The sequence below is a fragment of the Aquaticitalea lipolytica genome (assembly GCF_014641635.1).
GTDB classification, from domain to species: Bacteria; Bacteroidota; Bacteroidia; order Flavobacteriales; family Flavobacteriaceae; genus Aquaticitalea; species Aquaticitalea lipolytica.
Window position 1 is genome coordinate 115,344 of the sequence record NZ_BMIC01000004.1, and the last position, 57,671, is coordinate 173,014.

Annotated in this window: 52 protein-coding genes and 1 tRNA gene (1 of these 53 only partly in view); 27 read left to right on the forward strand and 26 right to left on the reverse strand. The window is 31.8% G+C overall.

The window, feature by feature from the left end; translation table 11 throughout:
• The first annotated feature begins 44 nt into the window (after positions 1-44).
• Positions 45-1,814 carry a MutS-related protein gene (locus tag IEW41_RS10795; RefSeq protein ID WP_188606375.1) on the forward strand — a complete coding sequence of 590 codons (1,770 nt, stop codon included), beginning with the start codon at positions 45-47 and terminating at the stop codon, positions 1,812-1,814.
• Positions 1,815-1,872: 58 nt separating this feature from the next.
• Here IEW41_RS10795 and rpmA read toward each other — a convergent pair whose 3' ends face one another.
• The 3 genes from rpmA to IEW41_RS10810 form a co-directional block, all read right to left on the reverse strand.
• Positions 1,873-2,133, reverse strand: a complete 261-nt coding sequence (rpmA, locus tag IEW41_RS10800) for a 50S ribosomal protein L27 (RefSeq protein ID WP_188606376.1) — start codon at positions 2,131-2,133, stop codon at positions 1,873-1,875.
• A 41-nt stretch (positions 2,134-2,174) separates the two neighbouring features.
• Positions 2,175-2,873 (reverse strand): 50S ribosomal protein L21, encoded by a 699-nt coding sequence (rplU, locus tag IEW41_RS10805; RefSeq protein WP_188606377.1) that lies wholly within the window; start codon positions 2,871-2,873, stop codon positions 2,175-2,177.
• A 77-nt stretch (positions 2,874-2,950) separates the two neighbouring features.
• A complete protein-coding gene (locus IEW41_RS10810; protein WP_188606378.1) occupies positions 2,951-3,406 on the reverse strand; it encodes a DUF4199 domain-containing protein in 456 nt (151 codons plus the stop codon).
• 197 nt (positions 3,407-3,603) lie between these two features.
• Here IEW41_RS10810 and IEW41_RS10815 point away from each other — a divergent pair, with 197 nt between their 5' ends.
• Positions 3,604-4,923, forward strand: coding sequence for a M16 family metallopeptidase (locus IEW41_RS10815; protein WP_188606379.1), 1,320 nt, complete (start codon positions 3,604-3,606; stop codon positions 4,921-4,923).
• Between the two features lie 19 nt (positions 4,924-4,942).
• Entirely contained in the window at positions 4,943-7,018 is a 2,076-nt protein-coding gene (locus IEW41_RS10820; protein WP_188606380.1) for a M16 family metallopeptidase, read from the forward strand.
• 56 nt (positions 7,019-7,074) lie between these two features.
• Here the strand turns inward: IEW41_RS10820 and IEW41_RS10825 are convergent, their stop codons facing one another.
• Positions 7,075-7,953 carry a DMT family transporter gene (locus IEW41_RS10825; RefSeq protein ID WP_188606381.1) on the reverse strand — a complete coding sequence of 293 codons (879 nt, stop codon included), beginning with the start codon at positions 7,951-7,953 and terminating at the stop codon, positions 7,075-7,077.
• Positions 7,954-8,045: 92 nt separating this feature from the next.
• On the opposite strand from IEW41_RS10825, the gene IEW41_RS10830 reads away from it, so the two are divergent.
• Entirely contained in the window at positions 8,046-8,552 is a 507-nt protein-coding gene (locus tag IEW41_RS10830; protein WP_188606382.1) for a heavy-metal-associated domain-containing protein, read from the forward strand.
• Between the two features lie 50 nt (positions 8,553-8,602).
• Here IEW41_RS10830 and IEW41_RS10835 read toward each other — a convergent pair whose 3' ends face one another.
• On the reverse strand, positions 8,603-9,100 hold the full coding sequence (locus IEW41_RS10835; protein WP_188606383.1) for a YciI family protein: 498 nt from the start codon (positions 9,098-9,100) through the stop codon (positions 8,603-8,605).
• Between the two features lie 2 nt (positions 9,101-9,102).
• The gene (locus IEW41_RS10840; RefSeq protein ID WP_188606384.1) at positions 9,103-9,570 is read right to left on the reverse strand and encodes a CYTH domain-containing protein; all 468 of its coding nucleotides are present in this window, start codon (positions 9,568-9,570) and stop codon (positions 9,103-9,105) included.
• 78 nt (positions 9,571-9,648) lie between these two features.
• Between IEW41_RS10840 and dinB the strand changes: the two genes are divergently transcribed.
• Positions 9,649-10,758 (forward strand): DNA polymerase IV, encoded by a 1,110-nt coding sequence (dinB, locus tag IEW41_RS10845; protein ID WP_188606385.1) that lies wholly within the window; start codon positions 9,649-9,651, stop codon positions 10,756-10,758.
• 6 nt (positions 10,759-10,764) lie between these two features.
• On the opposite strand, the gene pyk is transcribed toward dinB, so the two are convergent.
• The 5 genes from pyk to IEW41_RS10870 form a co-directional block, all read right to left on the reverse strand.
• Positions 10,765-12,207 (reverse strand): pyruvate kinase, encoded by a 1,443-nt coding sequence (gene pyk, locus IEW41_RS10850; RefSeq protein ID WP_188606386.1) that lies wholly within the window; start codon positions 12,205-12,207, stop codon positions 10,765-10,767.
• A gap of 3 nt (positions 12,208-12,210) precedes the next feature.
• On the reverse strand, positions 12,211-12,690 hold the full coding sequence (locus IEW41_RS10855) for an IPExxxVDY family protein (protein WP_188606387.1): 480 nt from the start codon (positions 12,688-12,690) through the stop codon (positions 12,211-12,213).
• Between the two features lie 132 nt (positions 12,691-12,822).
• Positions 12,823-13,563 carry a ribonuclease III gene (gene rnc / locus IEW41_RS10860; RefSeq protein ID WP_188606388.1) on the reverse strand — a complete coding sequence of 247 codons (741 nt, stop codon included), beginning with the start codon at positions 13,561-13,563 and terminating at the stop codon, positions 12,823-12,825.
• A gap of 7 nt (positions 13,564-13,570) precedes the next feature.
• Positions 13,571-14,821, reverse strand: coding sequence for a beta-ketoacyl-ACP synthase II (fabF, locus tag IEW41_RS10865; RefSeq protein ID WP_188606389.1), 1,251 nt, complete (start codon positions 14,819-14,821; stop codon positions 13,571-13,573).
• Positions 14,822-14,834: 13 nt separating this feature from the next.
• Complete coding sequence (locus tag IEW41_RS10870; protein ID WP_010227409.1) at positions 14,835-15,068, reverse strand: acyl carrier protein; 234 nt, start codon at positions 15,066-15,068, stop codon at positions 14,835-14,837.
• A gap of 183 nt (positions 15,069-15,251) precedes the next feature.
• Between IEW41_RS10870 and purN the strand changes: the two genes are divergently transcribed.
• Genes purN through IEW41_RS10890 form a run of 4 tightly spaced genes read left to right on the forward strand, consistent with a single transcriptional unit; the run spans position 15,252 to position 19,397 of the window.
• On the forward strand, positions 15,252-15,818 hold the full coding sequence (purN, locus tag IEW41_RS10875) for a phosphoribosylglycinamide formyltransferase (protein ID WP_188606390.1): 567 nt from the start codon (positions 15,252-15,254) through the stop codon (positions 15,816-15,818).
• A gap of 1 nt (position 15,819) precedes the next feature.
• Complete coding sequence (locus IEW41_RS10880; RefSeq protein WP_188606391.1) at positions 15,820-16,458, forward strand: ribonuclease H1 domain-containing protein; 639 nt, start codon at positions 15,820-15,822, stop codon at positions 16,456-16,458.
• Positions 16,459-16,514: 56 nt separating this feature from the next.
• Entirely contained in the window at positions 16,515-17,441 is a 927-nt protein-coding gene (locus IEW41_RS10885; RefSeq protein WP_188606392.1) for a PfkB family carbohydrate kinase, read from the forward strand.
• Positions 17,442-17,498: 57 nt separating this feature from the next.
• Complete coding sequence (locus tag IEW41_RS10890) at positions 17,499-19,397, forward strand: amidophosphoribosyltransferase (protein WP_188606393.1); 1,899 nt, start codon at positions 17,499-17,501, stop codon at positions 19,395-19,397.
• A gap of 498 nt (positions 19,398-19,895) precedes the next feature.
• Here IEW41_RS10890 and IEW41_RS10895 read toward each other — a convergent pair whose 3' ends face one another.
• Entirely contained in the window at positions 19,896-20,504 is a 609-nt protein-coding gene (locus tag IEW41_RS10895) for a superoxide dismutase (protein WP_188606394.1), read from the reverse strand.
• Between the two features lie 122 nt (positions 20,505-20,626).
• On the opposite strand from IEW41_RS10895, the gene IEW41_RS10900 reads away from it, so the two are divergent.
• The 4 genes from IEW41_RS10900 to IEW41_RS10915 all read left to right on the forward strand — a co-directional run bounded on the left by IEW41_RS10900 (position 20,627) and on the right by IEW41_RS10915 (position 29,325).
• Positions 20,627-23,782 (forward strand): UvrD-helicase domain-containing protein, encoded by a 3,156-nt coding sequence (locus IEW41_RS10900; RefSeq protein ID WP_188606395.1) that lies wholly within the window; start codon positions 20,627-20,629, stop codon positions 23,780-23,782.
• A 23-nt stretch (positions 23,783-23,805) separates the two neighbouring features.
• Positions 23,806-24,999: a glycine C-acetyltransferase gene (gene kbl, locus IEW41_RS10905; protein ID WP_188606396.1), complete on the forward strand. Its 1,194-nt coding sequence runs from the start codon at positions 23,806-23,808 to the stop codon at positions 24,997-24,999.
• A gap of 124 nt (positions 25,000-25,123) precedes the next feature.
• On the forward strand, positions 25,124-26,485 hold the full coding sequence (locus IEW41_RS10910) for an OmpA family protein (RefSeq protein ID WP_188606397.1): 1,362 nt from the start codon (positions 25,124-25,126) through the stop codon (positions 26,483-26,485).
• A gap of 68 nt (positions 26,486-26,553) precedes the next feature.
• Positions 26,554-29,325, forward strand: coding sequence for a PD-(D/E)XK nuclease family protein (locus IEW41_RS10915; protein WP_188606398.1), 2,772 nt, complete (start codon positions 26,554-26,556; stop codon positions 29,323-29,325).
• A 6-nt stretch (positions 29,326-29,331) separates the two neighbouring features.
• Here the strand turns inward: IEW41_RS10915 and IEW41_RS10920 are convergent.
• Together IEW41_RS10920 and IEW41_RS10925 are read right to left on the reverse strand one after the other, a co-directional pair.
• Positions 29,332-29,405 (reverse strand) — tRNA-Ala (locus IEW41_RS10920).
• Positions 29,406-29,410: 5 nt separating this feature from the next.
• Positions 29,411-30,208 carry a universal stress protein gene (locus IEW41_RS10925; RefSeq protein WP_188606399.1) on the reverse strand — a complete coding sequence of 266 codons (798 nt, stop codon included), beginning with the start codon at positions 30,206-30,208 and terminating at the stop codon, positions 29,411-29,413.
• A gap of 56 nt (positions 30,209-30,264) precedes the next feature.
• Between IEW41_RS10925 and IEW41_RS10930 the strand changes: the two genes are divergently transcribed.
• Together IEW41_RS10930 and IEW41_RS10935 are read left to right on the forward strand one after the other, a co-directional pair.
• Positions 30,265-30,765, forward strand: coding sequence for a GNAT family N-acetyltransferase (locus tag IEW41_RS10930; RefSeq protein WP_188606400.1), 501 nt, complete (start codon positions 30,265-30,267; stop codon positions 30,763-30,765).
• Positions 30,762-32,096 carry an MATE family efflux transporter gene (locus IEW41_RS10935; RefSeq protein WP_188606401.1) on the forward strand — a complete coding sequence of 445 codons (1,335 nt, stop codon included), beginning with the start codon at positions 30,762-30,764 and terminating at the stop codon, positions 32,094-32,096. Before IEW41_RS10930 ends, IEW41_RS10935 begins: the two co-directional genes overlap by 4 nt.
• Before the next feature lie 132 nt (positions 32,097-32,228).
• On the opposite strand, the gene IEW41_RS10940 is transcribed toward IEW41_RS10935, so the two are convergent.
• On the reverse strand, positions 32,229-32,870 hold the full coding sequence (locus IEW41_RS10940; RefSeq protein ID WP_188606402.1) for a 2OG-Fe(II) oxygenase: 642 nt from the start codon (positions 32,868-32,870) through the stop codon (positions 32,229-32,231).
• A 91-nt stretch (positions 32,871-32,961) separates the two neighbouring features.
• Here IEW41_RS10940 and IEW41_RS10945 point away from each other — a divergent pair, with 91 nt between their 5' ends.
• Entirely contained in the window at positions 32,962-33,411 is a 450-nt protein-coding gene (locus tag IEW41_RS10945) for a 6-pyruvoyl trahydropterin synthase family protein (protein WP_188606403.1), read from the forward strand.
• A 26-nt stretch (positions 33,412-33,437) separates the two neighbouring features.
• The gene (locus IEW41_RS10950) at positions 33,438-34,193 is read left to right on the forward strand and encodes a UDP-2,3-diacylglucosamine diphosphatase (protein WP_188606404.1); all 756 of its coding nucleotides are present in this window, start codon (positions 33,438-33,440) and stop codon (positions 34,191-34,193) included.
• Here IEW41_RS10950 and IEW41_RS10955 read toward each other — a convergent pair.
• Genes IEW41_RS10955 through IEW41_RS10965 form a run of 3 tightly spaced genes read right to left on the reverse strand, consistent with a single transcriptional unit; the run spans position 34,190 to position 37,589 of the window.
• The gene (locus IEW41_RS10955; RefSeq protein ID WP_188606405.1) at positions 34,190-35,458 is read right to left on the reverse strand and encodes an MFS transporter; all 1,269 of its coding nucleotides are present in this window, start codon (positions 35,456-35,458) and stop codon (positions 34,190-34,192) included. The genes IEW41_RS10950 and IEW41_RS10955 overlap by 4 nt on opposite strands.
• The gene (gene recJ / locus IEW41_RS10960; protein ID WP_188606406.1) at positions 35,459-37,150 is read right to left on the reverse strand and encodes a single-stranded-DNA-specific exonuclease RecJ; all 1,692 of its coding nucleotides are present in this window, start codon (positions 37,148-37,150) and stop codon (positions 35,459-35,461) included.
• Positions 37,151-37,166: 16 nt separating this feature from the next.
• Positions 37,167-37,589: an OsmC family protein gene (locus IEW41_RS10965; RefSeq protein ID WP_188606407.1), complete on the reverse strand. Its 423-nt coding sequence runs from the start codon at positions 37,587-37,589 to the stop codon at positions 37,167-37,169.
• Between the two features lie 56 nt (positions 37,590-37,645).
• Here IEW41_RS10965 and IEW41_RS10970 point away from each other — a divergent pair, with 56 nt between their 5' ends.
• Both IEW41_RS10970 and IEW41_RS10975 read left to right on the forward strand, forming a co-directional pair.
• A complete protein-coding gene (locus tag IEW41_RS10970) occupies positions 37,646-38,236 on the forward strand; it encodes a carboxymuconolactone decarboxylase family protein (protein WP_188606408.1) in 591 nt (196 codons plus the stop codon).
• Positions 38,237-38,248: 12 nt separating this feature from the next.
• Complete coding sequence (locus IEW41_RS10975; RefSeq protein ID WP_188606409.1) at positions 38,249-39,028, forward strand: toxin-antitoxin system YwqK family antitoxin; 780 nt, start codon at positions 38,249-38,251, stop codon at positions 39,026-39,028.
• A gap of 42 nt (positions 39,029-39,070) precedes the next feature.
• Here the strand turns inward: IEW41_RS10975 and IEW41_RS10980 are convergent, their stop codons facing one another.
• Together IEW41_RS10980 and rsmI are read right to left on the reverse strand one after the other, a co-directional pair.
• Positions 39,071-39,640 carry a uracil-DNA glycosylase family protein gene (locus tag IEW41_RS10980; RefSeq protein WP_188606410.1) on the reverse strand — a complete coding sequence of 190 codons (570 nt, stop codon included), beginning with the start codon at positions 39,638-39,640 and terminating at the stop codon, positions 39,071-39,073.
• Positions 39,641-39,681: 41 nt separating this feature from the next.
• The gene (rsmI, locus tag IEW41_RS10985; protein ID WP_188606411.1) at positions 39,682-40,350 is read right to left on the reverse strand and encodes a 16S rRNA (cytidine(1402)-2'-O)-methyltransferase; all 669 of its coding nucleotides are present in this window, start codon (positions 40,348-40,350) and stop codon (positions 39,682-39,684) included.
• A 90-nt stretch (positions 40,351-40,440) separates the two neighbouring features.
• Between rsmI and IEW41_RS10990 the strand changes: the two genes are divergently transcribed.
• A complete protein-coding gene (locus IEW41_RS10990; RefSeq protein ID WP_188606412.1) occupies positions 40,441-43,824 on the forward strand; it encodes a DUF7933 domain-containing protein in 3,384 nt (1,127 codons plus the stop codon).
• Here IEW41_RS10990 and IEW41_RS10995 read toward each other — a convergent pair.
• Entirely contained in the window at positions 43,821-44,567 is a 747-nt protein-coding gene (locus IEW41_RS10995; RefSeq protein WP_188606413.1) for a DUF8457 domain-containing protein, read from the reverse strand. The two genes, IEW41_RS10990 and IEW41_RS10995, sit on opposite strands and share 4 nt — an antisense overlap.
• A 103-nt stretch (positions 44,568-44,670) precedes the next feature.
• On the opposite strand from IEW41_RS10995, the gene IEW41_RS11000 reads away from it, so the two are divergent.
• The 7 genes from IEW41_RS11000 to IEW41_RS11030 all read left to right on the forward strand — a co-directional run bounded on the left by IEW41_RS11000 (position 44,671) and on the right by IEW41_RS11030 (position 52,269).
• Positions 44,671-45,318, forward strand: a complete 648-nt coding sequence (locus IEW41_RS11000; RefSeq protein WP_188606414.1) for a thymidine kinase — start codon at positions 44,671-44,673, stop codon at positions 45,316-45,318.
• Complete coding sequence (alr, locus tag IEW41_RS11005; RefSeq protein ID WP_188606415.1) at positions 45,311-46,417, forward strand: alanine racemase; 1,107 nt, start codon at positions 45,311-45,313, stop codon at positions 46,415-46,417. The genes IEW41_RS11000 and alr overlap by 8 nt, the downstream gene beginning before the upstream one ends.
• 74 nt (positions 46,418-46,491) lie before the next feature.
• A complete protein-coding gene (mscL, locus tag IEW41_RS11010) occupies positions 46,492-46,887 on the forward strand; it encodes a large conductance mechanosensitive channel protein MscL (RefSeq protein ID WP_188606416.1) in 396 nt (131 codons plus the stop codon).
• A 121-nt stretch (positions 46,888-47,008) separates the two neighbouring features.
• Positions 47,009-47,998 carry an aspartate-semialdehyde dehydrogenase gene (locus tag IEW41_RS11015; protein WP_188606417.1) on the forward strand — a complete coding sequence of 330 codons (990 nt, stop codon included), beginning with the start codon at positions 47,009-47,011 and terminating at the stop codon, positions 47,996-47,998.
• 110 nt (positions 47,999-48,108) lie between these two features.
• Entirely contained in the window at positions 48,109-49,203 is a 1,095-nt protein-coding gene (locus IEW41_RS11020; RefSeq protein ID WP_188606418.1) for a hypothetical protein, read from the forward strand.
• Between the two features lie 22 nt (positions 49,204-49,225).
• Positions 49,226-51,280, forward strand: coding sequence for an FG-GAP-like repeat-containing protein (locus IEW41_RS11025; protein ID WP_188606419.1), 2,055 nt, complete (start codon positions 49,226-49,228; stop codon positions 51,278-51,280).
• 77 nt (positions 51,281-51,357) lie between these two features.
• Positions 51,358-52,269 (forward strand): ABC transporter ATP-binding protein, encoded by a 912-nt coding sequence (locus IEW41_RS11030; RefSeq protein WP_188606420.1) that lies wholly within the window; start codon positions 51,358-51,360, stop codon positions 52,267-52,269.
• On the opposite strand, the gene IEW41_RS11035 is transcribed toward IEW41_RS11030, so the two are convergent.
• The 5 genes in view from IEW41_RS11035 to IEW41_RS11055 are tightly spaced (at most 58 nt apart) and all read right to left on the reverse strand, a layout consistent with a single transcriptional unit that may run on beyond the window.
• The gene (locus IEW41_RS11035) at positions 52,264-52,725 is read right to left on the reverse strand and encodes a 3-oxoacyl-ACP synthase (RefSeq protein ID WP_188606421.1); all 462 of its coding nucleotides are present in this window, start codon (positions 52,723-52,725) and stop codon (positions 52,264-52,266) included. The two genes, IEW41_RS11030 and IEW41_RS11035, sit on opposite strands and share 6 nt — an antisense overlap.
• Complete coding sequence (gene mtgA / locus IEW41_RS11040) at positions 52,715-53,413, reverse strand: monofunctional biosynthetic peptidoglycan transglycosylase (RefSeq protein WP_188606422.1); 699 nt, start codon at positions 53,411-53,413, stop codon at positions 52,715-52,717. The genes IEW41_RS11035 and mtgA overlap by 11 nt, the downstream gene beginning before the upstream one ends.
• A gap of 3 nt (positions 53,414-53,416) precedes the next feature.
• A complete protein-coding gene (locus tag IEW41_RS11045) occupies positions 53,417-54,532 on the reverse strand; it encodes an NAD(P)/FAD-dependent oxidoreductase (RefSeq protein ID WP_188606423.1) in 1,116 nt (371 codons plus the stop codon).
• A gap of 58 nt (positions 54,533-54,590) precedes the next feature.
• A complete protein-coding gene (locus tag IEW41_RS11050) occupies positions 54,591-55,934 on the reverse strand; it encodes a hypothetical protein (RefSeq protein ID WP_188606424.1) in 1,344 nt (447 codons plus the stop codon).
• Between the two features lie 6 nt (positions 55,935-55,940).
• Positions 55,941-57,671: the 3' portion of a hypothetical protein gene (locus tag IEW41_RS11055; RefSeq protein ID WP_188606425.1), read on the reverse strand. 168 nt of this gene lie beyond the right edge of the window; only the last 1,731 of its 1,899 coding nucleotides appear in the window; its start codon lies beyond the right edge, outside the window — the gene reads right to left on this strand; it ends in the stop codon at positions 55,941-55,943.

Consider the following 57,671-nt stretch of genomic DNA (forward strand, 5'->3'; position numbering starts at 1 on the left):
TCACTTGGGATTTTTTGTTTCTTTATACTTCAATTATAACTAAAATGAATAACCCAACATCATATTATATAAACCAAAAAGAGATACACCAGCAAATCGCAGCCAAACTCTATAAAAAAATGACTGCATTTAGCACATTCCGAATTTTAGTGTTTTTAGCCACTTGTTTGGGAATCTATCTGTTTTATAAGCAATGGCAAGTTGCTTCAGTTATAGGAGTTTTAGGCATTGCTATTTTTGTGCTCTTGCTTACAAAATATACCGACATTAAAGCAAAACGTGAGTTGCATAAAAAGTTAGTCACTATTAATGAAGAGGAGCTTAAGATTGCCTCAGGAGATTTTCATAGCAGACCACAAGGTTTAGAGTATCAAAATCCAACTCATTTTTATAGTTTAGATATCGATTTATTTGGGCGAGGTTCCTTTTTTCAATTCATAAACAGAACTTCAATAAATGAAGGCACAAAAAAATTGGCTGATGAGTTAACAGCAAATAATATTGAAAGCATCAAACTACGCCAAGACGCTATAAAAGAATTAGCTTCTAAACCTGAATGGCGACAATTATATTTAGCAACAGCTAGCTTAATAAAAGTAGAAACCGAAGCCAAAAAAATTATTAATTGGCTTAATGTTTACAAACCTTTTATAACAAAACCAATGCGTTGGTTTCCTTTAGTTTTTAGCTTGATTTCTTTAACATTAATTGTAATGGCTTTTTTAAAACAACTAGACGCATATGCTGCTTTTTTTTGGTTGCTTTTTGGATTAGCTATTGTTGGGTTTTATTTAAAAAGAATAAATATTCTAGCATCAAACACAGACAAATTAAAAGATACTTTTAAACAATACTCCTTCCTTTTAAATCAAATTGAAAACGAATCGTTTGCTTCAGAATTACTAAAACAAAAGCAACAACAAATTCAGTCTGAAAACAAAAAAGCATCAGTAATTTTTGCCGAATTTTCAAAACATCTAGATGCATTAGATAATCGTAACAATTTCATTTCTGCTATTTTTGGAAATGGGTTTATGCTTACCGATATTAAAAACTCATACCATATTGAGCAATGGATATCTAAGCATCATAACAAAGTAAGCGATTGGTTTGAAGTAGTTTCCTTTTTTGATGCCTATAACAGTTTAGGTAACTACGCCTTTAATCATCCACAATATGTCTATCCAAATATTACAAAAGACAAAGCCACAATCAATGCCAAAAAATTAGGGCATCCTTTATTAAAAACTGAAAAACGTATCGATAACGACTTACTTATAGAAAACGAACAATTCTTTATAGTAACTGGTGCAAATATGGCTGGGAAAAGTACTTTTTTAAGAACTGTGTCACTTCATATAGTAATGGCAAATGTTGGCCTCCCTGTTTGTGCGTCATCAAGCGAATACAATCCTGTAAAACTCATTACAAGTATGCGTACAAGCGATTCACTCACTGATGACAGTTCATACTTCTTTTCGGAATTAACACGTTTAAAATTCATAGTAGACGCTATACAAAAAGAGCCCTATTTTATTATACTAGATGAAATACTAAAAGGCACTAACAGCACAGACAAAGCTATTGGCTCACGAAAGTTTGTAGAAAAATTAGTAGCTTCTAAAGCAACTGGCATTATTGCTACGCACGATTTGAGTTTGTGTGAAATCGAAAAAGAACTAGAAGAAGTAAAAAACTACTATTTCGATGCAGAAATCATCAATGACGAACTGCATTTTGACTATACCTTTAAAGCTGGTGTTTGCAAGAATATGAATGCGAGTTTTTTGTTAAAAAAGATGGAGATAGTATAAAGAAAAAACCCTCTCTATTTCCAGAAAGGGTTTTTAATTATTTTAAAGATTGTAATCCTTAAACCGTAAACGGTTCAATTGACACATAAGACTTGTTGTCTTTTTTCTTTTCAAATTTTACAAGACCATCTACTTGCGCGTGCAAAGTATGGTCTTTAGAAGAATATACATTCTCACCTGGATGATGTGTATTTCCTCTTTGTCTTACGATGATATTTCCAGCAATAGCAGCTTGTCCACCAAAAATCTTAACACCTAAGCGTTTCGATTCCGATTCTCTACCGTTTTTAGAACTACCAACTCCTTTTTTATGAGCCATTGTCTTAAGGTTTTATATTGTTAAACTTAATGGATAGAAAATTACTTTTCTACTCCACCATCTAATTTGTCTTGTAATTCTTTTAACTCATCCCACTTACCAGCGGCAGCTAATTTAGCTTGTTTTGGCCAAGTGTCAGTTACTAAATGTGCTAATCTTGGACTAGCATCTGTCAAAATAGTGCTAATTGCCTCTGGCTTCATAGCAGCTAGTTTAGCAAATGTATCAACACCTGCAGCAACTAATGCTTCAGCAGCTTTTGGTCCTGCGCCTTCAATCTTTTTTAAATCGTCTGCTTTTGCAGTTGATTTTTTAGGAGCCGCTTTTTTAGCCTCTACTTTAACTTCTTTTTTTGCTTCTTTTACTGGAGCCGCTTTTTCAGCTTTAGCTGGTTTAGCTTTTTCAGTTTTTGGAGCCTTTGTAGCTCCTGAAGCTACAATACTTTCAATTACGATTTCAGTAAGAGATTGACGGTGTCCGTTTTTAACACGGTAACCTTTACGTCTTTTCTTTTTGAAAACGATAACTTTATCACCTTTAAGGTGACTTAAGACTTTTGCTCCTACTTGAGCTCCGTCTATAGCTGGGGCGCCTACAGTAATATTGTTACCATCACCAATTAGAAGAACATTATCGAAAGATACTTTCTTTCCTTCTTCTGTTGATAAACGGTGAACAAACACTTTTTGGTCTTTTTCAACTTTGAATTGTTGCCCTGCTATCTCTACAATTGCGTACATAGCGTTACGTTTAAATTAGTTTATTTTATTAAAAAATGAGTGCAAATATACACCTAAATTATTAAACTACAAACGTTTTATGGATTTTGAAGATTATTATGACTTTTTTTAAAAATCTGCATGAATGTTAGTGTTAGAATCACTGTTGATGCTAATCCTTCTATAAGAATAATGAAAATTAAAATTCCTGTCCCTTCTTCATAATTAGAAAACCAGTCTGATAAGAGTTTTTTTGAAAATTCTGGGTCTAAATGAAATAGGTAAACAGCCATAAATGCTGTAAACAAAATCGTGGCAACAAACCCAGTAATTAAACCAGTTTTAAAGCCGTCAACATAAGTGAAATCTTTATTCACAGAAAGCTTATAATATTTTATAGCATAGTAAATTCCCGCAGCCATAAAAACTCCGTTTAATAGTCTTAGCCAAGGATTTTGGTGTAAATCAAATAATCTTAAAATTAAGAAATAGGCAATTAAAGATGTAGTGATAAAAAGCCCATATTTTAAAGCAACAGAAAAAGATTTATTCATAATACAAGTTTTTGAAAATCAATTCTGTAATAAATTTCGTGAAAATTTGTGTATTTATATAATATTTAGCAACTAAATTTTAAATGAAAAGGAAAGAAATGGCTTTCAAATTATTATTTTTGTAGAAATACTGTAACAAATTAAGGCCTTTAAAGACCTATATTAAATAATCACTAATTTTTAAAAACAAACTCACAATGAAAAAATGCTTATTTTCTTTAGCTTCTTTGATGTTTGTTGGTTTAATAGCCAATGCTCAAAAAGTTGAATTTGAAGAGTATGATTTAGATAATGGTATGCATGTCATACTACATCAAGATAATACTGCTCCAGTTGTAATCACTTCAGTTATGTACCATGTTGGTGCTAAAGATGAAAATCCTGAAAGAACTGGTTTTGCTCACTTTTTTGAACACCTTTTATTTGAAGGAACACAAAATATAGAACGTGGTAAATGGTTTGATATCGTAAGTTCTAATGGAGGAAGTAACAACGCAAACACTACAGACGACAGAACGTATTATTATGAAGTATTCCCTTCAAACAGTGTAGAACTTGGTCTTTGGATGGAGTCTGAGCGATTAATGCATCCTATCATCAACCAAATAGGTGTTGACACACAAAATGAAGTAGTAAAAGAGGAAAAGCGTTTAAGAGTTGATAATTCTCCTTATGGAAATATTTTAGCTGAAATAAAAAAGAACATCTTTTTTAAACACCCTTACCGTTGGGCAACTATTGGCTCTATGGATCATTTAGATGCTGCAACTCTAGAAGAGTTTCAAGCCTTTAATAAAAAGTTTTATGTGCCTAACAATGCTGTTTTAGTTGTTGCTGGTGATATTAATAAAGCTGAAGTTAAAAAAATGATTAAAGCATATTTTGGGCCTATCCCAAGAGGAGCTGAAGTTACAAGAGATTTGCCTAGAGAAACTCCAATAACTGAAACCATGAAGGCTACAGCTTACGATCCTAATATTCAAATTCCTGCAGTTATAGCTTCATACAGAACACCATCTTATAAAGAAAGAGACTCTTATGTATTAAACATGATTTCTAGTTATTTAAGTGGTGGAAAAAGTTCAGTATTGTACAAAAAACTAGTTGATGAGCAAAAACAAGCTCTTGCTGTACAAGCCGTAAATATTAGTCAGGAAGATTATGGTATCTATGCATTATTTGCTTTACCACTAGGTGATGTGTCTTTAGAAACTTTAATAGCCGAAATGGATGAAGAAGTTGCTAAAATTCAAACAGATTTAATTTCTGAAAAAGATTTTCAAAAACTTCAAAATCAATTTGAAAGTCAATTTGTTAATTCAAATTCTAGTATAGAAGGTATTGCTGGTTCACTGGCAACTTACTATATGTTATATGGTGATGTTAATCTAATAAATAATGAAATTGACATTTACAGAAACATAACAAGAGAAGACATTCAAGCTGTTGCTAAAAAATACTTGAATCCTAATCAACGATTAATTTTAGACTATTTACCAAAAAAAGATGACCAATAATATGAAAACGATATATAATATGAAAACGAACATAGCTGCGTTATTTATGGTGTGTTTTATGGTCTTTGGTGCTCATGCACAAATTGACCGTTCTAAACAACCTGAACCAGGACCTGCTCCAAAAATTGATTTAAAAACTCCTCAAGAGTTTACATTGAAAAATGGCTTAAAAGTTCTTGTTGTTGAAAACCATAAATTACCTCGAGTATCTTTCAGTCTTACTATAGATAATAAACCTGTTTTAGATGGAGATAAAGCTGGTGTTTCTAGTTTACTAGGTGCTATGCTTGGAAATGGTACTACTAACATTTCTAAAGACGACTTTAATAATGAAGTAGATTTTTTAGGTGCTAATGTTTCTTTTGGTGCTACTAGTGGTTTTGCTAGTGGATTATCTAAATATACAAGTAGAATTTTAGAATTAATGGCAGATGCTGGCATTAATCCATTACTTGTAGAAGAAGAATTCAATAAAGAAAAAACAAAGTTAATTGAAAGCTTAAAATCTAATGAGAAAAGTGTTGATGCTATTGCTAGTCGTGTAGGTGGAGCTTTATCTTATGGCACAAACCATCCTTATGGTGAGTTTGTAACTGAAGCTACTGTTAATAATGTAACTTTTGCTGATGTTTTAGCTTACTACGAAAAGTATTTCAACCCTAATAACGCCTATTTAGTTGTTGTTGGAGATGTTGAGTTTAAGTCTATCAAAAAAGAAATTGAAAATCGTTTTAGCAAATGGGAAAAATCTGTTGATGTACAGTCAAATGTTCCTCAAGCTAAAGCAAATGAGCAATACACTCAAATCAATTTTGTTGATATGCCAAATGCTGTTCAGTCTAATATTAATGTTACAAATAACATTGATTTAAAAATGAACGATCCAGATTACCATGCTGTATTAATTGCTAATAAAATTTTAGGTGGTGGATTTAATAGCTACCTAAATATGAATTTACGTGAAGCCCATGGTTATACTTATGGAGCACGTTCTGGAATTGATGCAGATAAATATGTTGGTACTTTTTCTGCAACTACAGCAGTTAGAAACATGGTAACAGATAGCTCTGTTGTTGAATCTTTAAAAGAAATTAACCGCATAAAAACTGAGCCTGTAGATGCAACTGCACTTAAAAATGCTAAAGCTAAATATGTTGGTGACTTTGTATTAGCTTTAGAGCGTCCACAAACTATTGCTCGTTATGCATTAAATATTAAACTAAATAATTTACCTAGCGACTTTTACACTACTTATCTTCAAAAAATAAATGCAGTAACTGCAGAAGATGTTATGCGTGTTGCTAATAAATACTTTAAGTCTGAAAATGCAAGAATTATTATTGTTGGTAAAGGAAGTGAAGTTTTAGAAAACCTTGAAAAAACTGGAATTCCAATTAAGTATTTTGACACTTACGCAAATCCAATAGATAAGCCAGTATTTTCTAAACCTATTCCTAATGGTGTAACAGCACAAACAGTGCTAGATGGTTACTTTACTGCTATAGGCGGAAAGGATAAGGCTAAAACTGTAAAAACAGTGCATAGTGTGGCTGATGTTAAAATTGAAGGTGTTCCAATTCCTTTAAAAGCTGATATGAAAATTATGACTCCTAATAAAGAATCAATGGAAATGTCTGCCGAAGGTATGGGTGTGCTTATGAAACAAAAGTTTGATGGTGCTGCAGGTTATATGGAGCAACAAGGTATGCGTAAAGACTTATCTGAAGAAGAATTAGCCGATAAAAAAGCTGAAAACTCTTTATTCCCAGAATTATATTTTGATGCCTCTGCTGTTAGTTTAGAAAGCATGACTACTATTGATGGTAATGATGTTTATAAACTTAAAGTTGTTGAGGGAGACAAAGAGTCTTTTAGATATTATGATGCTAAAACTGGTCTTTTAACAAGGGTAGAAAGCACAACTGAGGCTGCTGGTCAATCTGTAACTACAACTGTAGATTACGGAAACTATTCTCCAGTAAACGAAATTAAATTTCCTTATAGCCAATCTATAAAAGCTGGCCCTCAAGTAATAAATATGAATATTACAAATGTGAAAGTAAACGAAGGTGTTACAGAAGCAGATTTTAAATAATAATTAGTGATTATTATTTTATTAAAAAACCCGAAGCTTAATCGCTTTGGGTTTTTTTATGCTTTAGGACGATGCGATAAGTAAACACCTATTAGTATTATAATTGATGCAAAGCCTTGTGTTAATGTAAAAGACTCTCCGTCTAAAATTCCCCATCCTAAAGCTACAATAGGCATTAAATATGTTACAGAAGACGCAAACACAGGTGTTGATATATGTATTAATTTGTTAAACATTACTTTCGCCAATGCAGTACCAAAAAATGATAAAATAGTAACATAAACTAACGACATTTTAAAATCTGGTTTATTAAATGTAGTGTCGCTAAAAAACCCAGAACACAATAAAATAATTACTGCAGGAATAATAATAGACACATAATTTCCTACTGCAATAGTAAGAGGCTTTACACTATATAAATGTCTCTTAATAATATTAACATTAGCAGCATACATGATTGTTGAAAAAATAACAAATCCAGCATATAAGTAGTTTTGATTGGGATTTAAGTTTGCCCCTTTTAAAATAAGTATTGCTGTCCCAATAAATCCAATAATTACTCCAAACATTTGTCGCTTAGTAGATGTAATCTTAAAAATGGCAAAACCCATTAAAATGGTATTTAAAGGCACTAATGAGTTTAATATTGAAGCAATAGAACTATCAATTTCTGTTTCTGCAATTGCAAACAAAAAGGCAGGGAAAAAAGAACCCAAAAAGCCAGATAAAATCAACCATTTCCATTGCTGTTTTTCAATAGTTTTAATAGTACTATAGCCTGCAATAAAAAGAAAAGTTCCAGTAAATATTGTTCTAAGAGAACCTAATTGAAAAGGCGTAAGCCCAAGAAGAGACTTTTTTATAAGGATAAACGAACTTCCCCAAATTAATGATAAAATAAAAAGATAAACCCACTTTGCATTAATTCCTTTCATCTAATAATGTTCTAAATCACAAAAATCGTTAATTATTATGCAATAAACATCAATATTTATTAGATTTGTTCGGAAATCAATACTTTAAATCTATGATGACATTTAAAAATATAAGTCTAATTGCTTTTGCAAGTCTACTAATTCTATCTTGTAAAAATGAAACAAGTCCAGAAGTAAAAACTGTTGAAACAGAGGCCTCAACAGAGGTTGCAAAGTTAGACCCAAATGCTAAATATGCTAAAGCTGAATTTGGTATAGAAGGAATGACTTGCGCAATGGGATGTGCAAAAACTATTGAAAAGAAAATTGCAAAGATGGAAGGTGTAAAATCTGCAACTGTAGATTTTGACAGACAATTAGCAATGGTAGAATATGATGAAGCAAAAGTAACACCAACCTCTCTTGAAGAAACAGTTAAAAAAGTTGGAGATACTTATTCGGTAAAAGACATGAAAACTGTTGAAGCTTTTTCTACTGAAAAGCATGAGTGCAGTGCAGATTGTAAAATGGCGAGTTGTACTGAAAAAACAGCTGCTGAAAAGAAAGCTTGTAAAGAAAACTGCAAAAAGGAATGTTGCGTTAAAAAAGAAAAAGCATAATTTAAATGCAAATACAATTAAAAAGCCACTTCTTTTTGAAGTGGCTTTTTTTATCTTAAAGAGAACCCTTTAGCTGCCCACCAAGGATGCATTTCTATTACTAATCTACCAGACTTTACCATTGGATCTGCATTTGCTAAACTATCAGCCATTTGTAATGTAGCCACATTATAAATTGTTATTCCTCTTATGTCGCCATCATCTCCAAAAGGTCCAGAAATATCAGCATAACCTAAATCATACATCTTCCCTAAATGCGCCAAATGTAATACTTGTAAACTATCTGCAACTTCTTTAGATTGTGAACGGTTTGGCCCTGTTTTTAAAAAAGCTATAAAATATTGCTGCATTAGTATTGTGTCTTGTGACTTTTCATCTACATAATCAAAAATTTGAAAGCCTTTTGAGACCAATTCTTCTTTTATTTGCTTAGTTGATTTTTCAATTTTTTCTTCAATTATTCTTGTCTCTTTTTTAAGTTCTTTTGCTTCTTGTTTACATGAAAACAATAACAATGATCCTAGGACTAATACAATAGTTCTTTTCATAATTACCATGTTTTATAAGGTTGTTTGCTTAATTGCGAATTGTAATATTTTTCATTTCCAGTAACTTCTTCACCTAACCATAAAGGTTTTTTAAAAATTTCTGAAATGTGGTTTAATTCTATTTCAGCAATAATTAAACCTTCATTATCTCCAAAAAATTCATCTACTTCATAGGTGTGATTATCAGCTTTTATTTCGTGTCTAACTTTATCAATAACCCCTTTTTCACATAACTTTAAAAGCAATTTGGCATCAGTTTCAGGTATTTCAGTTTCCCACTCAAAACGAGATAACCCATCATCAGATGATAGTCCTTTAACTGTTAAAAAACCTCTATCTCCCTTAAGCCTAACTCTTACTGTTCGTTCTTTATCAGTATTTAAAAACCCTTGTATTATACGTGTTTTCTTAAAGGCTTGTTCTTTAAAATTGTTTGAAGTAACTAAAAATTTACGTTCTATTTCTATCATGCTCAAATTCCGCTTTAGCGAAAATCTTATTAATTATTACAAATACGATATTTCAATTAGATGTTCTAAATTTACGTTATGCAAGACGATTTACCAATAAGAAAAATTATTCATGTAGATATGGATGCGTTTTATGCGTCTGTAGAGCAAATGGATAATCCTGAACTTAAAGGTAAACCAATTGCTGTTGGTGGAAGTGAAAAACGCGGTGTAGTGAGTGCTGCTAGTTATGAGGCTCGTAAGTTTGGTGTTAGAAGCGCTATGAGTGGTTTGCAGGCAAAACGAAATTGCCCTGATCTTATTTTTGTGCGTCCTAATTTTGAGAGATATCACGAAATTTCTAAAAAAATACGTAAAATATTTCGCGATTATACCGACTTAGTTGAGCCATTATCATTAGACGAAGCTTATTTAGACGTTACTGAAAATAAAAAAGGAAACCCAAGCGCATCATTAATTGCAAAAGAAATTCGCGAGCGCATTTTTAAAGAGGTTGGTTTAACTGCTTCAGCAGGAATTTCGGTGAATAAATTTGTTGCTAAAGTTGCTAGTGACTATAATAAACCTAACGGTCAAAAAACTGTAAACCCTGAAGAGGTTTTAGAGTTTTTAGAACAATTAGATATTCGTAAGTTTTATGGAGTAGGTAAAGTAACTGCTGAAAAAATGTACCAATTAGGAATTTTCACAGGAAAGGATTTAAAATCTAAAACCTTAGAATATCTCGACGAAAACTTTGGTAAGTCTGGTCGTTATTATTATTACATTGTTAGAGGTATACATAATAGTGAAGTAAAGCCTAACAGGACAAGAAAATCGTTAGCTGCTGAACGCACCTTTAATGAAAACCTGTCGAGCGAAATTTTTATGTTAGAAAAGCTAGATAAGATTGCCAAAGAGGTCTCAAGACGTTTAGAAAAAAGTAAAGTAGCAGGTAAAACAGTAACATTAAAAATAAAATATAGCGACTTCACTCTACAAACACGAAGTAAAACTCTACCTTATTTTGTGAGTGATAAAAGCATTATTCTAGAGACTGCTAAAGATTTACTTTATCAAGAAAAGATGAATAATTCTGTGCGCTTGCTTGGTATATCTATGTCTAACCTTAATACCGAAAAAACTAAAGTGAGACTCAAAACTGAACCTACTAAAACTGTAAGTGTACAGTTAAAGTTTGAGTTTTAATTAAAGTTAAAAACTACAACTGGTAATCTCTGTAACTCTTAATGTATTTACCATTCCTTTATCTTGTATTGGCATTGCAGCTAAGCTTACCAACATATCTCCAAGCTCTAAATAGCCTTTTTGACAAGCAATAGCATTTACGTCTTCAATAGTCTCATCTGTACTTACAAACTTATCGTAATAAAAAGCTTTAACTCCCCAAAGTAAGTTAAGCTGTGTTAATATACGCTTGTTAGATGTAAACACTAAAATATGAGCACTTGGTCTCCAAGCCGAAATTTGAAACGCAGTATAACCACTATTAGTTAATGTAGAAATAGCTTTTGCATTAATCTCATTTGCCATATGTGCAGCATGGTAACAAATTGATTTTGTTATATAGCGTTTAGTACGAATATGAGGTGGTATTTGCGGCACTTTAATAAGTGGAGAATCTTCAACACTACGTACTATATTTGCCATTTGCCTAATTACTTGCACTGGATAACTACCTACTGATGTTTCTCCAGATAGCATTACTGCATCTGCTCCATCCATTACAGAATTGGCAACATCATTTACCTCTGCTCTAGTTGGTGTAAGGCTAGAAATCATAGTCTCCATCATTTGAGTTGCAATAATTACTGGTATTCTTGCACGTTTTGCTCTTAATACTAATTGCTTTTGTATTAATGGCACTTCCTCTGCAGGAATTTCTACACCTAAATCTCCACGAGCAACCATTAATCCATCGCAGTAAGCTACAATCTTATCAATGTTTTCTACAGCTTCTGGCTTCTCAATTTTAGCAATAATAGGGATTTTGTGATCGCTATTTTGTTTTATCAATTCTTCTAATTGCATTAAGTCTTCAGCATGTCTAACAAATGATAAAGCCATCCAATCTACCTTCATTTTTATTGCAAATAAAGCATCTTCTATGTCTTTCTCGGTTAATGCTGGTTGAGAAATATTGGTGTTTGGTAAATTAACCCCTTTCTTAGAACGTAATGGTCCTCCTTGAATAACTCGTGCTTTAACTTCCGATTTTTTATCTGTTGATACAACTTCAAAGATTAACTTACCATCATCTAGTAATATTCTTTCTCCTGGTTTAGCGTCTTGAGGAAACTTATCATAGGTCATATAGACACGCTTTTTTGTGCCTTCAAATTTTTTGCCTGTTGCAAAAATAATTTCATCTCCTTCGTTAACAATTACCTCGCCTTTCATAACTCCAACTCTAAGCTTAGGACCTTGTAAGTCGGCTAAAATAGCCGCATTAAACCCAAACTCATCATTAAGTTCTCGTATCATTTTAATACGCTCTTCAACATCTTTATAATCGGCATGTGAAAAATTAACTCTAAATACATCTACACCTTCTTCTAACATCGCTTTAAGCACTTCTTTTGTGCTTGTTGCTGGTCCTAGAGTTGCTACTATTTTTGTTTTTTTTCTTTTTAACATTAATTAAAAAATTAAATTGTCTTTCGATTTTATATGTTCAACATCTATATTGTAACTCGTTACGAGTTGTGGAATAGATTGTAATGTGTCTAAAATTTGTTTTTCGTCAAAACTTTGATCTTCATTCATAACCTTTATTAGATAATCAACATTTTTAAATTCTGGTAATAAATGATATGTTTTTAAAATGGTATTACTTGTATTAAATAGTGATCCTGAACTTTGTAAACCATCTTCTTCTCTCTTACATATATTAGATACTAAATTCCATGTGGTATGCTGTTTTTCATCTTCCCATTCAAAAATGGAATATGTTGCCGCAAAATATTTATAATCTAAGTCTTGAGGTTTTCGCACCAAACTAATGTTTAAATGCTTATTAAGAAGATAGGCTAATCTGTAATCTTCTAAACTGCAATGAATAGCAATTAACGAAAATGAGTCGTCATAAAAATCATCTACATGTAATTTGTGTAAAGCCATAATTATAAAATCATGAGTTGTAAATATAGTATTTTATGCAAATCTAGGGCTACGTTTTAACTATTCTTTACAGAAGATTATTACGAAAACGTTATAGTTTTCGGTATTTTGATGATTATTATTGAATTGTATTTAAAAAGGTCGTGAAATCTTATTCTGAAAAGCGAAGAAAGCGCGTTTTGAAGCTTTTTCTTCAGCTTTCTTTTTAGATGTTGCTCTGGCTTTTGACACAATTTTATTGTCTATTGAAAGCTTAACTGAAAAATGTTTAATATTATCATTTCCTGTATCTTCATAAACATTGTAGTCAAATGTTTTCTTTTCTTTTTGACACCACTCGATTAGCAAACTTTTGTAGCTTATTACTTTGCCTTCGAGTGTTTCAATATCTACATGAGCATCAATTACTCTTTTGTAGATAAATTTTTCGCAATATTTATATCCTCTATCTAAAAAAATTGCGCCAACCAAGGCTTCAAAAAGGTTACCATGTATATTATTCCCAAAATTGCTTTTAGGTATTTTGCTTTCAATAAAATCAATAAGGTTAAGTTCTTTACCTAACTCATTAAGATGCTCTCTACTAACTACTTTAGAACGCATTTTTGTTAAATACCCTTCATCTCCTTCTGGAACTTCACTAAACAAATAAGATGCAATTACAGCACCAAGCATAGCATCTCCAACAAATTCTAATCGTTCGTAATTAATTGCAGCACCACCTTTATCCTTTATATTCATGGATCTGTGCGTAAATGCTTTTATGTAAAGTGTTTTGTCTTTAGGTTTAAATCCTAAAATTTTTTGAAGTTGCAAAAAAAAATTCCCGTCGTTTTTAGAACGGGAATTTAATATGTTACGAATGTAATTCATTCGATGCTTAATCTAGTTTTTTGAATAAAACACAAGCGTTGTGTCCACCAAAACCAAACGTATTACTCATTGCCACTTTAACATCTCGCTTTTGAGCTTTATTTAAAGTTAAATTCAATTGTGAGTCAATATTTTCATCAACTACAGTGTGATTTATTGTTGGAGGGACAATTCCATGTTCCATTGCTAAAATTGCAGCAATAGATTCAACAGCTCCTGCAGCTCCCAATAAATGTCCAGTCATGGACTTCGTTGAATTAATATTAATGTTTTTAGCGTGATCGCCAAAAACTTCAGTAATAGCTTTTAGTTCGGCAACATCGCCTAAAGGTGTAGAAGTTCCATGTGTATTAATATGGTCTACATCTTCTGGTTTCAATCCTGCATTTTCCAAGCAATTTCTCATTACAGCCATAACTCCTAATCCATCTGGATGAGGCGCAGTCATATGATAAGCGTCAGAAGACATTCCGCCTCCTAATATCTCAGCATAAATTTTAGCTCCTCTTGCTTTTGCATGCTCGTAATCTTCAAGAATTATTGCTCCTGCTCCTTCTCCTAACACAAAACCATCTCTGGTTGCATCAAATGGTCTTGAAGCTGTTTCTGGGCTTTCATTACGTGTTGATAAAGCGTGCATCGCATTAAAACCTCCCATACCAGCAATAGTTACAGCGGCTTCGCTTCCTCCTGTTACAATAACATCACAATGTCCTAAACGTATATAGTTTAAAGCATCAATCATTGCATTGGCTGACGAAGCACAAGCTGAAACTGTAGTATAGTTTGGTCCCATAAATCCATTTTTAATAGATATGTTTCCAGGGGCTATATCTGCAATCATTTTTGGAATAAAGAACGGATTAAAACGTGGTGAACCGTCGCCTTTAGCGAAATTCAAAACTTCTTCCTGAAATGTTTCAAGACCTCCAATTCCTGCTCCCCAAATAACTCCTACGCGTAACTTGTTAACCGTTTCTAAATCTAGTTTTGAGTCTGCAATAGCTTCATCTGAAGCTACCATTGCATACTGCGTAAACCGATCCATTCTGCTTGCTAACTTTCGATCTATAAAATCGGTCGCAACAAAGTTTTTTAATTCGCAAGCGAATTTGGTTTTGAACTTTTCAGTGTCAAAATATGTTATAGGCGCAGCACCACTTTTACCACTAACCAGAGCATCCCAATATTCATCTTTGGTATTTCCAATTGGTGTTAAAGCGCCTAAACCTGTAACTACAACTCGCCTTAATTCCATAAAGTTTTGTTACTTATTTTGCTTTTTCTATATAAGAGATAGCTTGACCAACTGTAGCAATGTTTTCTGCTTGGTCGTCTGGGATTTGAATATCAAATTCTTTTTCGAATTCCATGATTAATTCAACAGTGTCTAATGAATCCGCTCCTAAATCGTTAGTGAAGCTTGCTTCAGTAACAACTTCGTTTTCATCTACACCTAATTTGTCTACAATAATCGCTTTTACTCTTGATGCAATGTCTGACATAATCTTTTAATTTTAAGTTTTAATTAGTTGGCAAAAATAAAAAACTTTATTTTAATAATCACCTTTACTTTAAAAATGTGTTTGTAATTTAATAAAATAAAATTGAAGTAATTGACTTTTACCTTCTAATTGTTAATAATTATTCTTTTTTTTGTTCGAACAATTAACATTATAATCTGTAAAATGAAACGTGTGGTAATTTTTGCGTCCGGAAGTGGCACTAATGCTGAAAATTTAATCAAGTTTTTTCACAACAGAGATAATGTGTCTGTCATTCAGGTGCTTACTAACAATCCTCATGCCAAAGTTTTAGAAAGAGCTAAAAAACTTAATGTTAGCGCGCTTTCATTTAATAAAATAGCATTTACTCAAAGTAATGATGTTTTAAGCCTATTAAAAGCTAATAATCCTGATTTAATAGTTTTAGCTGGGTTTTTATGGAAATTCCCTGAGCAAATTTTAAAAGCATTTCCTAATAAAGTTATTAATATTCATCCTGCTTTATTACCAAAGTATGGAGGAAAAGGGATGTATGGCATGCACGTTCATGAAGCTGTTGTGAATAATAAAGAAACAGAAACAGGTATAACCATCCATTATGTGAATGAAAATTATGATGAAGGTGCAATTATATTTCAAGCGAAATGTGAGGTTGTTCCAACAGATACTTCGGAAGATGTAGCTGCTAAAATTCATCAATTAGAAATGGAGCATTTTCCTAAGGTGGTAGATTCAATATTATTTTCTTAACATGTCTAAAAAGAAAAAGAAATATTATACTGTCTGGAAAGGTCATCGTACAGGAGTGTTTGAAACTTGGGATGACTGCAAAGCTCAAATTAAAGATTTTCAAGGCGCACAATACAAGTCTTTTGAAACCTTTGATGCTGCAAAAAAAGCATTAAAAGGCAATTATAAAGACTATATAACTAAAGGTAAATTTAAAAGTGGACTCTCAGAAGAACAACTCAAAAAAATAGGGCAACCAAATTATAATTCTATTTCTGTTGATGCGGCTTCAAGTGGTAATCCTGGGATTATGGAATATCGTGGTGTCGACACAAAAACCAAAAAACAACTTTTTATTCAAGGTCCTTTTGAGCAAGGCACAAATAATATTGGCGAATTTCTTGCCATAGTTCATGGTTTAGCCTTGCTGAAGAAAAAAAACAGTGATAAAATTATTTATACAGATTCAAAAACAGCCATTAGTTGGGTGAAAAAGAAAAGCTGCAATACTAAGTTGGAAAGAAACGATAAAAATAAACCCGTCTTTGATTTGGTTGATAGAGCAGTTCTTTGGCTTAAAGAAAACTCTTACGCTACAATTATTGTAAAATGGGAAACTAAAGCTTGGGGAGAAATTCCTGCTGATTTTGGTAGAAAATAAATTCGCTATTTAGGACTTAAAAACCTTATATTTGCACAAAATTTTGAAACCTCAACATGAGTAAATTAGTAATTGTAGGAACAGTAGCTTTTGATGCTATTGAAACGCCTTTTGGAAAAACAGATAAAATTCTTGGTGGAGCAGCAACATTTATAGGCTTAGCTGCATCACAATTTAATGTAGACGCAGCAATTGTATCTATTGTAGGAGGTGATTTCCCTCAAAAACATTTAGACTTACTTTCAAATAAAAATATTGATATTTCTGGTATTGAAATTGTAAAAGAAGGAAAAACTTTCTTTTGGAGTGGTAAATATCATAATGATATGAACACTAGAGATACTTTAGCAACTGAGCTTAATGTATTAGCAGATTTCAATCCTGTTGTACCAACAAATTATAAAGATGCCGAAGTTGTAATGCTTGGTAACTTACATCCACTCGTTCAGCTCAGCGTATTAGAACAAATGGAGAAGAAACCTAAATTGGTCATTTTAGACACTATGAACTTTTGGATGGATTGCGCTTTAGAGGAGTTAAAATCTGTAATTAAAAAAATAGATGTCATTACCATTAATGATGAGGAAGCAAGACAACTTACAGGAGAATATTCATTAGTAGTAGCAGCGCGCAAAATTCATGAAATGGGTCCAAAATATGTAGTTATTAAAAAAGGTGAACATGGCGCTTTATTGTTTCATGATGATAATGTGTTTTATGCACCTGCATTACCTTTAGAAGAAGTGTTTGACCCAACAGGAGCTGGAGATACATTTGCAGGAGGTTTTGCTGGATACCTTGCTAAAACAAATGATGTGTCTTTTGAAAATATGAAAAACGCAGTTATTTATGGCTCAACATTAGCCTCATTTTGTGTAGAAAAATTTGGAACAGAACGAATGGAAAATCTAGGCTATAAAGAAGTGCATCAACGTTTACAACAGTTTAAACAACTAACACAATTTGAAATAGAATTAACATAAACTAACGCGCTCAAAATTGAGCGCGTTTTTTAATATAAATACAACACAACAAAACCAATGAGTGATGCTTTAAAACATGAGTGTGGAATTGCACTTATAAGACTTTTAAAACCATTAGAATTCTATAAAGAAAAATATGGAAGTGCATTTTATGGCGTTAATAAAATGTATTTAATGATGGAAAAACAACACAATCGAGGACAAGATGGTGCTGGTTTTGCAAGCATAAAATTAGACACAGCTCCTGGAGAACGTTATATAAGTAGAGTACGCTCTATTGCTCAACAGCCAATACAAGATATTTTTGATCAAATTAATGAACGTGTTAATAAAGATTTTTCTGAAAACCCAGAATATCTTGATGATGTTTCATTACAAAAAAAACATATTCCATACATAGGCGAATTGCTTTTAGGCCATGTACGTTATGGTACATTTGGTAAAAATAGTGTTGAGAGTGTTCATCCGTTTTTAAGGCAAAATAACTGGATGCACAGAAACCTAATTGTCGCAGGAAATTTTAACATGACTAATGTTAACGAACTATTTGAAGGCTTAGTAAGGTTAGGGCAGCATCCAAAAGAAAAAGCAGACACTATAACCATAATGGAAAAAATAGGTCACTTCCTTGATGACGCCGTTGCTAAAAAATATAAGCAGCTTAAAAATGAAGGGTTCAATAAAAATGAATGCACACCATTAATTGCAGAACGATTAAACGTTGCTAAAATTTTAAAAAGAGCTTCTAAAAACTGGGATGGAGGCTATGCAATGGCTGGTCTTTTAGGTCATGGAGACTCGTTTGTATTACGTGATCCTGCTGGTATTCGTCCAGCTTATTATTATAAAGATGACGAGGTAGTAGTGGTAGCTTCTGAACGCCCTGTAATCCAAACTGTATTTAATGTAAATTTTGAAGACGTAAAGGAACTCACGCCTGGTCATGCAATTATCACAAAAAAATCTGGGGAAACTTCAATTAAAAAAATAATTGAACCTTTAGAGCGTAAAGCCTGTTCGTTTGAACGCATATATTTTTCTAGAGGAAGTGATGCCGAAATATATCAAGAGCGAAAAAAACTAGGAAAATTATTAATGCCTAAAGTACTTGAGGCAATTGATAATGACACAAAAAACACAGTATTCTCATATATACCAAATACAGCAGAAACTTCGTTTTTTGGGATGATAGAAACCGTTGAAGAACATCTAAACAAAAGAAAAACTCAAGCTATCCTTGATGGAAATGGTAAGCTATCTGCAGAAAGAGTAACTCAAATTTTGTCTGAACGTCCACGAATAGAAAAAATTGCTATTAAAGATGTTAAGCTACGTACATTTATTACAGAAGATAGTAGTAGAGATGATTTAGTGGCTCACGTGTACGATGTAACTTATGGAGTTATTAAGCCAACTGATAATCTTGTTATAATTGATGATAGTATTGTTAGAGGTACAACTTTAAAAAAGAGCATCATTAAAATGATGGATAGATTGCATCCTAAAAAGATAATTGTAGTTTCATCTGCTCCTCAAATTCGTTACCCTGATTGTTATGGTATAGATATGGCTCGTCTTGAAGGTTTAATTGCTTTTAGAGCTATGTTGGAGCTTTTAAAAGAAAATAATAAATACCATTTAATTGATGAGGTTTACAAAAAATGTAAAGCTCAAGTTGATATAGAAGATAAAAACGTTCAAAATTTCGTAAAAGACTTATATAATGAATTTACAGATGAACAAATCTCTGATAAAATTGCTGAGCTAATAAGTGACACAACAGTAAAGGCTGAAGTAAAAACAATATTTCAAACTGTCGAAAATTTACATAAAGCGTGCCCTAATAATTTAGGCGATTGGTATTTTACAGGTAATTACCCAACACCTGGAGGCAATCGTGTTGTAAATAAGGCATTTATAAACTTTTGCGAAGGCAATAAAGAACGTGCTTATTAAATAGATTATCTTATTTTTTAGCATTTTATCCTGTAAAAAACGTATTTAATCTGATAAAAATGCATTTCGTCTAATATTTGCAAATTCTTAATTTAGAAACACATACATTAGTATCACCATAACATAAGTAGGTTAAGTTCATGGTAGATTTGGGGCAAAAAAAGGTGAACACTCGTTCACCTTTTTTTATGGAATAAAATGAAACTATCTTTAGAATATATATACTTTTTTAAGCCTCTTCCGTATTAATTTAGATAAAAAGGAAACGGATTTTTTCTTTCAGCCCAGTTTATTCGTCGTTTATCTAAAAAATTTAGCCGTTACATTAAAGTCCCTTTATATTTGTTAAACCATAACATAAGTAGGTTAAGTTTATGGTAGATTTGGGGCAAAAAAGGTGAACACTCGTTCACCTTTTTTCATTTTTAATAATGTTAAAATAAGGCATAAAAAAAGCAAACCAAAAAGGTTTGCTTTTCATTTATTTATGTTAGAAACTTATTTAGCTTCTGCATAACGTCTTTCAACTTCATTCCAATTAATAACATTAAAAAATGCATTAATATAGTCTGGTCTTCTGTTTTGGTAATTTAAGTAGTATGCGTGTTCCCAAACATCTAATCCTAAAATTGGAGTTCCTCCGCAAGTAACACCTGGCATTAATGGGTTGTCTTGATTTGGTGTAGAGCACACTTCAACTTTTCCTCCTTTATGTACGCATAACCAAGCCCATCCAGATCCAAATTGAGTAGCAGCTGCTTTGCTAAAAGCATCTTTAAAAGCATCAAAAGAGCCATAAGCTTTTTCAATCGCATCCTTTAAATCTCCCGACAAGCGTCCTTTTCCTTCAGGATTCATCACGTCCCAAAATAAAGAGTGATTATAAAACCCTCCACCATTATTTCTAACTGCTGCATTTTTCATGTCTAAATTAGAAAGAATATTTTCAATTGTTTTTCCTTCTAAATCTGTTCCAGCAATAGCATTATTTAGATTGTTTGTGTAACCTTGGTGGTGTTTAGAATGGTGTATCTCCATAGTACGAGCATCAATATTTGGTTCTAAAGCGTCGTACGCATATTTTAATTTCGGTAATTCGAAAGCCATAATTTCTGTTTATTATTGTTAATATTTAATTCCCTCAAATTTACGGATAAAAGAGCGCAATTAAAAATAATAAATAGCTATAGAATCATTGATAGTTTTTATCTTGTATCAAAATTTGTTTCATGTCAAAAGCACACCCTTTTACAATTTATAATGCATCTGCAGGAAGTGGTAAAACCTTCACGCTTGTAAAAGAATACCTTAAAATTTTATTACACTCTAATTACCCTTTGGCTTTTAGAAACATTTTAGCATTAACTTTTACTAATAAAGCAGTTGCAGAAATGAAAGAAAGAGTTCTAGAAACTCTACAGCAATTTTCTGATGAAAACATACTTGTTAAACCAAACAGTATGTTTAATGCAATTGTTGAAGAAATGCCGATCGAACCAAAAGAATTGCATCAAAAGTCAAAAATCATTTTAGAAACTATTGTTCACAATTATGCCTCTTTTGATATATCAACTATCGATAAATTTAATCATAAGCTTATCCGAACTTTTGCTCACGATTTAAAATTACCTTTAAATTTTGAAGTTGAGCTAGATACAAAAACGCTTTTAAGTAAGGCTGTTGATAAACTCATTGATAAAGCAGGAACTGATGAAGATCTTACCAAAGTTTTAATTGATTTTGCAATTGAAAAAGCTGACGATGATAAAAGTTGGGATGTATCATACGATTTTAATAACATTTCTAAATTATTAGTTAGCGAAAACGATATTCCATTTATAAAAGAATTAAAACATAAAACCCTAAATGATTTTAAAGCACTAAAAGAGCTACTAACAAAGAAAAATAAAACATTAGAAAAAGATATTATTGCAATTGCACAAAATACATTAGAGCTTATTGTTAATCATGGTTTGCAATTTGATGATTTTTCTAGTAGTTATTTGCCTAAATATTTTCAAAAACTAGTAGATGGCGATTTTAATGTTGGCTTTGGTTTGGTTTGGCAAACTAATCTTATTGAAGGTTCAGCACTTTACCCTAAACGTGTAACATCTGAAACCGCATCAATTATTGATGCTATTCAAAATCAATTAGTAATATATTTTGAGGAGAGTAAGGCAAAAATTGTTGAGATTAAGTTTTTAAAAAACACATTAAAAAACATAACACCTTTGTCTGTTTTAAGTGCCATAAACCAAACTCTAAACGATATTAAAGAAGAAGAAGATTTACTTTTAATATCTGAATTTAACTCTATAATAAGTAATGAAATTAATGCTCAACCAGCGCCTTTTATTTATGAGCGAATAGGAGAAAAGTTTAAACATTATTTTATTGATGAATTTCAAGACACATCTCAATTACAATGGCAAAATTTAATTCCGTTAGTAGATAATGCTCTTTCTGGCGAAAACCTAAAAGGAGAAACAGGTTCTGCAATGATTGTTGGCGATGCTAAACAAGCAATTTATAGGTGGAGAGGCGGGAAAGCCGAGCAGTTTATTGATTTGTACAGTAAAAAAGTTAAACCATTTGTTATCACTCAAGAAGTGAAAAATTTGCCTACTAATTATCGTAGTACAAAATCGATAGTCAATTTTAACAATGCTTTTTTTAAACACGTTTCTGACTTTGCTTTTTCAAATATTGAACATCAAACTATTTATAAAAACAGTCATCAAGATCAATTTATAAAAGAAGATGGCTATGTTGAGTTGAGCTTTTTAGATATTAAAAATGAAGACGAAGATAAAGATGAGTTGCACTGCCAAAAAGTATTTGAAACAATTGAAAAGGTAAAAGCAAATGGATTTGATTTAAAAGATATTTGTGTTATAACCCGAAAATCTAAAGAAGGTATTGCTGTTGCAGAATATTTAAGCAGCAGACAAATACCTGTTATTTCATCAGAGTCATTATTACTTAAAAATTCTCCAGAAGTTAATTTTATTAATAGTGTTATATCATTAGCCACACAACCAAAAAATGCGCAACTAAAAATTGAAGTGCTTGGTTATTTAGCAGAACATAAACTAAACCTTGAAGATAAACACTCCTTTTTTGAGTCTTTAGTGCATTTAGATGTAACTAAGCTTTTTGAAAACTTAAAAAATTATGGCTTTACGTTTCAGTTTAATTCTTTTTTACAAATGCCATTATATGAATCGGCTGAAACTATTGTAAGGCAATTTGATTTAAATGGCAGCTCTAATGCTTATTTACAATTCTATTTAGACGAGGTATTAGATTATTCGCAAAAACAAAGCGCAAGTTTTTCAGAATTCATTTCGTATTGGGAAACAAAAAAAGACAAATTAAGTATTGTATCACCACAAGGAAACAATGCTGTACAAATTATGACCATTCATAAATCTAAAGGATTAGAATTCCCTGTAGTTATATTCCCTTATGCTAATCAAGACCTTTATTTTGATATGTCACCAAAAACATGGTTCCCTGTTGATAAAAATGACTTTAATGGTTTTTCTCACCAATTTTTAAATCTAAATAAAGAATTAGAAGATTATGGTGATCTAGGCTCAGAGATATACCAACACTATCGCTCAGAATTGGAATTAGACACTATTAATTTGCTATATGTAGTATTAACAAGAGCAGTAGAACAATTATATATTGTTTCTGAATTAGATATAGATACAAAAGGAAATGAAAAACTTAACTGGTACTCTGGGTTGTTAATTAATTACTTAAAATCAATTCATTTATGGAACGATTCTCAAACCGAATATACTTTTGGAAATCAAGACAGAGAATTGGAATATGAAACAGGAAATATTTCGATTTTTCAAGAGCAATTCATATCTACTTCCAAAGAAGACCATAATTTAAAAATTGTTACTAATTCTGGTTATCTATGGGATACAGCACAAGAAAAAGCGCAAGAAAAAGGAAATTTAGTACACAATATAATGTCTTGTATAAAATCTGTAACTGATATTGATTTTGTGATAGATGAATTTTTAGCCTCTGGTAAGCTTAATTCTGAACAAGTAAAAGAACTTAAACCTGTAATTTATGACATAGTAAATCATGAAAATTTAAAACCTTATTTCGATAGCAAGCTTTTCATTTTTAATGAAAAAGATATTATAACTAAAGAAGGATATGTTTTCAGACCTGATAGAATTGTAATTAATGATGCTAATGAAGCTTTTATTATTGACTATAAAACTGGCACAGAAAAACAATCTCATATCTCACAAATAGAAACTTATCAGAATATACTTGAAGAGATGAATTATAAGGTTTTAAAAAAAATACTTATTTATATAAATGATGATATTCAAATAAAAGAATTTTAAATTTGTGCTAAATTAAAATCATTATGTACGGAAAACTGCAACAACACTTACAACAAGAATTAAAAGACATAAAAGAAGCTGGGCTTTACAAAGAAGAACGCATTATTACATCTCCTCAAGGAGCAGAAATCACTTTAAATACTGGAGAAAAAGTATTAAACTTTTGTGCAAACAATTATTTAGGACTTTCATCACATCCTGAAGTTGTTCAAGCTGCTAAAGACGCTATGGACACTCATGGGTTTGGTATGTCTTCAGTTCGTTTTATTTGTGGAACTCAAGATATTCATAAAACTTTAGAGCAAAAAATTGCTGAGTTTTATGGCACTGAAGATACTATTTTGTATGCTGCGGCATTTGATGCTAATGGAGGCGTTTTTGAGCCTCTACTGGGAGAAGAAGATGCAATAATTTCAGATTCTTTAAATCATGCATCAATTATAGATGGTGTTCGTTTATGTAAGGCAGCTCGATATCGTTATCAAAATAGTGATATGAAAGATTTAGAACAGCAACTAATTGCAGCAAATGCAAATGGAGCTCGTTTTAAAATTATTGTAACAGATGGCGTGTTTTCTATGGATGGGCTTGTTGCTCCCTTAGATAAAATTTGTGATTTAGCAGATAAGTACGATGCCTTAGTTATGATTGACGAATGCCATGCTGCTGGGTTTATTGGAGAAACTGGAAGAGGAACCTTAGAAGACAAAGGCGTTTTAGGAAGAATTGATATTATTACAGGGACTCTTGGTAAAGCACTTGGTGGCGCCATGGGAGGATATACAACAGGTAAAAAAGAAATTATTGATATGTTACGCCAACGATCAAGACCATATTTGTTTTCAAATTCTCTAGCTCCTGCTATTGTAGGTGCTTCTATTAAAGTATTTGAAATGCTTTCTACCAACACATCACTAAGAGATACTTTAGAAGAAAACACAAATTACTTTAAAAAAGGAATGAAAAATGCTGGTTTTGATATAGTTGATGGCGATTCTGCTATTGTGCCTGTTATGTTATATGATGCAAAATTATCTCAAACTATGGCAAAAATGTTATTAGCAGAAGGTATTTATGTTATCGGATTTTTCTTTCCGGTTGTACCAAAAGAAAAAGCAAGAATTCGCGTACAACTATCTGCAGCGCATACAAAAGAACATTTAGATAAAGCAATTGCTGCTTTTATTAAAGTTGGAAAAACATTAAATGTTATTTAAAATCAATCCAAACACCTATGTTTTAAGGCAAATAACCAATATTTTTATATATTTGTCTTTGTTAATAAAATTTAACAACTTACTTTTGCTTACAATTAACACTTAAAATTAAAATTATTTGAATATGAAAAATCTTAGCAGATTATTTTTCGCTATGTTGCTTTTAATGAGCTTTAGCAACGCAAATGCACAAGACCAAAACAATCCTTGGGCGATTGGTATTGGAGTTAATGCGGTTGACTTTTATCCTACTGGAGAGAATGCTCCTTTAGGTGATTACTTTGATGAGTTTTTTAACTTAGATGATCACTACAACTATTTACCGTCTTTATCGACTGTTTCAGTTTCTAGATATTTAAGTGATGGATTTTCATTAACAGCTGCAGGTTCTATTAATGAAATTAGTAAAATAGGAGATTCATCAGCTAGTGATTTATCTTATTATGCATTAGATGGAACAATTAAATATAGCTTTGCTAACTTAATTAAATCAAAAACTATTGAGCCTTATTTAGGTGTTGGTGGTGGTTACACTTGGGTTGACGAAATTGGTGCTGGTACATTAAATGGTACTTTAGGTTTAAATCTTTGGTTTAACGAAAACATTGGTTTAACTGTACAATCTTCTTACAAGCATGCTTTTGAAGATTATTTAGCTAAGCATTTCCAACACACTGTTGGTTTAGCTATCAAATTTGGTGGAAAAGACACTGATAAAGATGGAATTTATGACAAAGATGATGCTTGTCCAGATGTTCCTGGTTTAGCTGCATTTAATGGTTGTCCAGATTCAGATGGTGATGGTATTGAAGACTCTAAAGATGACTGTCCTAACGAAGCTGGTTTAGCTGAGTTTAACGGTTGTCCTGATACTGATGGTGATGGTGTTGCTGATAAAAATGACAACTGTCCTACAGTTGCTGGTTTAAAAGCTTTAGCTGGTTGTCCAGATGCTGATGGCGATGGTGTTGCTGATAAAGATGACAACTGTCCTAACGAAGCTGGTCCTGCTGCAAACAATGGTTGCCCTTGGAAAGATTCTGATGGTGATGGTGTATTAGATAAAGATGATAAATGCCCTAACGAAGCTGGTACTGTAGCTAACAATGGTTGTCCAGAAGTTAAGCCTGCTCCAGAAGTTATGAAGCAATTAAATGATTATGCTAGAACTATCTTATTTGATTCTGGTAAATCAACTTTCCAAAAACAAACTGATAAAGTATTACAAGCTATGGTAGCAATCTTCAAAGAATATCCACAAGCGGATTTCTCTATCGAAGGTCATACTGATAGTGATGGTTCTGCTTCATCAAATCAATTGTTATCTGAAAGAAGAGCTAATGCTGTAAGAGATTATTTAATCGCTAACGGAATTAACGCTGACAGATTAACTGCTGCTGGTTTTGGTGAGTCTAACCCAATTGATTCTAACAAAACTCGTTCTGGTAAAGCTAACAACAGACGTGTTGAAGTAAAACTTAAATAATTAAGTTTTTATAAAATAAATAAGTTTAAAAACGCTCCGAATATCGGAGCGTTTTTTATTTTTATACTATGACAAGTTTTATACAAGATGTTATAGTAGATTTACAAAAAAAAGAAGTTGACATCTCTCAACTCACCTTTATTCTTCCTAGCAAGAGAGCTGGGATTTTTTTAACACATATACTTTCTCAAACATCTAAAAAAACACAATTTGCGCCAGATGTTTTTTCAATAGAAGAATTTGTTGAAACACTATCAGATTTAAAATACTGTTCTAATACTGAATTGCTTTTTGAGTTTTACGAAGTTTATTTAAAAATCACTCCTAAAGAAGAAGTTGAAACTTTCGATAAGTTTTCAAAATGGGCTCAGCTTTTACTTCAAGACTTTAATGAGATTGATCGTTATCTAATCCCAACGGATAACATTTTTGATTATTTAAAATCAATAAAAGAGATTAATCATTGGTCATTAGCTGATGAGCAAACCGAATACATCAAAAACTATTTATCATTTTGGAACCGATTAAAGACTTATTATAATCTTTTTAAAGAACAATTAATTTCTAAACAGAAAGGGTATCAAGGCTTAGTGTACAGAGAGGCTGTAGAAGGCGTTGAGCAATATGTGGCTGCAAATACTAATAAAAGACTTGTCTTTGTTGGGTTTAATGCGTTAAATAAAGCTGAAGAAACAATAATACAAGAATTATTACAGCAAGGGCTTGCAGAGATATATTGGGATGTTGATGAGTATTTTATAAAAAACCCAATACATGATGCAGGCTTATTTATACGACTACATAAAGCTAATTGGCCATATTTTCAAAAGCACCAATTTAATTGGTTAACAAAAAATTATGCTAGTGAAAAACGAATAGAAGTTATTGGGACTCCAAAAAATATTGGGCAAGTAAAATACATTGGAGAGTTGCTAGATAAAATTTCAAAAGAGAAAAAAAACATTCAAAATACAGCAGTGGTTTTAGGTGATGAAAACTTATTAATACCACTTCTAAACTCTATTCCTAAAGGTATAGACAATATAAACATTACAATGGGATTCCCATTAAGGTCAATACCATTAGCTTCATTATTTGAAGAGTTGTTTAAAATCCATAAAACCTCAACATCGCAATTTTATTATAAAGATGTTACATCAATTCTGTCTCATCAATTTATATATTCTTTATTTGATGCAAAAACCAAGAATTTTGCTGCTATAATTAATAATTATATTCAATCAAATAACATTGTTTACATAACAGTTGAGATGCTTAAGTTTTTAGCAGAAGAAAAAGATAATGTTATTGATTTGCTATTTACATCATGGAATAATACAGCTTCAAATGCTTTAGAGAGTTGCTCTAAACTCATTTTATTAATAAAAGAGAACTTATCGTTAGAAAAAAGCAAAAACTTATTAGCGTTAGAGTATTTATACCGTTTTAATGAAGTGTTTAATGAATTGCATTTGCTTAATTTGGAGTACAAGCACATAAATAACATTAATGCTCTTTTTGGTCTATACAAAGAGCTTATAAAAAGTGAAGCTTTAGATTTTAAAGGAGAACCTTTGCAAGGGCTTCAAATTATGGGAATGTTAGAGTCTCGTGTTCTCGATTTTGAAACTGTAATAATCTCTTCTGTCAACGAAGGCATTCTTCCTGCGGGCAAAAGCAATAATTCATTTATCCCATTTGATGTTAAATTAGAAAACGGATTACCAACCTATAAGGAAAAAGATGCTGTATATACATATCACTTTTACAGATTGCTCCAACGTGCTAAAAACATATATATACTATATAATACTGAGCCAGATGTGTTAAATGGTGGCGAAAAAAGTAGGTTTATAACACAATTGAATATAGAAAAGCTACATAATATTAAAAATTATGTTGTAGCACCAAAAGTGCCTTCTGCACAACAGAAGCTTAAAACTATTAAAAAAACTTCAGCTGTTTTAAATAAAATTAAAATACTAGCAAAAGATGGTTTTTCTCCTTCGTCTTTAACTAATTATATAAGAAATCCGATTGATTTTTATTATGACAAAATATTGGGCGTTAAAGACTATGAAGATGTTGAAGAAACTGTAGCAGCTAATACATTAGGAAATGTAATTCATCAAACTCTTGAAGACTTTTATAAACCTTTAAAAGGAGAGTTTTTAACTAAAAATCATTTGCAAGATATGAAACTAGCAATTGATAAAACTGTAACATTTCATTTTAAATCACACTACAAAGAAGGAGATATAACCAAAGGTAAAAACCTTATAGTTTTTGAAATAGCCAAGCGCTATATTCATAATTTTTTGAGCAAAGAATTAGAAACATTAAATGCTGGAAACGAAATTAAAATTATAGACCTTGAAAGAAAATCTAAAGTAGAAATCAATATTCCTGAATTAGATTTTCCTATTTACTTAAAGGGAACTGTTGATAGAATTGATGAGTTTAATGGTATTACCAGAATTATAGATTATAAAACTGGAAAGGTTGAGCAAAAGCATATAGAAATTATAGATTGGGAAGAGCTAAATACTGATTATGACAAATACAGTAAGAGCTTTCAAGTACTAGCTTATGCGTATATGCTAAATGAAGAGCATTTAATCTCTGGTGATATTGAAGGCGGAATTATATCATTTAAAAACCTTCAAGGTGATTATTTTTTAAAATTTACAGAAAAAGATAGAGCAGGCAAAGGTGCAGCAAAAAACCAAATTATATCTAAAGACACTTTAGAAAACTATTCTGTACAACTTAAAAAGTTGATTTTAGAAATATGTGATTCAGATATTGATTTTGTTGAGAAAGAAATCAAAACACATTAAATAAAGTGGAGCATAAGGGAGTCGAACCCTTGACCTCTTGGCTGCCAGCCAAACGCTCTAGCCAACTGAGCTAATGCCCCAAAGTTTACTTTAGACCACTTAATACCAACACAGGAAGTGTTGAGCTGTGAAAATCCTTTTTTAGGATAGTATTGTTTTCCCATAGCTTTGTAAAAAAGCCTCTTTTTCTGCGTACAACACATAACAAATCTGGATGCGCTTCTTTATAATTCTCTAAAACACCTTGAAAAGTAGTAGCATTTTCACTGTAAAGAGTATTTGTGATTAAAGACGCTAACTCTTCATTAACATCAAAATCGCCTTCATTATGAAAAGGTGTTTTTACTAAAAGTAAATTAACAATAGACTTAAATTGATTTTTAATATCAATTAATGGATTTAACACATTCTCTCTTTTTATAACTGCTGATTTTAAAGCTATTAAAATTGAAACCATCGGCTTAAACTTATAGCCTTCAGGTACTATTAATGCTGGAATGTTTGTTTGTTTTATAATTTTACCTGATGTTTTTCCTAAATAAACCTCTTCTCTAATTGAATTGGTTCTTGGCTCTAGCAAAATTAAATCAATATCAGCCGTTTTGCATACAAGCTCTAAAGTATCTATAAGTTTCCCTTTAAATGTTTTTACAATAACCTCAACTCCCTTTGTATCAACCTTGCTAACATGAGACTTTAAAAATTCTAAACTTTCTCGCTCTAAAATATGATCTACTTTTATCATTGTCCCAGCTTTAGTATACACATTAAATACTTGTACTACATAGAGTCTTGCGCCAAATGTTTTTGCAAAATCAACTGCATATTGTAAATGACTAACTGCATTTTTTGATGACCCAACAGGAACTAAAATATTCTTCATAATCAATAATTTAAAACTAAATTTACAATGAATTTATACAAAAGTAAACATTAATAATGATTCGTAAAGCCACTTATTCAGATATTGATTCGATTTTGAAAATTACCAAACTATGTGCAAAACAAATGATTAGCAATGGTATATTTCAGTGGAACGAATATTACCCTAATAAAAACGCGTTTAAAAATGATGTTGATAGAAACGAATTATTTGTTTTAGAAATTGATAACACAGTTATTGGGAGTATTGTTATTTCTACATTCATGGATGATGAATATGCTCCTATTAAATGGCTAACACCTAATAAAAACAATACTTATATCCATCGTTTAGCAATTAACCCAAACTATCAAGGTAAGGGTTATGCACAACAGTTAATGGATTATGCAGAAAAATGGACAAAAGAAAATAATTTTAGCTCAGTTAGATTAGATACTTTCTCCCAAAACCCTCGAAACCAAAAATTTTACGAACTTCGTGGTTATAAAAGATTGGGAAATATTTATTTCCCAAAACAAAGCGAACATCCTTTTTACTGTTACGAACTAGTAGTTTGAAAACAAGCATAAGTCTAAAACATATAAACAAACTAGCAATTCCTGCATTAATCTCAGGAGTATCAGAACCTATTCTCTCTATTACAGATACAGCCATTGTTGGTAATATGAATTTAAACGCAACTGAATCATTAGCCGCTGTTGGTATTGTTGGTGCTTTTATTTCAATGTTAATTTGGGTGTTAGGTCAAACACGAAGCGCTATTTCTTCTATTGTCTCACAACATTTAGGTGCTAATCAACTTGATAAAGTTAGAAACCTACCAGCCCAAGCTATTTTCATTATCACATCTATAAGTATATTAATCATTATTACTACCTACCCTTTTGCACATAGTATTTTTAAACTTTATAACGCTTCTGGTTTAATTTTAGATTATAGTGTAGAGTATTACAGAATTAGAGTGTTTGGTTTCCCTTTTACGCTATTCACAATTGCTGTTTTTGGAGCATTTAGAGGTTTACAAAATACGTACGACCCAATGATAATTGCTATAATTGGAGCTGTTACAAATATAATTTTAGACGTAATTTTAGTTTATGGTATTGAAGGCGTCTTGAGTCCAATGCACATAAAAGGAGCTGCTTATGCTAGTGTTGCTGCTCAATTATTAATGGCTATCTGTTCTGCATATTACTTGCTTAAAAAAACCTCAATCCCTTTAAAGTTAACATTTCCATTTAATAGTCAAATAAAGAATTTTATATTGATGATTCTTAACCTATTTGTTCGAACATTAGCACTAAATGTTACCTTATATTTTGCGACAAGTTTTGCTACAGATTATGGTAAAAACTATATTGCAGCTTATACTATTACTATTAATTTATGGTTTTTGGGTGCTTTTATTATTGATGGTTATTCAAGTGCTGGAAATATTTTGTCTGGCAAATTATTTGGTGCTAAAGATTACAATTCACTTATAAAATTAAGTAACAAGCTTATTATATACGGAATTGCAATTGGTTTTATTCTAGCAATTATTGGAGGTGTTTTATATTATCCTATTGGGACATTATTTACCAAAGACCCAGAAGTGTTAGCCGAATTTTATAATGTGTTTTGGCTAATTTTAGCAATGCAGCCTATTTGTGCAATAGCTTTTATTTTTGATGGTATGTTTAAAGGTCTTGGTAAAATGAAAACACTACGCAACGTATTGTTGTTTTCAACTTTTATAGTTTTTGTGCCTATTTTGTTTTGGCTAGATAGTTTTGAGTACAAATTATACGCCATTTTTATAGCTTTAACCTTTTGGATGATTGCCAGAGGGTTACCATTAATTATAAAATTTAGAAAACTTTTTTTGCCACTATCACAAAACAATTAACTTTGGTGCAATATCATTTAAATAAAAACTAATATGGAATTTTTAAACTTTTTGGGTGGAAACGGATTATTTCTAATTTTAGGAATCGTGCTTATTGTGATTTACTTTTATAATAAAAAGAAGAAACGTTAATCATCGTGTTTTTAACCAACCTGTAATACTCATTCTTTCTGTATTAACAGGTTTTACTTCGTGTTCAATTATTTGGCTTTCAAAAATAACCACACGTCCTGGAAATGGATAAATAACCTTTTCTTTTTCTTCTCCATTTTCATTTAAATATAATACCAATTCACCACCATTTTCTGGCAACCAACCATCTTCATTTAAGTAACACACAAACGATAATTTTCGTCTATCATCATTTTGAAACGTATCAATATGGCGTTTGTAAAAAGTTCCTGTTGGATATAAAGCATAATGAAATTCTTTATGTAAAATACCCAGAAAACATGTTTTATTTAAATAACCAACAAGGTTATTAATTTTACTAAAAAACAAATCTTCAGCTAAATTTGCTTGTAATTCATCTATCCATAAAATAACATCTCCTCTAATAGATTTTGCTATTACTTCATTAGTTCTATTGCCAATTGCTGCCTTCTTAAAAGCATCTTCTTCATGTTTATCGAGTAATGATTGCCTTAAAACCATAACTTCGTTTTCAGTAAAAAAACCTTCAACTATACTATACTGTTGAGATATAATATCTTCAATAATCTTTTCGTATAGAGGGTTTTCAACAAAGGTAATGTCTTCAAAAAGCTGATTCATAGTTTCATGTCTTATAAAAAGCGCGTAAAAGTAATCTAAAAACAAATTGCTTTTACAAAACGATTATCTTTGTAGTGAAAACAAAAACACAATGAGTAATATTAGAATTACAAAACAATTTTCTTTCGAAACAGGACATGCGCTTTATGGTTACGACGGAAAATGTAAAAATGTGCATGGACACAGCTATAAACTATCAGTAACAGTTATCGGAAAACCAATAGATAACACCTCAAATGTTAAACATGGAATGGTTATAGATTTTAGTGATCTAAAAAAAATTGTGAAAAACGAAATTGTAGATGTGTTCGACCATGCAACAGTTTTTAATAAAAACACTCCACATGTTGAGTTAGCAAAAGAGTTAGAAGACAGAGGTCATAATGTGCTTTTGGTAGATTATCAGCCAACTAGCGAAATGATGGTTATTGATTTTGCTGAAAAAATCAAGAAACATTTACCTCAACATATTACATTACACTCTTTAAAACTACAAGAAACCGAAACAAGTTTTGCTGAATGGTACTCAACAGATAATTAGATAGAAACATTTTCTATATTTACAATATGCAAATTCCAAAAGGAAAAAAAATATACTTCTCATCAGATAACCACCTTGGTGCTCCAACACTAGAAGCTTCGCTTCCGCGTGAAAAGAAATTTGTAGCCTGGCTTGATGAAGTAAAGCAAGATGCTGCAGCTATTTTTTTGCTTGGTGATTTGTTTGATTTTTGGATGGAATACAGAAAAGTGGTTCCTAAAGGGTTTACCAGAACTTTAGGTAAACTTGCCGAAATATCAGACTCAGGAATACCAATTTACTATTTTGTAGGTAATCACGATTTATGGATGAATGGCTATTTTGAAGAAGAACTTAATATTCCTGTTTACCATAAACCAAAAGAATTTACCTTTAATAATAAAAGCTTTTTTATAGGTCATGGAGATGGTTTAGGGCCAAATGACAAAGGTTATAAACGCATGAAAAAAGTGTTTACAAATCCTGTTTGTGTTTGGCTGTTTAGACGCTTAATTCATCCAGATTTTGGAATGCGTTTAGGGCATTATCTTTCTGTAAAAAACAAACTTATTTCTGGTGATGAAGATGCAAAGTTTCTTGGTGAAGATAATGAGTGGCTTGTACAATACTGCAAGAGAAAATTAGAAGATAAACACAGAGATTATTTTGTGTTTGGTCACAGACATTTACCTATGGAAATTAATCTAAATGAGACTTCAAAATACATCAATCTAGGCGATTGGATTTCTTATTACACTTATGGTGTTTTTGATGGAGAAAATTTTGAGTTGAAAAAGTATTAATCCTCTTTTTCATGGTCTTCTAACTCCTTCTGCAAGTCTAATTTTCTAAAAGAAGGCAATGCTATTCCTGTTGTAACCACTGTAATTAATGTCATTGTTCCTCCAAAAACAACTGCTGTTACTGTTCCCATTAGTTTGGCTGTTAGTCCACTTTCAAAAGCGCCTAACTCATTTGAAGACCCAACAAAAATAGAATTCACTGAAGCAACACGACCTCGCATATGGTCTGGTGTTTTAAGTTGTAAAATGGTTTGACGAATAACCATCGATACGCCATCTGTAACTCCACTAAAGAATAAGGCAACAACAGAAACCCAAAATATTGATGATAATCCAAATACGATAATACAAATTCCAAACCCAAAAATGGCTGCTAATAATTTCATACCAGCATTTTTACTAACTGGAATATAAGCAGTAATCCACATTGTAATAAATGCGCCAACAGCTGGAGCGGCTCTTAATATTCCAAAACCTTCAGAGCCTACTTTTAAAATGTCTTGTGCAAATATTGGCAATAAAGCCACTGCGCCTCCAAATAGAACAGCAATCATATCTAAAGTAATCGCTCCGAAAATCGCTTTTGTATTATAAACAAATTTTACACCTTCCTTTAAACTAGACCAGATTGGCTCTCCTATTTTTGGGTTAAGAATTGGTTTTTTAGAAATTCTGAATAAATTCAACAAAGCAATTATTGTAAAACCAACAACTAGGCACATCGACCAATGTACACCTATCCATGCAATAGATAATCCTGCAACTGCTGGACCAACAACCGAAGCTACTTGCCATGTAGAACTACTCCAAGTTGCGGCATTTGGGTATAGTTTTTTGGGTACAATTAAAGCAATTAATGAAAACACTGTTGGTCCAATAAAAGCTCTAACTAATCCGCCACAAAACACTAGAAAATAAATACTGTACAAAATGGCATTTGTAGACCAATCTCCTACAATTTTTGGCCACGTTAATAAAAACAATCCAAAACTAATGACAGAAAACCCTAGAATGCATTTAATGAGTAAACCTCGCTTTTCATTTTGATCTACAATATGTCCTGCAAAAAGGGCAATACCTACAGCTGGAATAATTTCCATTAGACCAATAAGGCCAAGTGACCAAGGGTCTTTGGTTATGGAGTAAACTTCCCACTCTATAATAACAAACTGCATAGACCATGCAAATACTAATGCAAATCTAACCAGTAAAAAAATATTGAACTCCTTAATTCGTAAGGCTGCGTAAGGATCTTTTTTTGCCATCTACTCTTTAATGTCTCTTAATTTTAGTTGTAAACTCACACTTCCGTTCCAATGATTTTCATCAATTGAATACACTGCTTTAAATGGTTTTCTATTGGAAATTATATCATACTTGTCTCCTAATCCAAATCCAATACAAACTGTTTTATCTGCTCCAGGTTGTGTAACTGTAATGCGTAAATGCTTATCGTCTTCACCAACACATTTACCATAACCTGTGTCTTTTAAATTTTCGGTCATAAAAATGGGAGTCATGTTTCCAGGACCAAAAGGCGCAAACTGGCGAATTATTCGCCATAATTTATCATTAACATGATGTAAATCTATATTTAAATCAACTTTTATTTCTGGAGTTAAAAGAGATTTATCAATTGTTTTAGAAACCTCATCTTCAAAAGCTTGTTTAAAAGCTTCATAGTTTTCTTCTTTAAGCGTTAATCCTGCAGCATATTTGTGACCTCCAAATTGCTCTATATGTTCACTACAAGACTCTAATGCGTTATAGACATCAAAACCTGAAACCGAACGTGCAGAAGCCGCTAATTTATCTCCACTTTTAGTAAATACTAATGTTGGTCTGTAATAGGTTTCGATTAATCTTGATGCCACAATACCTATCACTCCTTTATGCCAATCTTCATGATATACAACAGTTGTAAAACCTTCTTGTTCTTTGTTTTTTTCAATTTGAAGAAGCGCTTCTTCTGTAATACGTTGGTCTGCTTCTCTTCTATCTGTATTAAATTCTTCTATTTCTGCTGCATATTGTTGCGCTAAATCAAAATTCATTTCGGTTAATAATGTCACTGCGTAATTACCATGTTTCATTCGTCCAGCAGCATTAATTCTAGGAGCTACAATAAACACAACATCTGTAATATTTAGCTCTTCCTTTTTAACCTGATTGATAATAGCTTTTATTCCTGGTCTTGGACTTGAATTAATTACCTGTAAACCAAAATATGCTAATACTCGATTTTCCCCAGTAATAGGTACAATATCTGCTCCAATTGCTGTGGCAACTAAATCTAAATATTCAGCTAAATCTTCAACTGTTTTTCCTTCGTTTTGTGCTAATGCTTGTATCAATTTAAAACCAACTCCACAACCACATAATTCTTTATAAGGATACTCACAATCGTCGCGTTTTGGGTCTAAAACTGCTATTGCATTTGGCAGCTCACTTCCTGGTCTGTGATGATCGCAAATAATAAAATCGATATCTTTTTCTTTTGCATATGCAACTTTATCTATCGCTTTTACACCACAGTCTAACGCAATAATGAGTGAAAAATCGTTATCATGAGCAAAGTCTATACCTTTTATTGAAACACCATAACCTTCATCATAACGATCAGGAATATAAGTGGCAACCCTGTCTGTTCTGGTTTTTAAATAAGAAGACATTAATGCAACTGATGATGTGCCATCAACATCATAATCACCAAACACCAAAATATTTTCTCCTTTACTTAGCGCCTCTTCAATACGAGCAACAGCCTTATCCATGTCTTTCATCAAAAATGGATTATGTAAATCTTCTAAACTTGGTCTGAAAAAGGTTTTTGCATCTTCATAGGTTTCAATACCTCTTTGAATTAATAATGTTGCAACTACCTCATCTACTTGAAGAGCGTTTTGTAAATCTGCCACTTTGGTGGCTTCTGGTTTTGGTTTAAGCGTCCAACGCATTTAAATAAATTTTTGGCTATTTATTATGATAGTGAATTGAAGTTTTAACATTGGCAAACTTGCGGAACATTTCCATAACACCACAATATTTTTCTATAGATAAATCGACTGCCTTTTTTATTTTCGATTCATCTAAATCTTCACCATAAAAATGATATTCAACAGAAACTGTATGATAATATTTTGGATGCTCTTCAGTTAATTCGCCATAAGTATCCATTCTGAAATCAGAAATTTTCACTTTCATTTTATCTAAGATAGATACCACGTCTAATCCTGAACAACCAGCTAAAGACGCTAACATCATCGCTTTAGGAGATAACCCAGAACTGTGTCCTCCATGTTCTGGAGATGTGTCCATTAATACTGTTTTACCGTTAGGATTATCAGATTCAAATTGTAAATTTCCTTTCCAATGAGTTATAACTTTATGCGACATATCTGAAGTTTTTTTCGTTTATTGTTACTTCAAAAATACCATTAAAAAATAAAAATATGCCATTAGTAACACCATTATCTGCTGACCATGATTTAGAAACAAAAGAACTTGCAGAATTCTTTAATGAAACACTTGGGTTTTGTCCAAATTCAGTGTTAACAATGCAGCGTCGTCCAGCCATAAGTAAAGCATTTATTAACTTAAATAAAGCTGTAATGGCTAATGAAGGTAGAGTGACTTCGGCTTTAAAACGTATGATTGCTTGGGTTAGTAGCAACGCAACTGGCTGTAGATATTGCCAAGCACATGCTATTAGAGCAGCAGAACGTTATGGTGCTGAACAAGAACAGTTAGATAATATTTGGGAATACAGAACTCACCCTGCTTTTAATGATGCTGAACGTGCTGCTTTAGATTTTAGTTTAGCGGCAAGTATGGTGCCTAATGCTGTTGATGAACATATTAAAACCCGATTGTACGAGCATTGGAATGAAGGTGAAATTGTAGAAATGCTCGGTGTCATTTCTTTATTTGGCTACCTAAACCGATGGAATGATAGTATGGGAACTAGTATTGAAGAAGGCGCTGTTGAAAGCGGTAATCAATACTTAGGAAAACATGGTTGGGAAAAAGGAAAACATGTTTAAAAAAAACTACTTATGGCTAAATATTGCTTAAAAAATAACCTGCTGTGTTTAATTACTGTTTTTTTATTCGTTTTAAGTTGTAAAAAAGTTAAAGAAAAGAATGATACTTCGTTTACATTTATTGAAAGAGGATCGTATAAAATTAACTCCGCTAATGAACAAAATTTTTATTTTATTGACAGAAGCCTCATGGATGGTTATTATGTTGTTGGTAATGAATTAACAAAGTGGGAAGAATTTGATGTTGAAGAAGGCTTATTAAATGGTGATTATATTATTTTTCATCCTAATGGTGAAATATATACACATTCAAACTATATAAAAGGTAAGCTTAATGGTGAAGAAAAGGTTAATTATCTATCAGGAAAGTTAATGAAGTTAAAAACATACAAGAACGATGTTTTAGTTGGTAAAGTGGTCGAATATTATGAAAGTGGTCAGGTAAAATCTGAATCAAAAATTAAAGACGGTAAATCAATTGAGTCGGTATCTTATGACATTATTGGTAATGTTGAAAGCCAAATGTTTATAAAGGATGGATATACTTTTCATCAAAAAATATTAAAAGGCAAAGTGTTTTCAGAACAAATTTCATCTAACTATGATAATTTTGAAGCTATGAAATTTTATAATGAAGATGGCAGTTTAAAGGTGTTTTTGAGAATGCTAGAAGATGGTGACAAAAGCTATCTAATAGAGCTTGACGAAAATCGTAATGAAATAAAGCGAATAGATGTTAAGGCAAACCCAGAGCAAGCAATGGAATACGCTAAATATTTTATTGGACTTTAATTAAATATATACTGTTTATTAATTAGGTCAATTCTTTACATCTTATATAAATTTCTCTACTCTCTTCTGTAACTCTGGCAAAACCTCAGTATCAAACCATGGGTTTTTAGTCAACCAAAACCTATTTCTTGGTGAAGGATGTGGTAATGGTAAATATTTAGGCAAGTACGCTTTGTAATTGGCAACTGTCTCTGTTAGTGTTTTCTTTGCTTCTTTTTTTAAATAATAGTTTTGTGAATACATTCCTATTAAAATTACCAATTCTAAATTAGGCATTTGCTCTAAAAGCAAATTGTGCCATTGTGGTGCGCATTCTGGTCGTGGTGGTAAATCGCCTGTTTTTCCTTTTCCTGGATAACAAAAACCCATAGGCATTAATGCTATTTTAGTTTCGTCATAAAACACTTCATCTGTAACACCTAGCCATTTACGTAGTTGTTTTCCGCTAGGATCATCCCAAGGGATTCCTGTTTTGTGTACACTTGTTCCTGGTGCTTGGCCTATAATTATAATTTTAGCATTAGGATGAGCAGAAACAATAGGCCTTGGTCCTAATGGTAAATGCTTTTCGCAAATAGTACATTGGCTTATGTTATGAAGTAGTTCTTGCATTGAGTTTTCTTTAGATTCTGAATCAAGTTCAGAATGACAAATCACTTCTTACCACCAACACAAATAACAATCTCGCCTTTAGGTGGTTTGCTGGTATAATGTTCTAGCACTTCTTTTGCAGTACCTCTCACAGTTTCTTCGTAGAGTTTTGTTAGCTCTCTAGACACAGTAACCTGTCTGTTTTCTCCGAAGTATTCACAGAAATTAGATAATGTTTTTATAAGTTTGTGAGGGCTTTCGTAAAAAATAATAGTTCTAGTTTCTTCGGCTAATAATAGTAGTCGTGTTTGCCGACCTTTCTTAACAGGTAAAAATCCTTCGAAAACAAATTTATCATTTGGAAGTCCAGAATTAACTAAAGCAGGCACAAATGCAGTGGCTCCAGGAAGGCAATCGACCTCTATGTTGTTTTCAATACAAGCACGTGTTAGTAAAAACCCAGGATCGGAAATTGCTGGTGTTCCTGCATCGCTTATTAAAGCTACAGTTGTTCCGCTTTTTATTTTCTGAACTAAATTAGCTACCGTTTTATGCTCATTGTGCATATGATGTGATTGTGAAGGTGTGGCAATATCAAAATGCTTTAATAATTTACCTGATGTACGTGTGTCTTCAGCTAATATTAAATCAACTTCTTTTAAAACCTCTATGGCTCTAAAGGTTATGTCTTTTAAATTTCCAATAGGTGTTGGTACGATGTAGAGTTTCATTGAAAACAATATTTGTTATCAAATTTACAATCTTTATAGTATATTAACGCAACCTTTTTTACTATTAAGTGTCTTATGTAAAAGCCTGTTATGATTAAAAAGAAAATTACTCTCTTACTATTGTTTCTTAATTTTTTAGCCATTACAGCTCAAACAACCGATTTGGCTATTGTGGTAGAGGCAAAAAACAGTAGTGGAGCAGATATTTCTCAGGTACATATATATCAAGAATACCAATACCTTGTGACCATTATCAATTCAGGGAATTCTGTAGCTAATGCAACTTTTTCTCAAACTATAAATCAAAATGTTACCGTTTTATCTACTGTTTCACAAAATAACATAGGCGGAGCTTCACCTGTAACTGGATTTAATTTAATTAATAATACTCTTACTGGAACAGTAGCTAGTCTTCCCAGTAACTCGAGTGTAGAGATAAAAATTTCTGTTGTCGCTCCAATAAATATTGGAGGAATCGCTACGTCTGCAACCGTTTTTTCTCCAGAAGGCACCCAAGATATTAACCCATCTAATAATCAATCTATAATTTCTATTGATGTTGTAGATGTAGATATTGATTTTACTGTAACCCATTCGCAAGTTACTCCTCCAGAAGGCACAGGTATTTCAATGTGGAATGACTCTGTAGCCTATGAGTTTACAATTACTAATAATAGCAGTATTAATTATCCTTTAAGTGCTTTTTCTGGTGTTTTTCAATTAAGCTCTTTATTAGACTATGGACGACCTGTAGTGCAACAAACTTCCATTGAATGTTTAGGAGGCACAAATGGTTCGAGTTGCCCAGATTTAAATGGTGTTTCTTCAAATCCCACAATTATTAGTTCAGTACAAACGGTTTTTACTTTTGGTAACCCAATTGAATTTACCTCTGGAGGTTCTTTAACTTTTAGAGTGGTATATCAATTTTTAGAGCCTCTTTGTGCACTTGAACAACAACCAATATCTGTAAACAATTACATTAAACTAACTTTAAACCATTCTAATATATCTTCAAATAATTCTAATTTAGTTGCTACGGACTTATTGATTGCTGATTTATGTCAACTAACTGACATTTGTATAGAGACACTTCAAATAGATCCAAGCACATCAACTTTAGTGGATTGGGAGGAAGAAGTAACTTTTAGAACAACTGTTTGTAATAATGGACCACTTCCAGCTCCAATTAGATTCTTTTTACAGAATCTTTCTGTAAATATTGAATGGGAAATTGTATCACTAACGTGCATAAACACTACTGGACTTATAACCTGTAATGATTTTACGTTAACAGAACAAAATACTTTTTGGACAAGTAATGAATTTATTATGCCTGTTGGGGCAACTATTACAATAGAAACTGTTGTGATTTTTTATGAGCCTGAATGTTCAACTAGTACAACAAATTCTTCGGCTCACATAAGAAGCGGAACTAACGTATTAGATTCGCAAATTATTGATACTAATATAGCAAATAGTGCAGAGAGTGATTATGTTATTTTACCTCCTGCTCCAACTTGTGCTTCGTCAGATTTGCAAATAACAAAAACCCAAACCATCCCTACTTTACCAGAAGGAGATTCTGCTACAAATACAACAGATTGGGGAAGTGTTACATATGAGATTATAGTAACTAATCCTAGTGACTCAGATACATTTATTGAAGTTTCTGATTATATGCCACTAAATGCTAATCAATTTGTTACAGGTACGTTATTGTCTGTTAACTGTATTTCTACAACAGGAACAGCCACTTGTGGCGAAATTGAGCATACTAACATAGGTGTTCCTTTAGATGGTGTACCACAAGATGGAGTGCTTGATGTTTTTTGGGAAATCTTACCAGAAGATAATTGGGCTTTACCTGCACAAAGTTCAATTACTTTTGAGGTTGTTATTGATTGGGCACCAGAATGTACAACAGGAAATATTGCTGCTACTAATTCAGCTTCTGTTAATCATGTTGGTAGTGTGATTGATAATAATAATTCTAATAATATTGCTTCTGTTGTTACCTATTTTGCACCATGTGTAGATTTGATTGTACAAACATTCCCTCAATTTACTCAAGTTAACACAAACCAAAATTTTGACTGGATAGTTGATATAACAAATAGTACAACTAGCTCGAATGCTGTTGATATTTATTTCGAAGATGTTTTAAGTTCTGTATTTACTATTACTGGCACACCAACTTGCCAAATAACTTCTGGTACAGCTATATGTATTTCAAGTTTTAATATTAATGGAAATATTATAAGCGGAACAATCCCAAATATGGAAGCTGGTTCAACCGTTAGAATAAGAATTCCTGTAACTTCGCCTGTTTTTGGAGGCGCATTTAGTAATACTGCTGAAGCTACGCCTAGTGAAACAGATAATGAAGAGTTAACACCAGAAACTAACATTTCTATTAGCAACGTTCAAGTAATTGCTCCTACACTAATAAAGAGCTTCAATCCTATTGAGATTGTTGTTGGGCAGACTAGTACTCTTACTTTTACAATTACTAACATATCATCCAATCCATCACAGAATAATATAAGTTTTACTGATAATTTGCCTTTTGGTTTAATACTTGTTGATAGTCCTGTTTGGGTGAGTGCTAATGGATGCACAGCTACATTTTTAGGAGCTGTTGGCGACCCCTTTGTTGGAGTAAGTAATTTAACATTCCCTAACGGTGTGTCGAGCTGTGCATTTTCTGTCATTGTAACATCAAATACAGAAGGTGTTTTCTTAAATGATAATGAAAATTTCAGTAATCAAAATAATATAGATACTTCTCAGGCTAATGCAACATTAACTGTTTTAGAAGACACATCTAATGTCGATATTGAAGTTCTTAAAAATGTTTTTCCTGAAGAAGTTTCAATAGGAGATGAAGTAGCGTTTACAATAACCATCACAAATATTGGAACGACCACTGCAACACAAATTAACATTTTAGAAAGCTTGCCAAGTGGTTATCAATATATTTCATCATCAAGTAGTATTGGAACTTTTAATTACACAACATCTGTTTGGAGTGTTGATCTATTAACTCCAAATGAAAGTGTAGCTTTAACCATTATTGCTCAGGTAATCTCATCTAATGACTTACTAAATATTGCTCAATTACAAAACTTAAATGAGATAGACAGAGATGACTCCAATAATGAAGATTCTGCTGAAGTAACAATCAATAATTGCCTTGAAATTCAAGAAGGTGTTTCTCCAAACACAGATGGTTATAACGACTTTTTAATAATTCCTTGTATTGAAGATTATCCGAATCATATTATAAAAATATACAATAGATTAGGGGTTCAGATATATGAAAGTGATGATTACAAAAACAATTGGGACGGAAAATCTAATATGGGATTCCCACAAGCCTCAGAATTATTACCTGTTGGAACTTATTATTATATTTTAGAAATTGAAGGCTTACCTAAACCTATAATGGGTTGGGTTTATTTAAATTATTAATTAAACTTGCTTTCTATAATTTCCATAAAACGCTCTTCAATCTCTTCTTTACCTTTCCAACTATTATAATCCTGCTTAACTATATTTTGAATTAAGTTGTGAGCCTCATCAAAAGAACTTGAGGTAATAATTTGTGATAGAACTCGCTCATAATCTTCGCTATTACCATCAAAAAGATGTTTTATAAACGCAATTTTATCATTTAACCCTATAGAAATTCCACCATTTTTTAATTTATCATTTAACGACTTTTTAGTGTTCTCTTTGGTTGTGTTTTGAGTATTGGTAACCGGCTCAAAAACTGGCATGTCTTTAAAATCTGCTGTTAATAAATCTAAATCGTGTTTATGGTTTTTACTTCCAGTTACGGCTTCTTCAATTATTGTGTCTACTTCATGTGTTTCTTGAGGCATTTGAGCAACAATATCTTTAATCTTTTCCATAACTGGCTCCATAATACCATCGTCTTCAACCTCATCAAGGTTAATATAAATCTTGTCTTCTCGTTCTATATTATCACTTATTTTATTGTTGAAAGCCACATCTAACATTTCGAAAAATGACGAATCACTACCTATTGTTGGTAATGCTTGATCTAAATTTTCGTTAGCAAATTTTAAAACGCTCAACTTTTCATAAAGTAATGTTACTTCAGCATGCATTTTTAACACATCTTCTTTCCCTTTCAACTTTAGAATCCTGTGTGCAATACTCATTAATTCTGATTCCAATTTCTTCTTCATAACTTTTTTATCTTTAATCTGATTTATGCTTTTGATTTTTAATAAATTTACGCCACCTTTATGCAAACGAAAGTTTGCTTTGTTTTAGTGTTAAAATTACAAAATGTTTCTTGAAAATACAGTAAATCCTAAAGAACAATTTGGGTGGATTGAAGTTATTTGCGGTTCTATGTTCTCTGGTAAGACAGAAGAATTGATTAGACGATTAAAACGTGCGCAGTTTGCAAAACAAAAAGTAGAGATTTTTAAACCTGCTGTTGATGTACGATATGATGACGAAATGGTTGTTTCGCATGATGCAAATGAAATTAGATCTACACCTGTTCCTGCAGCAGCTAATATCCCAATTTTAGCAGATGGTTGTGACGTTGTAGGTATTGACGAAGCTCAATTTTTTGATGACGAAATTGTACGTGTTTGTAATGATTTAGCAAATAAAGGTATACGTGTTATTGTAGCTGGACTGGATATGGACTTTAAAGGCAATCCATTTGGCCCAATGCCACATTTAATGGCAACAGCTGAATATGTAACTAAAGTGCATGCGGTTTGTACAAGAACAGGAAATTTAGCGCAATATAGTTACCGAAAAGCAAAAAGTGATGCCTTAGTATTACTTGGTGAGGTTGACGAATATGAGCCATTAAGCAGAGCTGCTTTTTATAAAGCTATGCTTCGTGATAAGGTGAGAAACATGAGTGTAAATGATCCTGAAGTTGTGATTACAAAACCCGATAATTCAAATGCCTAAAGCGCAAGAAACCATCCTCGAAATTGATTTAAAAGCCTTAAAGCATAATTTTGAGTATCTAAAATCTAAACTTAAATCCAACACTAAATTTCTAGCAGTAGTTAAAGCATTTGCGTATGGTAATGAAGCAAATGAAATAGCAAGTTACTTACAAGATTTAGATGTTGATTATTTTGCAGTCGCCTATACCAGTGAAGGCATTGCTTTAAGAGATGCTGGTATTACAAAACCTATTTTAGTGCTACATCCACTTCCTATAAGTTTTAAGCTTTTAATTGAGCGTTGTTTAGAACCGAGTTTATATAACGAAAAAGTTTTAAATGAATTTATTGAAGTTGCTAAAACAGAAAAACAAACTAATTACCCAATACATCTTAAATTCAATACAGGTTTAAACCGATTAGGTTTTTCTGAAAACGATATAGTTGCCATTCATTCTAAATTAAGTAAATCATCAGCTGTAAAAATAAAATCTATATTTTCTCATTTAGCAGCAAGTGAAGATTTAAATGAAGATAATTATACAAAAGGGCAAATTTCATCATTCAAAAATATAACAGAAAAATTTGTTGCCATTTTTGGATACAAGCCATTATTACATTTATGCAATACTTCTGGCATTTTAAATTATCCAGAAGCACATTTAGATATGGTTAGAAGCGGAATTGGCTTATATGGTTTTGGTAATTCTGATAAAGAGAATAAAAACTTTAAACCTATTGCTTCATTAAAATCTGTTATTTCTCAAATTCATCATATTAGTAAAGGAGAAACTGTTGGTTATAATAGGGCTTTTAAAAGTGAGGCATCACAAAAAACAGCAACACTCCCTATTGGTCATGCAGATGGAATTGGAAGACAGTATGGAAACGGAAAGGGCTATGTAATTATTAACAATCAAAAAGCACCAATTGTTGGTAATGTGTGTATGGATATGATTATGGTAAATGTTACTGGTATAGATTGTAAAGAAGGTGATGAAGTAATTATCTTTGATGCAAATCATACAGCAAACAACTTGGCTCAAAGTGCAAATACAATTTCTTACGAGCTTATTACATCTATTTCTCAACGTGTAAAACGTATTATATTAAAATAATTCCTTTAGGCTTTTTTTAACATTTATATATTTTTCTTACATTAGAGCCTAATAACTAACTTAATACAATTATTATGCTAAAAGAGTTTAAAGATTTTGCAATGAAAGGCAATTTAATCGATATTGCTGTTGCTTTTGTAATGGGTGCTGCTTTTAATAAAGTTGTCACTTCATTTACCGCTGGAATTGTTTCGCCTTTAATTGGGCTGATTTTCAAATCAGATTTCAACGATTTAAAATATGTAATTACACCTGGTACAGCTGACGAAGCAGGAAATGTAACTGGAGAAATTGCTGTTCTTTACGGAAGTTTTTTAACCAGTTTAATAGACTTTATTATTGTTGCTTTTGTAATGTTTATGATTATAAAAGCGGTTAACAAAACAAAGAAAAAAGAAGAACCCGCTCCACCAGCAGGACCATCTGATAATGATTTATTAAAAGAAATCAGAGACGCATTAAAAAAATAATCGCTACATACATATTCTAACTAAACCCAATTCTAACGAATTGGGTTCTTTTTTGGCTAAATTTTAAAGATTTTGTACTAATTATTTGGTTATTTTTGTGCTTAAATAAAATTCAATACTAATGAAAATAGCAGTTGTTGGTGCCACAGGTATGGTTGGCGAAGTGATGTTAAAAGTCTTGGAAGAACGTAGTTTTCCATTTACTGAATTAATACTAGTTGCGTCTGAAAAATCTATCGGAAAAATAATTTCTTTTAAAAACAAAGACTATAAAGTTATTGGTCTTGCCGAAGCTGTTGCTTTAAAACCAGATGTTGCTCTTTTTTCAGCTGGTGGAAATACGTCGTTAGAATGGGCTCCAAAATTTGCTGCAGTTGGCACAACAGTTATCGATAACTCTTCTGCTTGGAGAATGGATTTAGATAAGAAATTAGTTGTTCCAGAGATTAATGCCAATCAACTTACAAAACAAGACAAAATAATTGCTAACCCAAACTGTTCAACTATACAAATGGTTATGGTTTTGGCTCCTCTTCATAAAAAATATAAAATAAAGCGAATAGTCGTTTCTACATATCAGTCTATTACTGGAACAGGCTTAAAGGCTGTTAAACAGTTAGAAAACGAACTTGCAGGTGTAAAAGGTGAAATGGCATATCATTATCCTATTCATAAAAACGCCATTCCACATTGCGACGTTTTTGAAGAAAATGGATACACAAAAGAAGAAATGAAACTCGTAAGGGAAACTCAAAAAATACTTAACGATAAAACAATTGCTGTAACTGCTACAGCTGTTCGTATTCCAACTTCTGGAGGTCACAGTGAAGCTGTAAATGTAGAGTTTGAAAACGATTTTGATATCAACGATGTGCGTCAGTTGTTAAGTAAAACTGACGGTGTAACTGTACAAGATAATATTGATGTTAATACATATCCAATGCCAATATATGCTAATGGTAAAGACGATGTATTTGTGGGTAGAATTAGAAGAGATGGTTCTCAGCCCAAATCATTAAATTTATGGATTGTGAGTGATAATCTACGTAAAGGAGCTGCAACAAACACTATTCAGATAGCAGAATACCTTCTATCAAATAGCCTTATTTAAGATTGCTTTTGTTAATTTTTTCATCTCGACAGTAAAAAAGTGTAATACAACTAATTAATTGATTAGTAAGTATCCAATTAGCTAAATTAGTAGTCCAAATTTTACTGTAAATGTCTAAAAATTACAATAATATCACTTTTCTGCTAGTGTTATCTTTGCTCTTTATTTCTTGTGCTAAAGACGATGCTTACGTTCCTATTGAGCCTGAGCAAGAATCTCCAGTGGTTTTTGACATTGCTCAAGTGCCATATCAAACCCTATCGGAATACAATTTTTTTGATGGAGAAATGAAGAATTTGTCTCCTGTTTATGGTGTTTTACCTTACGACTTAATAACGCCTTTGTTTTCTGATTACGCTCACAAAAAAAGATTTATTTGGATGCCTACAGGAGTAAGCGCAAGCTATATTAATGATTATTCTATTTTAGACTTCCCAATTGGCACAGTGCTTATAAAGAACTTTTACTACGAAAATGTTTTACCTTCAAATGAGGCTAAAATATTAGAAACAAGGTTACAAATTAAAAAAGAAGAGGGCTGGGTGTTTGCTAATTATAAATGGAATGACGATCAAACTCAAGCGTCTTTTGATTTGGCTGGTAGTTATGTTCCATTAAATTTTATTGAAAACAACCAACAAAGAAGTGTTAACTATTATGTGCCTTCAGGCCCACAATGTTTAACGTGCCATAAGTCTGATAACGATGTAGCTCAGCCAATAGGTGTTAAACCTCAAAATTTGAATATGGCGTTTAGTTACACTGATGGTAATTTTAATCAACTTCAAAAATGGAAAGAAGTGGGTTATTTGTCTGGAAATATCCCAACAAACATTCAAACAGTGGTTAAATGGGACGACGTGTCACAACCTTTAGGTTTAAGAGTTCGTTCTTATTTAGATATTAACTGTGCTCATTGTCATGAAGACAACAGGCATTGCGATTACAGGCCTATAAGATTTGCTTTTAACAAAACATCAAACCTTACAAATTTAGGTGTATGTGTTGAGGCGCATGAAATTTTTGACCCTTCGTTAACTTACATAGTCAATCCAGGAAATGCTGAAAGATCAATTTTGGCTGTAAGAATAAATTCGGTTGAAGAATCATTAAGAATGCCTCTTTTAGCAAGAACTCTAAAACATGATGAAGGTGCCCAGCTAATAGAACAATGGATAAACTCATTAACAACAATATGTCAATAATATTATTTTATATTTTTTAATTATGAAAAAACTATTACTTTTTTTAACAATGTGTTTAACTACACTCTCATTAAGTGCTCAAAGTTATAATTCCTGTAATGAAGCTCTTGGTTCTTCGACCGCCTCGGCTGGCACTTACTCAGTTGCAACAATAAATGGTGCAGTTCCTAGTGGTTTTTGTTTTGGTGATGGCGCAAATGTTACTGCTGCAGAATGGATAAAATATGTCCCAACAGATGATTTCTCAGTAACTGTGAGTTCAGATTTAGCGGTTAATGGAGATAAAGATACACGATTACATATTTTTAAAGGACAGTGTGGTTCATTGATATGTGTTGCTGGCGATGATGATTCTGGGGTTTTAACTGGTACAAATAGTAGCTCTTATTTATCAATTGCAACTTTTGATGCTGAATTGGGTGAGACCTATTATATTGTTTGGGATAATAAATGGACGAATAGCAGTAATTTTGATTTTACAATTTCAGAAACTCCAACAACACCTCCTCCTCCAGTACCTTCTGTGACTTTTACATCTCAAAACTTTCCTGGTGCTACTGGAACTTACGATAGGGCTTTAGTAGATATGAATGGAGATTATTTAGACGATGTTGTTTCTATTAGTTCAACTACTATAAATATTAATTATCAAATAGCGACAGGTGGTTTTAATACAGTAAATATTACTACAACATCTGCTGACTTTTTACCTTCATGGAGCTTAGCTGCTGGTGACTATGATGCTAATGGTTATACTGATTTACTATATGGAGCTGGTAATGGTGTTACTTTTATGAAGGCAAATAATGATGGAACTGCTTTTACAGAGATTTCTGGACCTGAAAATGTGTTTTCTCAACGTTCAAATTTTGTTGATATTAATAATGATGGTTTTTTAGATGCATTTGTATGTCATGATGTAGCTCCAAGTGTTTCTTACATAAATGATGGATCAAATAATCTTGTGTTTAACAACACTAATGGATTAGGTAACTATCCTTCTGGAGGAAATTATGCCTCAGTATGGATAGACTTTGATAATGATAGAGATATTGATATGTTTATGGCAAAGTGCGGAGGTAGTGAAGCTCGAAGAACAAATCAAATGTTCAGAAATAATGGTGATGGTACCTTTACAGATATAGGCCCATCTTGTAATCTTGCTGATATTATACAAACATGGTCTGCTGCTTGGGGAGATTTTGATAATGATGGCGATATGGATGCGTATGTTGGCTCAAGTACTGGGTATGATCATAAATTAATGAGAAACAATGGCGATAATACATTTACTGATGTCACAACTGGCTCTGGTGTTAGTACTGCAAAAATAGGTCACGAAAATGTTCCTGGTGATTTTGATAATGATGGTAAGCTAGATATTTATTCTAATGGGTCAATTTTATTTGGAAATGGCGATATGACATTTAATGTTTTTAACTCACTAACCATTCCATCAACAGGCGCTATTGGAGATATAAATAATGATGGTTTCCTAGATATGTTTAATGGAAATGTTTACTACAACAATGCAAATGCAAACCATTGGATAAAAATTGTAACTATTGGCCAAACTGGTACTGGATTTTCAAATATAAACGGTATTGGTGCTCGTGTTGAAATTAATACTGCTAACGGAACTCAAATTAGAGATGTAAGAAGTGGAGAGGGTTTTAGATATATGCATTCACTAAACACTCATTTTGGTATTGGCACCGAAACTTCTATTAATTATGTTAGAGTTTACTGGCCATCTGGTTTAGTGGAAACTATTAATAATCCTTCAATAGATGCAATGCTTGTAGTAAACGAGTCTAATGCAACATTAAGTACTCAAGATAATTTTGTTAACGATTTAATCTTATACCCAAATCCAACTAAAAGTGTTTTAAACCTTAATACATTAGATAATTTACAAGATGCTATTTATACTGTTTTTGATATTAGTGGAAAACGTGTCTTAAATGCAAGATTAGATTCTAATATTATTGATGTATCTAACTTAAATGCTGGACAATATATTTTACGCATAATGTCTGATGGTTCGATTAAAAATCAAAAATTCATCAAGCAATAAGAAAAGTTTATTTATAATTAAAATTCGCTCATAATATGAGCGAATTTTTTTTGTCCTACATTTGTCTTATTCTAATAATGCTGCAAGTTAAAAACATATCATTCAGTTACGAAAAAAACTTTGTTCTAAAGAACATTGATTTTTCCGTTAATAAAGGGCAAAACCTTTCTGTAATTGGAGAAAGTGGTTCAGGAAAATCCACACTTTTAAGGTTGATTTATGGTGAATATGATTTAAATCAAGGGGAAATACTTTGGAATAATACTAAAATTTTAGGCCCAAAATTCAATCTTGTTATAGGTTATGATTTCATGAAACATGTAACCCAGGAGTTTGATTTAATGCCCTTTACTTCTGTTGAAGAAAATATAGGTAAACATTTGTCAAATTTCTTTCCTGTTGAAAAAAAAGAAAGAGTAACTGAGCTGCTTGAAGTTGTTGAACTTGCTTTGTTCTCAAAAATAAAAGTTAAAAATTTAAGCGGAGGACAAAAACAGCGCGTAGCACTTGCAAGAGCATTGGCAAAACAGCCCGAAATTATATTATTAGATGAGCCTTTTAGTCATATTGATAATTTTAAAAAACAATCGCTTCGTCGTAATCTATTCAAATATTTAAAAGAAAAAAATATTACTTGTATTGTTGCCACTCACGACAAAGATGATGTTTTAGGTTTTGCTGATAAAATGATTGTTTTAGGAGATTCAAAAATTATAGCAAATGACATCCCTGAACACTTATATAAAAACCCTAAAACACCACTAATTGCTTCATTTTTTGGTGAATTTAACCTTATTGATGACAAAATCGTCTATTCAAATCAACTAAAAGTGGTAGAAAAATCTAATTTAAAAGCCGTTGTAAATCACTCTTATTTTAAAGGGTATTATTATTTAATTGAAGCTAATTTAAATGGAGAAAAGGTGTTTTTTGAACACTCTAAATCAATTAAAAAAGGAGTAGCTGTGTTTTTAAGTATCTACTTATAAAACTTCATTAATTTCAAATTTTAAGTCTCTAAACGAAAAATTATCTCCTTTCGTTTTACCAATTAAAAGTTGGCCTATTGGTGTATTGGCAGAGATACAGTAATAATCTATATTTTCGATACGTATTTCGCCTGCGCTAATTGCTATAAAGTAATTTGCATTTGAAGTTATAATTAAACTCCCTAAACTAATTGTGCTACCTGCTTTATTTATATCAATCTTAGATATAATTTCGTTTAATTTTTGAATTTCGGCTAATTGTTGTCCTGCTTTTTCACGTTCAAGTTGTAGCATCGCTCGTCCTGTTTCGTGTTTATCTCCTGAACTGCTTTTAGTCTCAGATAATAATGAGTTTTGAATTTCGACTATTTGGTTTTGAACTGTTTGCAATCTAGCATCAATAAACTCGAGACAGTATCTGTATAGTTTTTGTTTGGTGTCTAGATTATTTATCATCCTTTGCTTCAAATTCTAGTGGTCCAAAATAACCCATTTGTCTTACTATCCAGTTTTTTCTGCCTTGTATATAATTTGTTGCTGGTCGTGCTTTATACACTCTTGGATTTGGTAGTATTGCAGCAATTGCTGCTGCTTCGCTACGCGATAGTTTTGTTGCTGGTTTCTTAAACCAATGTTGTGATGCGGCTTCAGCTCCATAAATTCCATCTCCCATTTCTATACTATTAAGATAGACTTCTAAAATTCGTTCTTTAGACCAAAACACTTCTATTAAAAAGGTGAAATAAGCTTCTAACCCTTTACGAAACCAACTTCTGTGAGGCCATAAAAACACATTTTTGGCTGTCTGTTGAGAAATGGTACTTGCGCCTCTAACTCTTTTTCCAGCTTTATTAAATTCGATAGCTTTTTCAATGGCTTTCATATCAAACCCATTGTGGTTTAAAAAATTCTGATCTTCACTACAAATAACAGCTAGTTTAAGATTTCTTGAAATTTCATCTTTTGATACCCAATCATGTTTTAATACTACCTCTTTGTCATCTTGATACTGTTGCGCACTTCTAATAACCATTAAAGGAGTCATTGGTACAGGAACCCATTTGAAAACTATAACCATGAAAATGGAAAATAAAAACATCCACATTATGGATTTTAAAATAAACTTGAAAAATCGTTTTATCATCTGTTATTTTATTAATTGTGCTAACTCTTTTCCTATTGTGCTACCAATTGCAATTCCCATTCCTCCTAGTCTAACACCACAAAACACATTGTCGCTTAATTGTTTTACTATTGGTTTTTTTTGGCTTCCAACTCCCATAATCCCACTCCAACTATAATCAACTTCAAAATCTGTATCTGGCAGAATAGTGGTTTTTAAAAGCTCTTCTAATTTGTTTTGAATTAAGGTTGTTTGGGTCATTTCTGTGGTTTCTTCGCCTTTAAAATCGAGATTTCTTCCTCCACCAAATAAAACCCTATTATCTATATTTCTAAAATAATAGTAGCCTTTATCTAAATGAAATGTGCCTTTTATTTGTAAGTCTTTAATGGGTTTGGTTATTAATACTTGAGCTCTAGCTGGCTTTACTTCTTCAGATATTAGCTTTGTTGCAAAACCATTTGTGGTAATAAAAAGCTTGTTGGTTTTTAACTCAAAATAATTTGTTTTTATATGCACCTCATTATTGCTCTCTTGAAAGTTTTCTACTTGTACTGTGTTTAATATTTTTATGCCTTTACTTAAAACTAATTGTGTTAAGGATTCCATCATTTTTCCAGTATCGATTTGACCTTCAAATGAATTATAACAATAGTTTTCTTTTATATTTTTAAAGTTAAAGCTGTTGCTTTTTAATGTGAATACATCATCTTTAAAGAGTGGAAAAAGTAATGAGTTAATTCGTTCTCGTTGTGATATACAATAGTTGTAAAATTCGTCATCTTTGTTAGAAAACAACTCATAGCCTCCTAATTGTTGGTATTCTATTGCTTTGTCCGAAAGTGTTTGACGCAATAATAACAAACCATCAAATCGTTTTTTTACAAGTTCTAAAACCTCTTCTTCGGTATGTGAATTTAAATCATCTAGTATTTCACTCAAACTTCCAAAACATGCAAATCCAGCATTTTTTGTGCTTGCGCCTTGTGGCAACACACCTCTTTCCAACACCAATATTTTAGCCTTCGGATAACGTTCTTGTAAATGTAATGCGCAGTTAAGACCAACTATTCCACTACCTACAATTGTAAAGTCTACATTTGTTAGCCAAGATTTTATTTCCCAATAACTGAACATCATTTATGAGTAAGGTACTAAAATTTGTGCTAATATATTGCTTTTAACAATTGCTCACACACTAGAATAATAATTGTATTAGCGAATTTATACTTTCGTCTTTAAGAACCATTTTCCCGTTAACATTTAAGGTTTTCTCTGTATTTAAATTTCCTTCAACTTTAAGAGTTAACAGCTTTTCTAAATAGGAGTTAATTATTGGAAAGTGATTCTGATCTTGTAACTTTTTAAAATCTACATCCAATAAAAAAAACTGCGGATTTGTAACTTCTAACTGGGTTGGGCTTTTATTAAAACTAGTACTTGCATGCAGTCCATTTTTAGTAGTGTCTGTCTTTATTTGATACAGAGGAAAGATTTCTTTATTTAGTTTACCATTATTAATAATTGAAGTGCTTTCTAAATAATTATAAAGTTTTGAAGGATTTCCTGAAAGTTGAATATTAATTTCTGGTACTTGTTTTTCAGAAGCGGTTAATGTTTCAACTTTTTCAAAATCATCATTATATTCATAAGTAACAACAGAGTCTATTTGTGTTGTTGATTTTGCCATTTCAATAGCAAAATTACCTTTGTAATAACTGTTAATACTATCTGATTTAATAGTAATGTCTTTGTATATTAATGGTTTACTGTTTTTAGAAACTAATGCATTAAGATAAAATTTTACACTGCTATCGTCAGAAAATTTAGAGTATGTTTTATCGTTGGGAATTTGTAGGTATTCTAGTAATGTGAAATCTCCTTTTAAATTAATTTCTCCATCATTAAAACGAAGCGTTAAAATATCATTGCCTGATAGATATGCTATATGCTCGTCAATATCTTTAAGTTTTGACACTAATACATCTCCTTTTTTAAGTGTCTTATTCTCGATTAAAATATCAATAAATACATCGTCTATATTCTCTTTACTTGGATTATAAACCAACACACATTGATTATCACTAAAAGCAATCTTTAATTTATTGTCTTTGTTTGTGGCAACTATTAGAGTTTGTAAATTTTGGAATTCGGTGATTTTAAGTTCGTTTTTAAGATAGTTCTTGAAACTCTCTTTATCAGAAATATTAAATGATGTAAAAACTGTAGTAGCATTTTTACCTTTTATAGTGTATAAAAAAACATTTGCTGGCAAGGAAAACCCTTTGTCTTTCTTTTCCTTAACTTCTAAAGTATCCTTTTTAGACTTACTGTTTTTGTAATAGTAGATAGGGTGTTTTATAGCATTATACGCTATAGTTTTACCGATTCCATCAATATTTACTTTAATAACTTTATCGGCATTTTTATGAATTGCATTTGTATAAGATTTATAATCTCTATACTTAAAAACACCTTTAAAAATTAAGAGCAGCACACTTATAATTATGGCTGCTCTAATTAGTATTTTTCTTCTCTTCATTAAAGGTTATTTAGAAAAGGTTTCTATAATATTGAATAGATATTTTAAAGCATTTTCTTCAGTTGAAGGAACCTCAATTACCATTTCGGCATCCATTGAATTACCTTTTATTTTAGATGATTTTATATAACCATCTTCAGTGTTGTTTAAAAACCAATTTAGCTTGTCAACCATATCTTTACTCATGTCTTCCATCGGTATTTTTGATGCTAATTGTTTTCCGTTTAAATAGGCTGAATAATTACTATCTAATAATAATTTTTTGTGCTTAGATGATACCTTTGCATCAAATGTGCCTTTAATAATTTTATTCATTTCTAATTCAGACGTTCCAATAAATACTATTCCGTCTTTAATAGCAAAAAAAACATCTAATGGGCTTTGCGGTATTGTTAAAACATAATAACCGTTTTCATAAGTAACTAATTGTTTTTTTATTGAATAGTTTATAAACTTATTAAGAAACCTTGCGTCTTCAGTAGATATCATTAACAAAAAATCTGGTACAGTTTCCGTTTTAGTATTCTCAATCTCTACATACTCATAATCATCATTATACTCATAAGTAGTGTACGTTACATCTCTCTGAGAAATTCCAGATAGTAAAAATAGCATATCACCAGGTAATACTTTAGAAACTGCTTCTTCATCTAATAAAAGTGAAAATAAATCTATTGCTAAACCTGCTTCTTCACCATAACTAGGCATACTGCTATATAGATTTTTCATGAGTTTTGGATATTCATCTAAAGCTGCTTTTGTGCTAATTGAATAACTCATATAGCCTATCATTCTATCTTCATTAATGTATTTTAGAAACTTTTTATTTAGCTTATTAGAAGTCATCTTTTTATAGCTTTCTGCCATTTCATCTGACATTGTATAAGTGGTAATTAATTGCAATTTATCTTTTTCTAAAAATAGCTTAGCTGTTAATCCAGAATCTGCATACATACTACCAAGGTTTAAACCTCCTAGTTGTCTATAGTACATTGAGCCAAATAAATTATCATATATAGAGCTAAAATCACTTATCCAAAGTGTTGCTTCTGCTTTGTCGTCTAGGCTCTTTAAATACGATTTGTTTTGAAGAATTGACTTACTTACTGGTTGTGATAGAAGCTCAATTGCTTTACTCATTGACCATTTTTTAGCAAGCTCTTTCTTTTTTGTGTAGTTTGAGTTATAGTAGTCATTATAATAACTGTAATCTTCTTCATCTTCATCTGTGTCTTCTTCATAAATTTCGGTAGATTCAATTACTGTTTCTTCTATCTCTTCTTCAACCTCTTCAATTTCTACTTCTTCATAAACTTCAGTCGATTCAATTACATATTCTTCTACTTCAACGACTTCTTCTGCTCCATCAATAAACTCTTCATAACTGCTATAGTCTTCAGATTCTAAACCATAACGGTTTATGACTTCTTCATTCTCAAAATAAAAATCATTTGTTGAGCCAATAACCATAATTAAAACAGAGTCGTTCCATACAATTGCTCCATCGTTTTGGTCTTTAAAAGATTTTACTCCATTTTGGTTAACAATTTCTTTATTGTTTTGGTCTTTTAGAAAAGACTCAAACTTATTAACATCCTTTATTGGAATGATAATCGTATTGTAGTTTATACTATCGTTAACTTGAAAAAAATAATGTGAAGATGCTCCTAAATTAAATCCAAAATCTTCTAAGGAGTTATATTTATTTTCTTTTTTAGAAACTTCTTTTAAGATTTC

What these genes read in the sequence shown, in the direction of transcription:
- IEW41_RS10895 (WP_188606394.1), bottom strand. Translation starts at nt 20,504, where the DNA reads ATGGCTTTCGAATTACCGAAATTAAAATATGCGTACGACGCTTTAGAA.
- IEW41_RS10955 (WP_188606405.1), bottom strand. Translation starts at nt 35,458, where the DNA reads ATGGCAAAAAAAGATCCTTACGCAGCCTTACGAATTAAGGAGTTCAAT.
- rsmI (WP_188606411.1), bottom strand. Translation starts at nt 40,350, where the DNA reads ATGAAACTCTACATCGTACCAACACCTATTGGAAATTTAAAAGACATA.
- mtgA (WP_188606422.1), bottom strand. Translation starts at nt 53,413, where the DNA reads ATGATAAAACGATTTTTCAAGTTTATTTTAAAATCCATAATGTGGATG.
- IEW41_RS10990 (WP_188606412.1), top strand. Translation starts at nt 40,441, where the DNA reads ATGATTAAAAAGAAAATTACTCTCTTACTATTGTTTCTTAATTTTTTA.
- IEW41_RS10925 (WP_188606399.1), bottom strand. Translation starts at nt 30,208, where the DNA reads ATGAAGAATATTTTAGTTCCTGTTGGGTCATCAAAAAATGCAGTTAGT.
- IEW41_RS11020 (WP_188606418.1), top strand. Translation starts at nt 48,109, where the DNA reads ATGTCTAAAAATTACAATAATATCACTTTTCTGCTAGTGTTATCTTTG.
- IEW41_RS10915 (WP_188606398.1), top strand. Translation starts at nt 26,554, where the DNA reads ATGACAAGTTTTATACAAGATGTTATAGTAGATTTACAAAAAAAAGAA.
- IEW41_RS10840 (WP_188606384.1), bottom strand. Translation starts at nt 9,570, where the DNA reads ATGATAGAAATAGAACGTAAATTTTTAGTTACTTCAAACAATTTTAAA.
- IEW41_RS10980 (WP_188606410.1), bottom strand. Translation starts at nt 39,640, where the DNA reads ATGCAAGAACTACTTCATAACATAAGCCAATGTACTATTTGCGAAAAG.
- IEW41_RS11000 (WP_188606414.1), top strand. Translation starts at nt 44,671, where the DNA reads ATGTTTCTTGAAAATACAGTAAATCCTAAAGAACAATTTGGGTGGATT.
- IEW41_RS10940 (WP_188606402.1), bottom strand. Translation starts at nt 32,870, where the DNA reads ATGAATCAGCTTTTTGAAGACATTACCTTTGTTGAAAACCCTCTATAC.
- IEW41_RS10870 (WP_010227409.1), bottom strand. Translation starts at nt 15,068, where the DNA reads ATGTCAGACATTGCATCAAGAGTAAAAGCGATTATTGTAGACAAATTA.
- IEW41_RS10855 (WP_188606387.1), bottom strand. Translation starts at nt 12,690, where the DNA reads ATGGCTTTACACAAATTACATGTAGATGATTTTTATGACGACTCATTT.
- dinB (WP_188606385.1), top strand. Translation starts at nt 9,649, where the DNA reads ATGCAAGACGATTTACCAATAAGAAAAATTATTCATGTAGATATGGAT.
- recJ (WP_188606406.1), bottom strand. Translation starts at nt 37,150, where the DNA reads ATGCGTTGGACGCTTAAACCAAAACCAGAAGCCACCAAAGTGGCAGAT.
- IEW41_RS10900 (WP_188606395.1), top strand. Translation starts at nt 20,627, where the DNA reads ATGTCAAAAGCACACCCTTTTACAATTTATAATGCATCTGCAGGAAGT.
- IEW41_RS10965 (WP_188606407.1), bottom strand. Translation starts at nt 37,589, where the DNA reads ATGTCGCATAAAGTTATAACTCATTGGAAAGGAAATTTACAATTTGAA.
- IEW41_RS10950 (WP_188606404.1), top strand. Translation starts at nt 33,438, where the DNA reads ATGCAAATTCCAAAAGGAAAAAAAATATACTTCTCATCAGATAACCAC.
- IEW41_RS11030 (WP_188606420.1), top strand. Translation starts at nt 51,358, where the DNA reads ATGCTGCAAGTTAAAAACATATCATTCAGTTACGAAAAAAACTTTGTT.
- purN (WP_188606390.1), top strand. Translation starts at nt 15,252, where the DNA reads ATGAAACGTGTGGTAATTTTTGCGTCCGGAAGTGGCACTAATGCTGAA.
- IEW41_RS10835 (WP_188606383.1), bottom strand. Translation starts at nt 9,100, where the DNA reads ATGAAAAGAACTATTGTATTAGTCCTAGGATCATTGTTATTGTTTTCA.
- IEW41_RS10880 (WP_188606391.1), top strand. Translation starts at nt 15,820, where the DNA reads ATGTCTAAAAAGAAAAAGAAATATTATACTGTCTGGAAAGGTCATCGT.
- IEW41_RS10890 (WP_188606393.1), top strand. Translation starts at nt 17,499, where the DNA reads ATGAGTGATGCTTTAAAACATGAGTGTGGAATTGCACTTATAAGACTT.
- rpmA (WP_188606376.1), bottom strand. Translation starts at nt 2,133, where the DNA reads ATGGCTCATAAAAAAGGAGTTGGTAGTTCTAAAAACGGTAGAGAATCG.
- IEW41_RS10945 (WP_188606403.1), top strand. Translation starts at nt 32,962, where the DNA reads ATGAGTAATATTAGAATTACAAAACAATTTTCTTTCGAAACAGGACAT.
- IEW41_RS10910 (WP_188606397.1), top strand. Translation starts at nt 25,124, where the DNA reads ATGAAAAATCTTAGCAGATTATTTTTCGCTATGTTGCTTTTAATGAGC.
- IEW41_RS10810 (WP_188606378.1), bottom strand. Translation starts at nt 3,406, where the DNA reads ATGAATAAATCTTTTTCTGTTGCTTTAAAATATGGGCTTTTTATCACT.
- mscL (WP_188606416.1), top strand. Translation starts at nt 46,492, where the DNA reads ATGCTAAAAGAGTTTAAAGATTTTGCAATGAAAGGCAATTTAATCGAT.
- IEW41_RS10830 (WP_188606382.1), top strand. Translation starts at nt 8,046, where the DNA reads ATGATGACATTTAAAAATATAAGTCTAATTGCTTTTGCAAGTCTACTA.
- IEW41_RS10970 (WP_188606408.1), top strand. Translation starts at nt 37,646, where the DNA reads ATGCCATTAGTAACACCATTATCTGCTGACCATGATTTAGAAACAAAA.
- IEW41_RS11050 (WP_188606424.1), bottom strand. Translation starts at nt 55,934, where the DNA reads ATGAAGAGAAGAAAAATACTAATTAGAGCAGCCATAATTATAAGTGTG.
- pyk (WP_188606386.1), bottom strand. Translation starts at nt 12,207, where the DNA reads ATGTTAAAAAGAAAAAAAACAAAAATAGTAGCAACTCTAGGACCAGCA.
- IEW41_RS11045 (WP_188606423.1), bottom strand. Translation starts at nt 54,532, where the DNA reads ATGATGTTCAGTTATTGGGAAATAAAATCTTGGCTAACAAATGTAGAC.
- rnc (WP_188606388.1), bottom strand. Translation starts at nt 13,563, where the DNA reads ATGAATTACATTCGTAACATATTAAATTCCCGTTCTAAAAACGACGGG.
- IEW41_RS10885 (WP_188606392.1), top strand. Translation starts at nt 16,515, where the DNA reads ATGAGTAAATTAGTAATTGTAGGAACAGTAGCTTTTGATGCTATTGAA.
- IEW41_RS10995 (WP_188606413.1), bottom strand. Translation starts at nt 44,567, where the DNA reads ATGAAGAAGAAATTGGAATCAGAATTAATGAGTATTGCACACAGGATT.
- IEW41_RS11035 (WP_188606421.1), bottom strand. Translation starts at nt 52,725, where the DNA reads ATGATAAATAATCTAGACACCAAACAAAAACTATACAGATACTGTCTC.
- kbl (WP_188606396.1), top strand. Translation starts at nt 23,806, where the DNA reads ATGTACGGAAAACTGCAACAACACTTACAACAAGAATTAAAAGACATA.
- IEW41_RS10930 (WP_188606400.1), top strand. Translation starts at nt 30,265, where the DNA reads ATGATTCGTAAAGCCACTTATTCAGATATTGATTCGATTTTGAAAATT.
- alr (WP_188606415.1), top strand. Translation starts at nt 45,311, where the DNA reads ATGCCTAAAGCGCAAGAAACCATCCTCGAAATTGATTTAAAAGCCTTA.
- IEW41_RS10975 (WP_188606409.1), top strand. Translation starts at nt 38,249, where the DNA reads ATGGCTAAATATTGCTTAAAAAATAACCTGCTGTGTTTAATTACTGTT.
- fabF (WP_188606389.1), bottom strand. Translation starts at nt 14,821, where the DNA reads ATGGAATTAAGGCGAGTTGTAGTTACAGGTTTAGGCGCTTTAACACCA.
- IEW41_RS11015 (WP_188606417.1), top strand. Translation starts at nt 47,009, where the DNA reads ATGAAAATAGCAGTTGTTGGTGCCACAGGTATGGTTGGCGAAGTGATG.
- IEW41_RS10815 (WP_188606379.1), top strand. Translation starts at nt 3,604, where the DNA reads ATGAAAAAATGCTTATTTTCTTTAGCTTCTTTGATGTTTGTTGGTTTA.
- IEW41_RS10820 (WP_188606380.1), top strand. Translation starts at nt 4,943, where the DNA reads ATGAAAACGAACATAGCTGCGTTATTTATGGTGTGTTTTATGGTCTTT.
- IEW41_RS10825 (WP_188606381.1), bottom strand. Translation starts at nt 7,953, where the DNA reads ATGAAAGGAATTAATGCAAAGTGGGTTTATCTTTTTATTTTATCATTA.
- IEW41_RS10795 (WP_188606375.1), top strand. Translation starts at nt 45, where the DNA reads ATGAATAACCCAACATCATATTATATAAACCAAAAAGAGATACACCAG.
- IEW41_RS11025 (WP_188606419.1), top strand. Translation starts at nt 49,226, where the DNA reads ATGAAAAAACTATTACTTTTTTTAACAATGTGTTTAACTACACTCTCA.
- rplU (WP_188606377.1), bottom strand. Translation starts at nt 2,873, where the DNA reads ATGTACGCAATTGTAGAGATAGCAGGGCAACAATTCAAAGTTGAAAAA.